The sequence below is a fragment of the Alkalitalea saponilacus genome (genome assembly GCF_900168165.1).
Taxonomy (GTDB): Bacteria; Bacteroidota; Bacteroidia; order Bacteroidales; family Marinilabiliaceae; genus Natronoflexus; species Natronoflexus saponilacus.
This window is the reverse complement of sequence record NZ_FUYV01000002.1, coordinates 230,686-288,356: the sequence shown is the minus strand read 5'-3', so window position 1 is coordinate 288,356 and position 57,671 is coordinate 230,686. Positions and strand designations below refer to the sequence as shown.

43 protein-coding genes, 1 tRNA gene and 1 riboswitch (2 of these 45 only partly in view) are annotated in these 57,671 nt (G+C 40.0%); of the genes, 21 read left to right on the top strand and 23 right to left on the bottom strand.

Going from position 1 to position 57,671, the window contains the following annotated elements; genetic code table 11:
- Nucleotides 1-1,719: the 5' portion of a T9SS type A sorting domain-containing protein gene (locus tag B5X70_RS03230; RefSeq protein ID WP_079556438.1), read on the bottom strand. Its footprint begins 1,491 nt before the window's first position; only the first 1,719 of its 3,210 coding nucleotides appear in the window; the start codon lies at nucleotides 1,717-1,719; its stop codon lies off the left edge, out of view.
- Between the two features lie 477 nt (nucleotides 1,720-2,196).
- Nucleotides 2,197-2,475: riboswitch (cobalamin riboswitch) on the top strand.
- Nucleotides 2,476-2,648: 173 nt separating this feature from the next.
- Between B5X70_RS03230 and B5X70_RS03225 the strand changes: the two genes are divergently transcribed.
- The 7 genes from B5X70_RS03225 to cobC all read left to right on the top strand — a co-directional run bounded on the left by B5X70_RS03225 (nucleotide 2,649) and on the right by cobC (nucleotide 9,929).
- On the top strand, nucleotides 2,649-4,580 hold the full coding sequence (locus B5X70_RS03225; protein WP_159449977.1) for a TonB-dependent receptor plug domain-containing protein: 1,932 nt from the start codon (nucleotides 2,649-2,651) through the stop codon (nucleotides 4,578-4,580).
- A gap of 11 nt (nucleotides 4,581-4,591) precedes the next feature.
- Nucleotides 4,592-5,695 (top strand): YncE family protein, encoded by a 1,104-nt coding sequence (locus B5X70_RS03220; RefSeq protein WP_079556436.1) that lies wholly within the window; start codon nucleotides 4,592-4,594, stop codon nucleotides 5,693-5,695.
- 218 nt (nucleotides 5,696-5,913) lie between these two features.
- The gene (locus B5X70_RS03215; protein ID WP_079556435.1) at nucleotides 5,914-6,318 is read left to right on the top strand and encodes a DUF4430 domain-containing protein; all 405 of its coding nucleotides are present in this window, start codon (nucleotides 5,914-5,916) and stop codon (nucleotides 6,316-6,318) included.
- Between the two features lie 5 nt (nucleotides 6,319-6,323).
- Nucleotides 6,324-6,833, top strand: a complete 510-nt coding sequence (gene cobU, locus B5X70_RS03210) for a bifunctional adenosylcobinamide kinase/adenosylcobinamide-phosphate guanylyltransferase (RefSeq protein ID WP_079556434.1) — start codon at nucleotides 6,324-6,326, stop codon at nucleotides 6,831-6,833.
- A 512-nt stretch (nucleotides 6,834-7,345) separates the two neighbouring features.
- Entirely contained in the window at nucleotides 7,346-8,341 is a 996-nt protein-coding gene (gene cobT / locus B5X70_RS03205; RefSeq protein WP_079556433.1) for a nicotinate-nucleotide--dimethylbenzimidazole phosphoribosyltransferase, read from the top strand.
- 156 nt (nucleotides 8,342-8,497) lie between these two features.
- Nucleotides 8,498-9,253, top strand: a complete 756-nt coding sequence (locus B5X70_RS03200) for an adenosylcobinamide-GDP ribazoletransferase (protein WP_079556432.1) — start codon at nucleotides 8,498-8,500, stop codon at nucleotides 9,251-9,253.
- A gap of 124 nt (nucleotides 9,254-9,377) precedes the next feature.
- Complete coding sequence (gene cobC, locus B5X70_RS03195) at nucleotides 9,378-9,929, top strand: alpha-ribazole phosphatase (RefSeq protein ID WP_079556431.1); 552 nt, start codon at nucleotides 9,378-9,380, stop codon at nucleotides 9,927-9,929.
- On the opposite strand, the gene B5X70_RS03190 is transcribed toward cobC, so the two are convergent.
- The 5 genes from B5X70_RS03190 to B5X70_RS03170 all read right to left on the bottom strand — a co-directional run bounded on the left by B5X70_RS03190 (nucleotide 9,901) and on the right by B5X70_RS03170 (nucleotide 20,889).
- Nucleotides 9,901-12,456 carry a PAS domain S-box protein gene (locus B5X70_RS03190; RefSeq protein ID WP_079556430.1) on the bottom strand — a complete coding sequence of 852 codons (2,556 nt, stop codon included), beginning with the start codon at nucleotides 12,454-12,456 and terminating at the stop codon, nucleotides 9,901-9,903. The two genes, cobC and B5X70_RS03190, sit on opposite strands and share 29 nt — an antisense overlap.
- Nucleotides 12,457-12,724: 268 nt before the next feature.
- Nucleotides 12,725-16,954, bottom strand: coding sequence for a PKD domain-containing protein (locus B5X70_RS03185; RefSeq protein WP_079556429.1), 4,230 nt, complete (start codon nucleotides 16,952-16,954; stop codon nucleotides 12,725-12,727).
- 81 nt (nucleotides 16,955-17,035) lie between these two features.
- Nucleotides 17,036-18,322 (bottom strand): OmpA family protein, encoded by a 1,287-nt coding sequence (locus tag B5X70_RS03180; RefSeq protein ID WP_079556428.1) that lies wholly within the window; start codon nucleotides 18,320-18,322, stop codon nucleotides 17,036-17,038.
- A 157-nt stretch (nucleotides 18,323-18,479) separates the two neighbouring features.
- Nucleotides 18,480-19,802, bottom strand: a complete 1,323-nt coding sequence (locus tag B5X70_RS03175; RefSeq protein WP_079556427.1) for an outer membrane protein assembly factor BamB family protein — start codon at nucleotides 19,800-19,802, stop codon at nucleotides 18,480-18,482.
- Nucleotides 19,803-20,094: 292 nt separating this feature from the next.
- Nucleotides 20,095-20,889 carry a DUF6597 domain-containing transcriptional factor gene (locus B5X70_RS03170; protein WP_079556426.1) on the bottom strand — a complete coding sequence of 265 codons (795 nt, stop codon included), beginning with the start codon at nucleotides 20,887-20,889 and terminating at the stop codon, nucleotides 20,095-20,097.
- Between the two features lie 385 nt (nucleotides 20,890-21,274).
- Between B5X70_RS03170 and B5X70_RS03165 the strand changes: the two genes are divergently transcribed.
- From B5X70_RS03165 to cbiB, 7 genes are all read left to right on the top strand, one after another.
- A complete protein-coding gene (locus B5X70_RS03165; RefSeq protein WP_079556425.1) occupies nucleotides 21,275-25,270 on the top strand; it encodes a PAS domain-containing protein in 3,996 nt (1,331 codons plus the stop codon).
- Nucleotides 25,271-25,329: 59 nt separating this feature from the next.
- Nucleotides 25,330-26,796, top strand: coding sequence for a cobyric acid synthase (locus B5X70_RS03160; RefSeq protein ID WP_198314159.1), 1,467 nt, complete (start codon nucleotides 25,330-25,332; stop codon nucleotides 26,794-26,796).
- A 318-nt stretch (nucleotides 26,797-27,114) separates the two neighbouring features.
- Nucleotides 27,115-27,345, top strand: a complete 231-nt coding sequence (locus tag B5X70_RS03155; RefSeq protein WP_079556422.1) for a hypothetical protein — start codon at nucleotides 27,115-27,117, stop codon at nucleotides 27,343-27,345.
- Nucleotides 27,335-27,682, top strand: a complete 348-nt coding sequence (locus B5X70_RS03150; RefSeq protein ID WP_079556420.1) for a type II toxin-antitoxin system PemK/MazF family toxin — start codon at nucleotides 27,335-27,337, stop codon at nucleotides 27,680-27,682. Before B5X70_RS03155 ends, B5X70_RS03150 begins: the two co-directional genes overlap by 11 nt.
- Nucleotides 27,682-28,479, top strand: a complete 798-nt coding sequence (locus B5X70_RS03145) for a PhzF family phenazine biosynthesis protein (protein ID WP_198314160.1) — start codon at nucleotides 27,682-27,684, stop codon at nucleotides 28,477-28,479. Before B5X70_RS03150 ends, B5X70_RS03145 begins: the two co-directional genes overlap by 1 nt.
- Nucleotides 28,479-29,507: a pyridoxal phosphate-dependent aminotransferase gene (locus B5X70_RS03140; protein WP_079556416.1), complete on the top strand. Its 1,029-nt coding sequence runs from the start codon at nucleotides 28,479-28,481 to the stop codon at nucleotides 29,505-29,507. The genes B5X70_RS03145 and B5X70_RS03140 overlap by 1 nt, the downstream gene beginning before the upstream one ends.
- The gene (gene cbiB / locus B5X70_RS03135) at nucleotides 29,486-30,454 is read left to right on the top strand and encodes an adenosylcobinamide-phosphate synthase CbiB (RefSeq protein ID WP_079556414.1); all 969 of its coding nucleotides are present in this window, start codon (nucleotides 29,486-29,488) and stop codon (nucleotides 30,452-30,454) included. Before B5X70_RS03140 ends, cbiB begins: the two co-directional genes overlap by 22 nt.
- On the opposite strand, the gene B5X70_RS03130 is transcribed toward cbiB, so the two are convergent.
- Nucleotides 30,420-30,971 (bottom strand): hypothetical protein, encoded by a 552-nt coding sequence (locus B5X70_RS03130; RefSeq protein ID WP_079556413.1) that lies wholly within the window; start codon nucleotides 30,969-30,971, stop codon nucleotides 30,420-30,422. The two genes, cbiB and B5X70_RS03130, sit on opposite strands and share 35 nt — an antisense overlap.
- Before the next feature lie 199 nt (nucleotides 30,972-31,170).
- On the opposite strand from B5X70_RS03130, the gene B5X70_RS03125 reads away from it, so the two are divergent.
- Nucleotides 31,171-31,932, top strand: coding sequence for a hypothetical protein (locus B5X70_RS03125; protein ID WP_079556412.1), 762 nt, complete (start codon nucleotides 31,171-31,173; stop codon nucleotides 31,930-31,932).
- A 146-nt stretch (nucleotides 31,933-32,078) separates the two neighbouring features.
- Here the strand turns inward: B5X70_RS03125 and B5X70_RS03120 are convergent, their stop codons facing one another.
- Genes B5X70_RS03120 through B5X70_RS03110 form a run of 3 tightly spaced genes read right to left on the bottom strand, consistent with a single transcriptional unit; the run spans nucleotide 32,079 to nucleotide 36,239 of the window.
- Nucleotides 32,079-32,678, bottom strand: coding sequence for a DUF975 family protein (locus tag B5X70_RS03120; RefSeq protein WP_262481298.1), 600 nt, complete (start codon nucleotides 32,676-32,678; stop codon nucleotides 32,079-32,081).
- Between the two features lie 53 nt (nucleotides 32,679-32,731).
- Complete coding sequence (locus B5X70_RS03115) at nucleotides 32,732-35,299, bottom strand: InlB B-repeat-containing protein (RefSeq protein ID WP_157666500.1); 2,568 nt, start codon at nucleotides 35,297-35,299, stop codon at nucleotides 32,732-32,734.
- 40 nt (nucleotides 35,300-35,339) lie between these two features.
- Complete coding sequence (locus B5X70_RS03110; protein WP_079556408.1) at nucleotides 35,340-36,239, bottom strand: hypothetical protein; 900 nt, start codon at nucleotides 36,237-36,239, stop codon at nucleotides 35,340-35,342.
- 476 nt (nucleotides 36,240-36,715) lie between these two features.
- Here B5X70_RS03110 and B5X70_RS03105 point away from each other — a divergent pair, with 476 nt between their 5' ends.
- The 3 genes from B5X70_RS03105 to B5X70_RS03095 all read left to right on the top strand — a co-directional run bounded on the left by B5X70_RS03105 (nucleotide 36,716) and on the right by B5X70_RS03095 (nucleotide 41,718).
- Nucleotides 36,716-40,330 (top strand): PAS domain S-box protein, encoded by a 3,615-nt coding sequence (locus B5X70_RS03105; protein WP_079556407.1) that lies wholly within the window; start codon nucleotides 36,716-36,718, stop codon nucleotides 40,328-40,330.
- Nucleotides 40,331-40,400: 70 nt separating this feature from the next.
- Nucleotides 40,401-41,255 (top strand): hypothetical protein, encoded by an 855-nt coding sequence (locus B5X70_RS03100; RefSeq protein WP_143255015.1) that lies wholly within the window; start codon nucleotides 40,401-40,403, stop codon nucleotides 41,253-41,255.
- 28 nt (nucleotides 41,256-41,283) lie between these two features.
- Nucleotides 41,284-41,718: a hypothetical protein gene (locus tag B5X70_RS03095; protein ID WP_079556405.1), complete on the top strand. Its 435-nt coding sequence runs from the start codon at nucleotides 41,284-41,286 to the stop codon at nucleotides 41,716-41,718.
- 99 nt (nucleotides 41,719-41,817) lie between these two features.
- Here B5X70_RS03095 and B5X70_RS03090 read toward each other — a convergent pair whose 3' ends face one another.
- Nucleotides 41,818-43,653, bottom strand: coding sequence for a right-handed parallel beta-helix repeat-containing protein (locus B5X70_RS03090; RefSeq protein ID WP_079556403.1), 1,836 nt, complete (start codon nucleotides 43,651-43,653; stop codon nucleotides 41,818-41,820).
- Nucleotides 43,654-44,035: 382 nt separating this feature from the next.
- Here B5X70_RS03090 and B5X70_RS03085 point away from each other — a divergent pair, with 382 nt between their 5' ends.
- Complete coding sequence (locus B5X70_RS03085) at nucleotides 44,036-44,335, top strand: hypothetical protein (protein ID WP_079556402.1); 300 nt, start codon at nucleotides 44,036-44,038, stop codon at nucleotides 44,333-44,335.
- 941 nt (nucleotides 44,336-45,276) lie between these two features.
- On the opposite strand, the gene B5X70_RS03080 is transcribed toward B5X70_RS03085, so the two are convergent.
- The 11 genes from B5X70_RS03080 to B5X70_RS03040 all read right to left on the bottom strand — a co-directional run bounded on the left by B5X70_RS03080 (nucleotide 45,277) and on the right by B5X70_RS03040 (nucleotide 53,313).
- Nucleotides 45,277-46,023 carry a glycoside hydrolase family 11 protein gene (locus B5X70_RS03080; protein ID WP_079556401.1) on the bottom strand — a complete coding sequence of 249 codons (747 nt, stop codon included), beginning with the start codon at nucleotides 46,021-46,023 and terminating at the stop codon, nucleotides 45,277-45,279.
- 243 nt (nucleotides 46,024-46,266) lie between these two features.
- Nucleotides 46,267-46,389 (bottom strand): hypothetical protein, encoded by a 123-nt coding sequence (locus tag B5X70_RS18490; protein ID WP_262481297.1) that lies wholly within the window; start codon nucleotides 46,387-46,389, stop codon nucleotides 46,267-46,269.
- Nucleotides 46,390-46,465: 76 nt separating this feature from the next.
- On the bottom strand, nucleotides 46,466-47,416 hold the full coding sequence (locus B5X70_RS03075; RefSeq protein ID WP_079556400.1) for an alpha/beta hydrolase: 951 nt from the start codon (nucleotides 47,414-47,416) through the stop codon (nucleotides 46,466-46,468).
- Nucleotides 47,417-47,928: 512 nt separating this feature from the next.
- Entirely contained in the window at nucleotides 47,929-48,036 is a 108-nt protein-coding gene (locus tag B5X70_RS18555) for a glycosyl hydrolase 108 family protein (RefSeq protein WP_079556399.1), read from the bottom strand.
- 231 nt (nucleotides 48,037-48,267) lie between these two features.
- Complete coding sequence (locus B5X70_RS18550) at nucleotides 48,268-48,522, bottom strand: type II toxin-antitoxin system death-on-curing family toxin (protein ID WP_198314269.1); 255 nt, start codon at nucleotides 48,520-48,522, stop codon at nucleotides 48,268-48,270.
- Between the two features lie 22 nt (nucleotides 48,523-48,544).
- Nucleotides 48,545-49,258: a virulence RhuM family protein gene (locus B5X70_RS03065; protein ID WP_198314161.1), complete on the bottom strand. Its 714-nt coding sequence runs from the start codon at nucleotides 49,256-49,258 to the stop codon at nucleotides 48,545-48,547.
- A gap of 92 nt (nucleotides 49,259-49,350) precedes the next feature.
- Complete coding sequence (locus B5X70_RS18145; protein WP_198314162.1) at nucleotides 49,351-49,704, bottom strand: type IIL restriction-modification enzyme MmeI; 354 nt, start codon at nucleotides 49,702-49,704, stop codon at nucleotides 49,351-49,353.
- Nucleotides 49,679-50,263 (bottom strand): type IIL restriction-modification enzyme MmeI, encoded by a 585-nt coding sequence (locus B5X70_RS18140; RefSeq protein WP_198314163.1) that lies wholly within the window; start codon nucleotides 50,261-50,263, stop codon nucleotides 49,679-49,681. Before B5X70_RS18140 ends, B5X70_RS18145 begins: the two co-directional genes overlap by 26 nt.
- Before the next feature lie 524 nt (nucleotides 50,264-50,787).
- Nucleotides 50,788-52,095, bottom strand: coding sequence for a type II toxin-antitoxin system HipA family toxin (locus B5X70_RS03055; RefSeq protein WP_079556398.1), 1,308 nt, complete (start codon nucleotides 52,093-52,095; stop codon nucleotides 50,788-50,790).
- Nucleotides 52,096-52,098: 3 nt separating this feature from the next.
- A complete protein-coding gene (locus B5X70_RS03050) occupies nucleotides 52,099-52,452 on the bottom strand; it encodes a helix-turn-helix domain-containing protein (protein WP_079556397.1) in 354 nt (117 codons plus the stop codon).
- Between the two features lie 786 nt (nucleotides 52,453-53,238).
- Nucleotides 53,239-53,313, bottom strand: a tRNA-Arg gene (locus B5X70_RS03040).
- Between the two features lie 402 nt (nucleotides 53,314-53,715).
- On the opposite strand from B5X70_RS03040, the gene B5X70_RS03035 reads away from it, so the two are divergent.
- Nucleotides 53,716-54,186 carry an aminoacyl-tRNA deacylase gene (locus B5X70_RS03035; protein WP_079556394.1) on the top strand — a complete coding sequence of 157 codons (471 nt, stop codon included), beginning with the start codon at nucleotides 53,716-53,718 and terminating at the stop codon, nucleotides 54,184-54,186.
- Between the two features lie 337 nt (nucleotides 54,187-54,523).
- Here the strand turns inward: B5X70_RS03035 and B5X70_RS03030 are convergent, their stop codons facing one another.
- The gene (locus B5X70_RS03030) at nucleotides 54,524-55,429 is read right to left on the bottom strand and encodes a D-hexose-6-phosphate mutarotase (protein ID WP_079556393.1); all 906 of its coding nucleotides are present in this window, start codon (nucleotides 55,427-55,429) and stop codon (nucleotides 54,524-54,526) included.
- Nucleotides 55,430-55,575: 146 nt separating this feature from the next.
- Between B5X70_RS03030 and leuS the strand changes: the two genes are divergently transcribed.
- Nucleotides 55,576-57,671, top strand: partial view of a leucine--tRNA ligase gene (leuS, locus tag B5X70_RS03025; protein ID WP_079556392.1) — the 5' portion only. Its footprint extends 691 nt past the window's final position; only the first 2,096 of its 2,787 coding nucleotides appear in the window; the start codon lies at nucleotides 55,576-55,578; the stop codon falls past the right edge of the window.

Genomic DNA, 57,671 nt, shown 5'->3' with positions numbered 1-57,671 from the left:
GTTAAATATCACCTCCGAGGTAGATGGCGTAAAATTAGTTGCCTCCCAATCGCCACCACATTTAATGACCGCCGCCATATCGCAAATGATGTTGGTGGTGTTTATTCCGGATGCAGCGGAAAGCGTTCCTTCAATGAAAATGTTCGATGAGTAATCTTCTACATTCAAAGTAATTTCATGCGAAGAAGAGATATAAGAGTATTGTGCAGTTTCAGGATATTCATCGGCTCCGGCTGCTACCCAGCCACAATTGCCCGAGTTCTTCTCCCAAACCGAATTATCATCCCAATCCCCGGTTGCTGTGGATCTGTACAAGCTTCCCGCAGCACCAATATATATGTATTCACCCGCATTTCCATATCGCCCGGACCAAAAAAACGGAGTGCAAAACTCGGCATCGCAAGCTTCTATTTTAATGTCATAATAGCCGGCAGCGACTCCACTAATATCGTATGGGGTTATTGAGGTTGCGCTAATATCTGTGGCAATAGCAGCACCTACTTGCTCCCCTGTAACGGCATCTATGAGGTAAACATTGTAGGTAAGTTCATCTCCGTTGGGATCCGTCGCAGGCACCCATGAGATGTCGAAATTCCCACTGTAAGCACAAGGCTGAGGATTAATTAAGGCGCTTGCATTGGGTGGCAGGTTGGGGATTTCTTCAAATGGGAATTCGCTGAGGTCGCTGGTGGTTGTATAATCCAGACCTTCGTAGGTGTATTCAACTTCTATTTCTATGCCTATTTTATCAATAATTTCTGTTTCTCCATCTGTACCCGCTCTGGCCAGATGGATGTGCACATCGGGCAGTCCTGATTGGGCAGCTGTAGTCCAATTTGTTGCGTTGCCCCTGTACCATGTTGCATTGCCGGAAAGTGGCTGATCAATCAAGCCGTCATTATCGCGCCCACCGTTTTTGTCTTTTGTGTGGTATTTTAAATCCCAGGAGCGCACGGCTGCAGGTGTTGGAGCCATTAGAACTATCCAAAAATCACCGTTTATATCAATAGAATTGTTGCCAATAGTCCCATCCTCGTTGGTCAACAATCTCACTATGTGGTGTTTTGAGTTGGGTCCGTGGGTGTGGTTAAAATCATCGTCTCTGTTTATTGTGCCTACCAATTCGGCATTCGAATCATTCCGCCAGTCGCTGCCTTGAAAAAAGCTTAAGCTTTCACCACCACCTACAATATATACCTGTAAATCGATGCTCGATCCCGAACGGGGCTCAGCATAAAATTCAATAAAAATGCTTGAGTTATTGACTATCTTAAAAGGATTATTAAACTTCATTATGTGATATTGAGATCGATTGATCTGTATATCTACTGGTACGTTAGTTGTAGTAACATTGGTGGGCGCAAAGAATATTTCCGGGTAAACATCATCCGGTCTTATTGTATTGTTTGAGTAGGTGTCCCCCCCAATGTTTGTCATCACTTTTTTGTAGGGATCCTCATTAAATTCCTCTCCATCAGTATAAAACTCCGAATGCGCTTCCGGTCCTTCACCATTAACAATTGAGGTGATTGCATTCACGGCATCAATGGTGGTGCCGTTAGGATTCAGATCGGCACGCACTTCGTATAATCCAAAATAAGAAATTACCGGCAAAGGGGTAAGTTCTATATTGCTTACTAAAGGTGTGGGATCATCTGATATGGCGTTTGCCATTATGGATAATAAAACCGCAATGCAACAAATTCGTTTTATTGTCATAGTTTTGAGCTGTTAAATACGTATATACAGTCTTAGTGGGGCTGTTCATTTTATTGGCAACAATAGATTTACAGCGATCTTTCGCTTGAGTCTATCTAACCAATATATATCCGTTACTTAAGATACGACATTTTTTAGGGATCTGCATATTTTTCATGGGTGATGTATATCACCCATGAAAATGAAACTATGGCATAAACATCTTATTCTATTGGGTTTTACGGTAATATTCAGGGCTGTGTTTTTTACCATACTTTCGTCTCGTTTCGACAAGCTGTTTGGGATAAGGGATGTCTTGTAGCCATCAGATGCCTTTTCATCTGTTCTATCCGGGAGTTTATCGCATTACCCGGGCAGAAGTGGTATTATGGTTATAGCTGGGATGATTAGCAGTGCCAACCATTAAGCCACAGTAGTGGCACAGAGGATTTTTTGACTTGCATTCATTTTTTATTTCCACATTCAAAATAAAACTCTAAATTTGCATCCAAGTTTGGTTTTCCGATCTGTGTTTCGCAGACGGAATGAAAAGGGAATCCGGTGATTCCGTAAGGAAAATTCCGGAGCTGTACCCGCAGCTGTAAGTTCTTTAATAGGTTTTTGATATTCTTCGCCACTGGTAAATCAGTTATCAGTGTTCAGTTGTCAGTATTCAGTTATCGCTGTCCACTGCTCACTGTTCACTGCTCACTGAAACCGGGAAGGCCTTCAAAAACCGGAACGAGCCAGAAGACCTGCCATATGAACACCATTTATTAACAAAGCTTCGGGATTAAAGCTTGTGAAACATGCCATTTTTTTCGTCCGGACAAAGTTACCATTGGCAAACGGCTGTTGTTTATGCAAAAAAGCATTATTCTATTGCATAAAATCAACCTGGAAAATTTCACAAATCATTTTGCCCTTAGCTCATATTTATGAGTTTAAGCATGAGACATTTGTATTACTTATTCTGTTTGTTTATCACATTTCCACTTATTGCCGGTGAATCAGATTTTGTCATCGATTCCGTTTTTTTGGAGGAGGTTACAACTTATAGTAGTTACCGTCGGTTTCAACCGGGAGCCAAGATAGACCGAATTCCGGCCGCTCAAATGCAAATTGCCCAATCTGGCAATTTGGAGGAGGTGTTTTCAAGATTTACCCCTGTCTACATTAAGGGGAATGCCGGGGGTTTGTCCACCATTCGTTTTCGGGGCACAGCACCCGACCATACTGCCATTAATTTTGGCGGCATCAACATCAACAGTCATACATTGGGGCATTCAAACATGACAAAAATTCCGGTTTTCCTTTTCGACCGGATTGATGTTCAGTATGGCAGTTCTTCGGCCATTAATGGTTCAGGAGCCATAGGAGGAGCCATTTATCTGGAGCAAAACCATACGTGGACAAAAGGTGTGAGAAATTACCGAATCTATTCCAATGGCTCTTATGGTGAACACTTTTATGGTGAAAAACTATATTTGGGCAACGGTGTTTGGGAATCGGTCACAAAGTTCTATAATTACGAAAACCGAAACCGGTTTTCGTTTAAAAACCCTTATCATAACAACCGTTTTACCGACCCAACTCCCATAAAAGACCGGCAAAACGGAGCAGAAGTTCACAACCGTGGTGTTCTGCAGCAGTTTAATTATCTTCTTGCCCCCGGAGAAACACTGAAATCCTCATTTTGGTACGAAGAGAGCTGGCATCAGGTACAACCCAATATGCCATCGAATATTACATACGAATCGACGGCGGAACTGGATAATAAGAATTTTAGAAGCTGGGTGGAATATGAAAATAACAGCAGCGAAATTCAATATAAAGCAGGGGCTGGTTATGTCCGTGACAGGCAGATTTACAACAATATTAATGATCAGCTTGTGGCCACAGAAAGATTGGTCACCGATGCCCTGGTGAGTTACAGTTATGCTCCCAATCAGGAATTGCGATTTGGTGGACGCTATAAGTATATTGTACCAGATGTGCACGCTTATTCCCGCGACAACATTCGCTATGAGCAGCGGGCTCATCTTTTTCTTTCCTGGTTTTATGAGCCAATAAAGAACTTAAAAACCACCATTAATCTTCGCCAACCATATGTTACAGGGTTTAATGCTCCGTTTGCACCCTCTTTCATGGCGGAGTATGCCATGAATACCAGTGAGGCTTTGCGAACAACCTTTAACTCCGGGGTGTCCAGAAGTTATCGCATTCCCACATTAAACGATCGTTTTTGGGGAACTCAGGGTAATCCTAATCTGAAATCAGAAGTGGGAATCAATATTGAAGGAGGCGTTACCATGCTGTATCAGCCGGGTGCTGATTACTACCGACTCAGAGTCAATGCTTTTTACATGGATGTGGACAACTGGATAGAGTGGAGAAACTTTGGTCAGTGGGAAGCCAGAAATATCCAGAAAGTACAAAGCAAAGGAATGGAGATACAGTTGCATGCCGGCATTGAAATGCAAAGTTTTTCTTTGGAAGGAGGCTTGAATTATACTTATAATCCTGTGAAACGGATAAAAGACATCACTGCCAGTCACGTCAATGATCAACAATTGATGTATTCTCCTTTGCATATGGGCAATTCATTTTTGCAGATGAAATGGCGGGAGTTTTCCTGTTTTGCCGATTTAGGCTATACCGGGGAGCGTTATTATGACAACGATGGCAATACATTGCCATCGCATGTGATGGCAAATTCCGGACTTAGTTATCGCCTGCCATTTAATCAGCATAGCCTTATCCTTATGGCGCAGGTTAAGAATTTACTAAACGAGGATTATCAAAATGAAAGATATTACGCCATGCCCGGCAGAACATATCACATATCCATAAGTTTCGATTTAAATTTTACTCAATTATAATTAAATAGATTATGAAAAGAATAGCAAACATTTTTACGGTTTTACTTGCGGCGGGTCTGTTTTTCAGTGCTTGTACAAGTGATGATGATAATAAATTTGAGAGAGATGAAACAACCTTTGGTTGTTACATAGTGAATTATGGTAGTTTTGGAAATCTGGGAGCCAGTATCACTCGTTATGATTATAAGGCAGATACGGTTACCAATGGATATTTTGAAAGACAGAACAACGGTTTTGAACTGTTGTCAAATATTCAGTATGCCAATGTTTATAATGGAAGTATTTATATGATGGGCAATGAAAGAGATGAAGTTATAACAACAAACCTTCTTTTTCAGCAAACCGAAAATGGGATTTCGGAGGGGATTGCCAAGCCTCGTTTTTTTGTGGGTAATGGCGATTATATTTATGTTTCATGTTGGGGAAGTAACCCTGACTGGGGGGATATGGTCGATACTTACATTGCCAAAATTGATACCCGCACCAATGAGGTTGTTGAGAAAATTGATTTACCCGGTGGGCCTGAAGGGCTGGCAATTGCCAACGGGCATCTCTATGCAGCGTTAAATTTCCGGAAGCAGGTGGCGGTAATTGATTTGAATGATTATGAATCAATCACCTACATCGAAACCCCGGGAGTTACCTCTTATTTCATAAAAGATGCTAGCAATAATTTGTATGTTACATTACTGAGTTCATTTACTCAGGACGTGGAAGATACGGGTATGGGTTATATCAATACTGCTACCAAAACACTTGAGGAGGTGTACTCTTTAGATGGCATAAGTTCCAGTTATGGTTCAGTAATATCGCCCAATAATGATTTTTCAACCATTTACGTTATTGCAGCTTCATGGGTTGAAGTTGAAGGCAAATGGGAACAACAAGGAGGAGTTTTTAGTTTTGATGTGGCTTCGAAAAGCTATAGCCCATTTATTAGCAATCTTTCCGGGATGGGCGGTGTGATGGTCAATCCAGATACCGACGAAATTTATTTGTTAACATCATCCAGTACATCAGAATCCGGAAAATTGAATGTTTATAACGAAGATGGAACTTTCATTAAAGATATCCAGGTGGGACGTTCTCCAGCGTGGGCTTTCTTTATGAAATAGGAGAGTATATTAGCAACTGAAAGAGATTTAGCATGCTCTGAAATATAGTGTGTGATAAATTTGTGTGGATAATGTCGTGCCTCTTTTATCTAATGATCTAAAATTCTATAGTCTAATTAACTGTTTTATCTGTCTATAATGCCGAAGTTGTCAATTATTCCGTTGTGTTTTAACGAAAACACAACGGGATTTTGCAACGGGTTAAAATTTGTAATGCTATGTTAAGTCTGAAAAAAATACCTTTGTTATTGTTTGTGGTTGTTATTTTTATGGCTCGTTTTGGGGCGAATGCTACTGAAGGCAAAACGCCAGTAGTCAAGAAAATGGTGAAAGTTTACATTGATTATGGAGAAGGTATCAGGGTAGATTCTTCAATAGTTTATTGGCATGATGGATTAACAGCCATGGAAGCCCTTCAGCATTGTGTATCTGTAACTACTCGTCCGGTTGATGAGTATGTTTTTGTTTCTGCCATAGATACATTTCATAATCAGCGGGGTGGAAAAGTATGGTATTATACGGTAAACGGAGAGCCGGCAAAAAAGCTTGCCATTCACAACCGGATTAATGCGGGAGATGAGGTCAGGTGGCGATATTGTGACGATGTATGTTCAACTAAATAGTATATATGAGAAAAATAACGCTTATTACGGGAGGTCAACGTTCAGGAAAGAGCTCTTATGCACAAAAGCTGGCAGAAGAGGCATGTGAGAAACCGGTATATTTAGCAACAGCCCGATACTGGGATGAAGATTTTACGGAGAGAATACGACGACATCAGTCCGACCGTGGTGAGCAGTGGGAAACGGTAGAGGAGGACACCTATTTGTCAAAACTAAACATTACCGGAAGAACAGTTCTTTTAGATTGCATTACCCTTTGGCTTACCAATTTGTTTCACGACTCCAATTATAATCCCGAGAAAGCTCTTGAGCTTGCAAAGCAGGAATGGGATCAATTTGTGCAGAATGAGAACCACCTCCTTGTTGTTTCAAACGAAATAGGAATGGGGATTCACGGAGGGGCTGAAATTTCACGTAAATTTACAGATATCCACGGGTGGATGAACCAGCATATAGCTGAACAGGCTGATGAGGTGATTCTTATGGTTTCCGGAATACCGATGAAAATAAAGTAATTAGTGAGATAGAAATATAGATGTAAGAGGGAGTCAGAATACCATTAAGATTGCCAGACACTAGTTTTAATTTAGGTGTGCCTGGTCTTCTTGAATTTCAAAGATGCCAGGGCTAAGCCACTAAAATTAATATAAATCTCTATTTCTACGAAGATGTTAGGGCTACGCCCCTATTTATTGTATTGAGAAGAATAAAGGTGAAATACGAAGTCCCGAAAAAGGACTATTTATTTGTATTGAATAAGGGGCGTTAGCCCTGTAATCTTCGTAGAAGATTTACTATTGGCCGAACATTAGGGGCGTAGCCCTGATATCTAGATGTTTTAGGTACCAACTTAAATATTTACCCAGCGCAGCAAAATCATATTTGGATACAAAAAAAACTCTGCGTTTTTGCGTCTCTGCGTTTAGAAAGAAGAAGTTAGATGATTATTTACCCAACGCAGCAATATCATATTTGGATACACAAAAAAAACTCTGCGTTTTTGTGTCTCTGCGTTTAATAAAAAAACATGAAAACCCAACTACAACACAAAATTGACAACAAAACCAAGCCTCCCGGTTCGTTGGGAAGGTTAGAAGAGATTGCTCTTCAGATAGGATTGATTCAAAACACCCTGTCGCCCGAAATTAAAAACCCAATCATGTTGGTGTTTGCAGCCGATCACGGCATTGCCGATGAAAAGGTGAGTCCCTATCCCAAGGAAGTCACCTGGCAAATGGTAATGAATTTTGTTGCCGGAGGAGCTGCCATAAATGTCTTCTGCAAACAGAACAGAATCAGTCTTAAAGTGATTGACGCAGGTGTTGATTACGATTTCCCTGCCGAATTGCCCATCGTTAATGCGAAAATTGCCAGAGGAACCCGAAATATGCTTCATCAACCTGCTATGACTCTGGAAGAATGCCAGACAGCCTTGGATAAAGGGCGTGAGTTTGTGATGAAGGAAGTTCAACATGGCTGTAACACCATTGGTTTTGGAGAGATGGGCATTGGCAATACTTCGCCATCCTCCCTCTTGATGCATCGGTTTTTAAATCTGCCCATTGAAGAATGCACCGGAGCGGGAGCCGGAATGATTGGCGATAAACTGGACTATAAAACTTCGGTGCTTAAAAAGGTTTCTGAGAAACACAACCCATCAACCCCATTGGAAATTTTGGCAACATTTGGTGGATTGGAAATCGCCATGATGACCGGCGCTTTTTTGGAAGCACACCAACAGGGAATGATCATTTTGGTGGATGGTTTTATAGCAACCGCATCATTGCTAACAGCCTGCCAATTTGAACCAAATGTGAAGAAGAATGCTGTTTTTTGCCATACCTCTAACGAAAAAGGGCACAGGATACTTCTGGAACATTTTAATGCGAAACCTGTTCTTGATTTAGGCATGCGTTTGGGCGAAGGAACCGGAGCAGCGGTAGCGCTTCCGGTAATCCAATCTGCGCTTGCCTTTATTAACGAAATGGCCAGCTTTGATGATGCCGGGGTAGCAAAGGAATAAATCAGAAACGATTGATCCGATGACTTTTGCCAACTTTGGTTAGTCATCGAAAAATCATTTTTTTAACTTTACGAAAAACCATTATCTTTTTGCGTCTCTGCGTTTAAAAGAGCAAAACAAGGCATCTTTGCGCCTCTGAGTTTAATTAAAACCAATATGAACACACTTCTCACTGCCATCATGTTTTTCACCAGGATTCCGGTGCCAAAGAATCTGCCATATTCTAAAGAGTTACTCAATAAGGCTCTCCGGTTTTTCCCTTTGGTGGGAGGCATTGTTGGTGGTGTGGGGGCTGGTGTTCTATGGCTGGCACTTTTGGTTTTTCCATTGCCATTGGCGCTGTTACTTTCTATTGTCGCTACCATTTTTATTACAGGGGCATTTCACGAAGACGGCTTTGCCGATTTTTGCGATGGCTACGGCGGTGGCATGAGCAAGGAGCGAATTCTGCAAATTATGAAGGACAGTCGTTTGGGAACTTATGGAACCATCGGTCTGGTGAGTGTGCTTGCAGTTAAATACACCGCTTTATTGTCGATTCCCATACCATATCTTTTTATGGTTTTGGTTTCAGCACATATCTTTAGTCGTTTCGTGCCTGTGGTTTTGGTTTTTACCACTCCGTATATTCGGGAAGATGCGTTGAGCAAAGCCAAGCCTATTGGGAATCAAACATCCGTTACTTCATTAATTATAGCCATGTTGATGGCAATTATCCCTATATTTTTCCTGAATTGGATACATTCAGCAGGAATCATTGTTGCGTGCACAATCGTGATTGTCCTTTTTCGTTCATACATCATGAAACGCACCGGGGGATATAGCGGCGACGTGTTAGGCGCGTTGCAACAATTATGTGAAGTCGCTATTTATTTGGTAATTGTAGCACTAAACCATCCCCCTCAACTTTAAACTTTAAATCTCAAACCCCATGGCTACCCCCAATCCCCTTGAAGGGGAACCACATCCACACAAACCCTCAACATTAAACCTTGAACTTAAAACCTAAAACTCTCAACTTTCAACTTAAAAAAACATGCAACTCACTCTCATCCGACATATAAAAACCTTTGCGCCGGAAGGTTTGTGCTATGGGCAAACAGACATAGGGCTTCCTCCCGGCTATGGAAAAGTGCATGCCGGAATTGCTGAAAAGCTTAAGGATTCCAAATTTGATGTGATATTTTCCAGCCCTTTGCAGCGTTGCAAACTTTTGGCAGAAGCTATTTCAAAAAACAGACAACCAATTGTGTGTGATGATAGATTGAAAGAACTTAATTTTGGAGAGTGGGAAATGAAGATGTGGTCAGATATTGAATCATCTGCTGAGGCAAAGTTGTTTTTTGAGGATTATATAAATGTTGCGCCTCCGGGAGGCGAATCATTTCAGGAAATGATTCACCGCATCAAAACTTTTAATCAAGAACTTAGAAAAAACTATACAGGCAAAAGGGTTTTAATTGTTTCGCACGGTGGCCCAATACGCGTGTTTGTGGGGTTAAACAAAAACATAGAAATACAAGATATTTTTGATATTCGGGTTGATTACGGCCAACTGATTAAGTTGATGCAAAGGACGGGAGAGTAAAGTGAAATTTTGAACCTTTCCCTACTGCGCTCTTAACCCATATATCTCCTTTGTGGTATTCAACAAACTCTTTGCATAAAACCAATCCCAATCCTGAACCCTTTTCGCCATTTGAGCCGGCTTGAGAGGTTATGCTCTCAGAAGTAAACAAGTTGTTTGCAGTGTCGATATTCATCCCAACACCATTATCCTCAACGCATACTTCCACCATTTTGCCTTTGTTTTTAGCTGTTATTTTTATTTTTCCATCAGGCATAGAAAACTTCACGGCATTACTCAACAGGTTTCGGAAGATAGAGTTTACCATGTCTTTATCGGCATATAAAAAAACAGGCTTGGTTAATTCTGCTGTAACCTCTATGTTTTTTACTTTGAATTGAGCATTCATGTTGTTAATAATATGATTACAAACTTCCGTTAAGTTAATGTCTGTTGGGTTGTAGTTTATAAGCCCTCTTTTAGATTTGCTCCATTCTAAAAGATTTTCCAGTAAATTAAACGTTTTTTCCGAGCCATCGGTAATCAGGCCAAGGTATTCTTTTATCTCTTTTTCACTTAGCGTGTCGTAGTTTTCATTAATAATCTGCGATAAGTTAATCAGTGCCATAAATGGACTTCTCAAATCATGAGATACAATTGAAAAGAGTTTGTCTCTTTGATTGTTAAGTTCTAAAAGATCTATGTTTTTGTTTTTTAGTTCATTGTTAATTCTAATCCTGGAAACCAATATCCAGACAGAGTTCATCAGTAGTTCCAGCTGAAGTTCATCAAATGTAGTATATTCCTCTTTTTTATTTGCTACTCCAACAGTTGCCACAATTTTATCTTTTTCAAATACCGGGATAGATAGAAAACGGGTCAATTCTGCATGACCCGGGGGGTAGCCTTTCCTTTGCGGATTGAAAGCTTTCATATCATTCACCATAATGGCTTTTCTTTGCCGCACCACTTCTCCCCATATCCCTGTTTTACTCAGTTCATAAGTGGTTCGGGGTTCAATAATGCTACATTGTTGCATCACCTCTTTCGACCAGGAGTTTAGTATAAATGTTTGGTTCTCTTCCTGATAATGGTATATAAATCCTATTTTGCTATTGGTTAATCGTATCGCTTCTTCTAACACATGCTTTAGCAAGGTGTTTTCGTCATCAAAATTCAGCAGCATCATTGAAATTATTGACTTTAGGCGAGCTTCTTCTGCTTTTCTCTCTTCAATTCTGTTTTTCTCTTGGGTAATGTCTTCTTTTACAGCTATAAAGTGAGTAGTGTCTCCTTGTTGGTTTTTAACTGCCGAGATGGATGCCAGCTCCCAATACAGGTCGCCATTTTTCTTCCTGTTCAGCAGTTCTCCTCGCCACTCTTCACCTTTTGAAACCGTCTCCCATAATTCAGAATAAATTTTATCATCCATTTTTCCGGATTTTTGAATAGCGGGAGTTTTCCCTATTGCTTCATCTTCCGAGTATCCGGTGAGTTCAATAAACTTGCTGTTGACATACTCAATAACCCCATTTGTATTGGTAATGATAATACTGACCGGACTATTTTCAACGGCTCTTTTTAATAAGTTTAACTGGTTGTTAGCATCTATGGTGTCGGTTATATCTCTTGCAATACAAACAAAGGAGTCAGGCTTTTGGTCAATCAAAACAGGCGAAATACTTATGTCTAACCACACTTTTTCTCCGCTCTTTGTCCTTGCAGAAATGATGTTTAGTTTCGAGGTACTCCCATTAAGAAGATCTTTAAATTTTTGAGCAAGTTCTTGCTTGTGTTCGCTGTCAACATAATCAATAATCGGCTCCCCAATAAGTTCTTCTGGTGTGTAACCCATTATTGTTTTTATTTTGGGCGATGCGTAGATGAAACGTCCTTCAGGGTCAATTTGCATTATGATGTCGAAGGAGTTATCTGTAATAAGTTGGTGTTTTTTTTGGTTTTCTGTAAGTTCTTTGGTTCTCTCGTTTACTTTTTCTTCCAAAGTTCTATGAGCCTTTTCCAAATCTGCCTGAGTGTTTTTTAATTCGGTGATATCGACCGAAATGCCAAAAGTGCCAATTAACTCATTCCATTCGTTGTGTAATGGGAATTTGTTCGTAGAAACCCACGTGTCTTGTTTGTTGGCCCAAGTCTCTCTTTCTATTATGTTGAGAAGTGGTTTTTGAGTTTTGATGATTTTTTGTTCGTCTCTATAGGCTTGTTCTGCATGCTCTTGTGTAAACAGATCGAAATCTGTTTTTCCAATCATCTCTTGTTCACTGTTAAATTGGGAGTGTTTTTTTGCCATAGATTCATTGCAAAGAAAGATACGACTGCGTAAGTCTTTGAAATATATGGAGTGAGGCAATGCGTTCAGCAGTGTTTTAAATAAGGTTGCCGGGGAGCATGATATGTCAGCGCTGTTTGCTTCCGGAAACTGTTCATTTATAATGCCCTGCGTTGATGTAGCCCTAAGATGTGAGATTTCCTGTTTTAAGAGCCGGTTTTCTTCTTGTAGCTTTTTATAACGCTTCCTTTGGAATAGCATAGTTTAGGTCGTAATTGCTTTTGGAATAATGCTTCTCTTGGTTTTTATGGTTTAACGACCTGTATTCTGAAAAGTTTCAAAATGCCTGACCTATTATAATTTGAGCCGAGTCAGCGGCTCTTTTTTGTTGATGAAACACTTTATGAATGGAAAAAGAGCAATCTTGCAACACAGATTGTAGACAATTGCCTAAAATTTAAAAGCTATCTTTCTATTGATTATGTTATTTATCCGATGCCTTTAATAAGGCATCGGATAAATTTTACTGCTATCTCTTTACAGCTTTGATTGTTTTACTGGTGTTGTCCGATTGAATCATATAAATCAAATACACACCTGTTGGGTATTGTGAGGTGTTGATGTTGATCGTTTCTGAATCAACCATTATCGTTTCGATAATGGTTCCAACACTATTTATAACTTTCAAATACTTAGTGTTATTTGTCTTGATTGATAGTTTATCTTTGAATGGATTCGGAAACAGATTTGCTGATGTTTGATGCTCAGCAATATTTGAGGATACCTCAAATATTGCTTCCAGAGAAACATTGCTGTCCAATGTAAACTGCAAACTGGCATCACTGTCTGAGAAATCTCCCTTCCATTCTGTGAAACTCCAGGATTCGTCTGGTGTTGCATTAATGGTAACGTGAGTCGGCTCGTCAAATATTAAGGGCGACTGATATTCCAGCCCATTTACCTCAACACTTCCCATGCCGGTTGTATTTATGGTTAGGGAGAGTGCATTGGATTTATGGGTCTTTGTGGAACTTATCGCATAGTGTCGATGTTCTGCTTTAGTGTTATCTGCATCAATGATAATTTGATGCACTGAAGCAAAAGGTTTTCCGACAATATCTAAAACAACTGCGTACTCTCCATCAGGAAGGTTACTGAATTTATAGAACCCGTTTTCGTCTGAAACTGTTGTTGCCAGCAGTTTCCCGCTTTCATACTCACGCAGCTGAACTCTGATTCCACTTGCCAAAGTATATCCCGTGTTACTTTTCAATGTTTTTGCCGGATATGAAATTGATCTGGGTCCCACTCCGATTTCATCATCTTCATCCTCCACATTGTTGGAGTAGAACAGGTAACCTGATATCTCACCCATACCGGACAGTATATCATCCAGAGTAATCATGTTTAAAGCAAGATGAGCCTTTGCATCGCAATATATTACTATGGGTGAGGTCTCCTGCCAGTAAAAAGCCTCTTCCGCATACATTCTGAAATAGGAAACAACCATCTCCGGGTATAGTTCCGGATTATTGATTGATGCTGCTACTATGTATAATCCGGGTTCCAGATTTCTGAACTCAAAATCTCCTGACGAGCTAATGGGTGCGGTTGTTAAAAGGTTATATTTTTCTTCAACGTTTCTGAAATAAAGCTCCATGGTAATAGATCCGTTTAAAAGTGCTGCCAATTCAGCATGTACTGTTCCCGTTATTTCGCCATTTTCGCATTCATCGTTTTCAGATTCTTCTATAGAAATGTCGATGTTTCGGTGGTATGCGCACATTGAGTTATCAGATGGCGATACCATAAGAGCAATGGTATAATCGCCATAATCTGCATAAGTGTAACGACCAGATTCACGATACTCATCACCTGAACCTTGCCCGCTGTCACCAAAATACCATGAGAAATTATAATCATCAATCCCGTCTACCAATAAGGCAAAATCAAGGGTTAAGCTTTCCGGATTGGTAATGGTGTTTACCGTGATTACAGGATCTGCAACAAGGATGGTTTCTGTAATGGTAATGGTGCAACTTTCATTGTTGTCATCAACAACAATGAGTTTAATGGTGTGAGTTCCCTGCTCAAGCAGCAGAGGGGAAATGTCTTCAGAATCATACTCAACATCATTAACAAACCAGAATATAGAATAAGGTTTTTCAGAATTGTTAACCATTTCACTTATGATAAACTCATTGCAGCTTTGCCCGTATATGAAGATTTCTGCTTCAAGCATGCAATCGTTCACGTCAATTTGCTCTTCAAGCAGGTATGAACAAACATTGTTGTTGAGATCGAATATAGTCAGTGATAGAGTGTAGTCTCCCATCTCGCTGTATGTGTGTGTGCCACTAATTTGGTTGTCGTTGTTCGTATTTCCGTCTCCAAAATCCCACGATACAGAAAAGCTTTCAATTCCTTCAACAGTAGCGGAATAGCTTAGTTCAAGAGTTGTTTTGTCCAGTAGGGTTTCAATCTCTATTTGAGGATTATCAACAGTGATGGCTTCTGTAGCAGTATAAGTACACTCCGGATTGTCATTGCTTGTTAACATAAGTTTCAGAGTATAAATTCCCGGTTCCAGAAGTAAGCTCTCCAATATGTTTTCGTTTATCTCTACATCGTTTAAGAGCCATTTGCGTGAGTGTTCCACCCCATTTGCTTCTATTGCAGAAGTTATCATAAACTCGTTGCACGATAGGGGCTCAACGGCAATTGTTGCAGTAGGCGGACAATTGTTTGGTGTTTTTTCTTTTTTTATCGTCATGTTAAGCAAAACGCTTTCCATCCCGAAAAAGTGAAACAAGTCAATCGGATTATCTTCATCTCCCATAAAGGTGAAAGTATGAACATTTGAAGAGCTGCTGCCAGGATATGCCTGTGTATGAATAGACTCATCGCCCGACCATGCCTTGCCTCCGGTACAATTATCTCCACAGTAGTCCAAAAACTCAATGACAACCTCGTAAACATGACCGTCTAATTGCGAAAAATCTGCAATGAACAAGTCGTTGGTTCCGATTAAACTAACGCCTCCGTTTATTGATATTTCGCAGTTATCATCGGTGCTGCTGGCACCTGAAAAGGAAACGCCCTGATGAATAAATGGCGTTTCACACAGGTTTTGTTCGGATGTGAATTCTGAAAAGTCAAAATGCAATACTTCCAGTTCGCTTTCAAACTGAAGCACTTCTATAATTTCGGTTTTCACAACCGTTTCTGAAAGTGTTCCGTTGCTAACGGTAAGTTTTACCATGTAAACACCGGATTGGGTATATGTGTAAGTGGGGTGTTGCTCGGTTGAATTAACAGTTCCATCGTTATTGAAATCCCATTGCCATGAGGTTGGGGCATCTACCCCTATTGCATACGATTCGTCATTAAAGGTTACCTCAACAGGAGCATATCCACCTCTGATTATGAATGAGAAGTCGGCAACCAAAGGCTCCTCTATTTCTTGGTGGAAATAGATAGCACCTATGTCTTTACGGGTTCCATCGGGATCCTGATCTTCGGGGTCGTTTTGCCAGGTAATGCCATCCCTGTTTGTATCCGGGTCTCCTGCATCAATACATGTAGAGTTTTCCTGAAGATTGAAGTCATTGCCGTTGAAATTGACAAAAAGAGGGTCGTCGGTTATATTGCCCTCACCAAAATTAATGACAGAAGTTTCGTTGGCACTGGCAAAATCATCTGCATTTGCCGATATGTTGCAATATTCTATATTTACCTGATGTGAAGTGCTGTTTTGCTGGTTCACGTATATCTCTTTATCGCTTTCTACAACTGCGTTGTTTCTTATAATGTTGTTGGTGATGATTGTGGTAGAAGGGAAGGTGTGCGAACTGTTTCCTCCAATAAAAATTGCAGCTCCTTTTCGTGTAGCTCCGTGCTGGGTTAATTGGTTTTTGACAATGGTGTTGTTTATAACTCTAGCCCCACGGGTATTTGCAAAGTGCAGCGCAGCACCTTCGGTTGCTGCACTGTTACTATATAATTGGTTATAGGTTATTCTTGGGGAAAAGTGCCAAAAAGCCATTGCGCCTCCTCTGTTGGCATGGTTGCCGCTGAATATGTTGTTGTCAATGGTTACATTGGCTCCCATTTGGGATGAGTAGGCATAAATTGCGCCTCCTCTACTGGCTGAGTTGTTTTTGAAAGTGCAATTATCAATAACCACATTTCGTTCGTTGGTTTGGTTTGAGTATATGGCACCCCCGTCGCTGCTTGATGATGTTCTGTTCCCCTCAAAATAAGAGTGGCTTATCACAGCATTGGTGTTGCTCAGATATATGGCTCCGCCGTTTCTGTTCATTCCGCCGGCTTCGTTGTTCAGAAATCTTAAATGCTCCCCTTTAAAGGTTCCGCCTGCCACATAAAGTCCCGCTCCGTGGTCAGCAACAGATCCATCCTTTATGGTAAATCCTACCAGAGTTACATTAGAATTGCCACTGATGTGGATAATCCTTTTGGTGATTTCATCTTCTATAAAGGGAGTAAGAATGGTGTTGCTAATGTGTTCCGGATTGTTCTCGGTTAAGTATTGTGATGCTAAAGTCAATGTTTTGCTACTAATGATGATTTCTTCCGAGTAAGTTCCTGGCGAAACAAGAATGAGGTCTTGATGATCGGCATTATCAATAGCTGATTGAATGGTTGGGTAGTTTTGCGATGGGACAATCAAGGTGTTTTGTCCGGTCATTTTTATGCACAGCATAAAAATAATAGAGATAAATAGTAGATGTTTCTTCATGCGTCTATAATTTATTTTCCATTTGCCAATGCTTTTGGAAAATGAGTCCCGATGGTTCAGGACTCATTTAATTTTTTAAAATTAAAATTTAACAAATTCAACCCTTCTGTTTTGCGCTTTGCCTTCTGATGTGCTGTTGTTGGCAACGGGCTTGGATTGTCCGTGACCTGCTGACTTTAGTCTTTGCGGGCTTATCCCCATACTGATTAGCTGGTTCATAACGGTTTTAGCACGATCTTCCGAAAGCTTTTGGTTTGCAGTGGCATTGCCGTCGCTGTCTGTATGTCCTTCAACGGAGAAGTTAAGTTCCGGATGCTTGCTCAACAGAGAGTGTATTTCATTAATGATGCCCATTGACTCAGGACGCAGGGTCGATTTTCCTACGTCAAAACGAATCCCATCGGCAATAATCTTCCCATCTGTGAGAAATTTGTCATAGAGAGGAACCGCTCCTTGAGCGATTCTTATGTTTTTGATGAATCCTTTTCTGTTTCCTGAGGGGTTATGAAAACCAATGGTTACACCTGTGGGATTGTAACCGAGATTTGGAATGTTGAGTATTCGGGAATCATCTAAATAAACTTTTAAGGCTCTGATGTTGAAAGATATGGAAACCCGTCGCCAAATATGGTCATCACCTCTGTCGTTAGAGGTTCCGGGATAGTTGCTTCTGCTTATATGATGGCCATCAGCCCCATTTTTGTAAATCCTGACCCATTTATTTCCCTGTTGGTAGCTTCTGTCCAAATTGCTCTGGTTTTTGAAGTCTGTTAGTGAAATACGGTAGCTCGATGGATCGTTATCAAAAAAAGCATCAAACTCTATGGTGAATTCATCGGGCAGATAGTCTTCATGGCTGTTTTTAATAAGCGGAACAATTCCTCCGCCTCCATTTGTGTTGCAATTGATAAACCAGATAACATTTTCACCGTCAAGTTCGGCAATCTCTATTGTTCCTCTGGTTAAATCCCATTTTGATGGAAATTCTCCATTTCTTTCATTTTCTAAGTTGTCTTCAAAAATGATTTCATCGCCCGGAATAAAATCAAAGCGCGACCAATTTAATTGAGGGGAGGTGGTTGTAGCAGACTGTTGATTTATTGTTTCAGAAGTTGATTCTACGGTTGATTCAGGAACTTTATTCTGACTTTGTTTATCAGAATCAGATGATTCTCTGCCATCTATGGCGTCTTCAATTTCATCAAGGGTTGCGTCAACTTTATTGTCGATTCTTCTCTCTATCCGATTTTCAATCTTTTGTTCTGTCCTGTTTTGTGTCCTTCTTATGATTCTGTCAGTATTAATTTGTGCTTCCAGAGTTTGTAAAGCTAATACCGATACTAATAGTGCTAGCAGAGTTGTTTTCATGGATAACGGATTTTGTCGTTTAGCAATGGAGTGTTAAAATGGATATATCGTTAGTCCCAAAAGGAGACTAACGATAAATTGTGAGGTTTTCTCAAGGAAAAGGGCATATCACCTTGTCTTCTTTGTGATTAAGGTTTTCAAAAAGAAACTGGTTGTTTTAATGTTTTAGGTTAAAGGTGTTTTTTGCGTTGCCTTCTCTTTTTGCCCAAATGTTTTTCGCTACTCCCTCTGAGGAGCTCTTAAAGCAGAAAATTTGTCCACTATCAATTCCCTGTGCAATAACCACAATATTTCCATTACTTAATAAAGAGAGGTTTGAAAATGGTTGGCTGTCTGTGTTTGCCCCTGCACTCATATTTGAGACAACACTCCCACTGTTGTTTACGATATAGACTCCGAAAAAATCCGAAGCATATATTCTTCCATCTTTTCCTTTTACCTGATTGGTAATTGACCCGATAAATAAAGGAGGATTGGCTGTCCATGATGTTGATCCATTGCTGCCATTAAGTTTTAAAAGGCTTGCCCCGCCCATATAAACATTGCTTTGGGCATCCGTCGTAATGGATCCGTTGTTGTTTTCGTAGTAATGCGTCCACAGCAATGTTCCATCGGGGCTGTAAACTGCGGTTTTGTAGTCATAAAGATTCTCAACTGCTACATTGTATTGCACAATAATTTTTCCATTGGGTGCAATGGCTATTTTGTTGTTTTGGTGTCCACTGGTTCCATAGGAGTGAAAAAGATCAACATCATCCGGAAGATTGCTGTTCCATTTTACGATAAATGCACTACTTGTGGCTTCAATGGCAAACAAGTGAATGTCATCGGCAAAATAAACCATATTGCCGTTGGCTGCAAGAGTGCTTTGCTCAAAAAAAGCATGCTTCCTGTCTTCGTCTTCTTCGTTTTCTCTGAATTGGGTTAAATCCAATTCATAATTTACATCTCCGCTGGAGATATCCAATGCAAACAAATGCCATTCATATTCAGTCAATGTTTTATCCGCCCGGTAAATCAACATGTTATTGGCAATGGTAAAATTGCGTGCATGATTGTAGCTGTCAGTAACTCTTTTGTTCCAGATAACATCTCCGTTTTCTGCATTAAAACAGATGATTCTATTATCGTGGCAGTGCACAAATAGTTTTCCATCGTAATATGTCAACTGGCTTTCAAGTAAAACGTCAGTCGTATTGGTTTTACTCCATCGTTTTTCACCATTCTTATTAAAGGCGTCAATGGTAAATCCCTCGCCCACATATTCTTTTTGCAGAATATAGATATTATCATTTTCATCTATGGCTGGTGAGGTTCGAAACAAAGCTGCACTGATGGTTTTGGAAAGATTCGCTGACCACTCTATGTCGGCTTTTGAGTCGTTGTTGTCAAAAAGATCATCTATCTTTTCATCGCTGTCACATCCTAAAAATAATGCTGTAGTGAAAAGCAGAAAGGCGAATTTCTTTAGTAGTTTCATTCTTTTGAGTTTTAGTTTAATATTTCACAGCGAATATAGATTGTTATAAGATTTTAATTATGTAAAAAAACGACACGGTTGACCAATGTTTAGATTTGTATGGTAAATAGTATCAAAAAGTACGATGAGAGAATAGTGAAATAATTAATTCGAGTCGGCCGAAAATAAAATTACGATAATTGATAATGAGTTAAGTGAAAAAAGTTCATCGTGGAAAACTAGAGGGTTGATTGTTAAAAAGCAAGTTGTTTGCTCTGTTAAAAGAGGAGGGAGATTTACATAGGTAAATTGTTTATTCAAGAAGGCTTTTGGTGAAATTGTTCATGATGGATTTGAAATCCACGGGCTTTGTTTGAGAAAAGGTAATGAAATCTTTTCGGAAGTGAGAGAAATCATAATAATATTCTAGAAACAAAGGATCGTCCCATCGCATTTCTGGATTTTGATAGATTAGCTCCAGTATGTATTTGTGTCGAAGAATACGGCAAAACATCTTACAACTAATACCAATGGTTTTAGAAAAATATCGCTGTAAGGTACGCGCATTTATTTTTCCGTTCAATATTTCTGATTGGTCAATAATTCCTTTTCTTGCTATGATTTTATCTGTAATGGAATCTAATAGATTGTGATTTTGGACTTCTTTTTTGTTAGACAGCAACATTCTCTCAATGTCGTCAATGACACTTTCAATTTGAATCCCGTTTTTGAGTTTTACTTCAATTTTTCCTATTTCCTCTTTTGGGAACAAGGTGTTTAATGGAACTCCAGTGTTAAAGAGTGTTTTAGGGGATATGCCAAAGAGATTGTAGAGGCCATAAGGCTTGAAGTTTACTCCAAGAATTCGGGTCTTGGGAGTTGGGTTTACAACCATGTGTTTGGAAAACTGCCCTACTATGATTGATGATGTTTTTATTTGTTCTAAATTATAAAAATCAGATTCCTCTCCATATTGAAACAACATAACAGGCATTCCAAGGGGAGGGAGTTTTAGAGCCGGGGTTGATTCAGAGAATGTTATGTGCCAATAATCTGTGATATGCTGTTTTAGATCTTGATGCTTTGCTTGATATATCGTTTTTTGCATTTTGATTTAATTAGGATGTTTTGAGATGTTTTATGGGTGGCTTTGCAAAACAGTAATTAGTTTGCTGTGTAATTTTACATCTCTTTTTTTAATGTTGTATGATAATTTTGATAAACAGAGTTGTTAAAATGACCAAAATTGATTTATATATTACATAATTGTGTCGATCTGTATTAATCTTATCACTATATTTATTATAAATAAATTATCATAAAAGGTCGTTAATCTTTTTTATTTGGTTGATTTCCAGGAGAATAAAGTTTTGCGCGCTGGATGTTTAAGTTGTTTAGAATCAAGAAGTTCCATTTATCTAATATTCTACCCAGAGGGAATCGGGACTAACGTCCTATTATAATCAAGCATGCGTTGTTATTAAAAATTAACTATGCCTCAGTCGTCAAACATCATATCCCACGTAGAAAAAGTCTGGATGATGATTTTTATCATCATCATATTGTTAATTAGTGTTTTGACGACTTTAAAACTGGCTGATAATATTGAAAATGAGATGCGTTCACGGTTTCTGTATGAAGCCGAAAGGTTTTCCTCATCCATTACCACCAGTTATTTGGAATCTCTGTCCGGCTCAGAGGCAGATACTCTTCTACACACATACCAAAGATTAAAGAGTCAACTAAAATCATTAAGGAACGTTGACCCAAATATTCGTTTTATTTATCTTCTCGGGCAAAAGCGCGATGGAATTCACCAAGGTAGTGATGGCCTTCGTAATTCAGATGTGTTAATTTTAATTGACAGTGAACCTCCAACATCAGCGGATTACTCGCCACCGGGGCAGGTTTATAAAGAAATCTCTGACGAATATAAAAGAGTTTTTGTTGATATGGAATCAATAGTTACTAAACCTGTTACCGACAGATGGGGGAATTGGGTTACTGCGTTGATTCCATTGGAGAAAAGCAGTACTGATGGTTTTGATATGGTGTTGGGTGTGGATATAGATGCGCAAAATTGGAGGCGTTACATAGTTTTAAAATCCATTCTTCCGGTAAGCGTTGCAACCATTCCATTGGTTGTTGTCATTGTAGTTGGATTTGTCTGGCGCAAGAGAATTGCAAAGAAAATTCGAAATATAAAAAACCGTTGGATTTATCCAGAAACCTTTATTGTTGTAATGTCTGGTGTCATCATTTCTTTGTTTTTGTCATGGATTGTCCACGATCACTCTAAAAGAAATCTTTATCAGACATTTCAGCAAATGGCTGACAGTCGTATATCCATTTTTGAAGATGCTATACATGATTTATGGAAAATAGAACTGGAAGGTATTGCAAGGTTTTACCTGGGAAGTGAATATGTTACAACAGATGAGTTTTTACATTATACAGGCTATTTAATCGATAACCGCTTTGTAACGGCCTGGTTATGGGTGGAAGTAGTGCCTGGTTCTGAGATTGAAAGATTTCAATCTCAGGAGTTGGAAATAAACGGAAAAGAACTGCTCATATGGGAGGAAAGTGTTGGTGGTAATCCGATTCCTGTTTCAGAGAGAGATCTCCATTTTCCGGTTACACGGATCGCACCCAAATTCAGGGGAGAATGGGTTTTAGGGTTGGATGGAGGAGTCGATACGCATGCCTTGAAAGCCATTTCTGAAGCACTGGAGTCGGGGTTGGTCTCAGCATCCTATTTTTTGGGGAAAGTGTTTGTCGACGGGGGTAAGAATAGCATGCTGGTAATGCGGCCTGTTTTTTCGGTCTCAGATGATTCTTCTCCACACGGACTTGTAATGGCATTGTTGGATTTGGGAGATTTGCTCGACAACACGTTGAATGATGATTTTATATTTGCTTCATACAGAGTTCTTAATAATGAAAGCCATTCTTCTTTCGGCAATCGCTTAATTATTTGGGGCCATGAGGATATTAATCAAATGATGATGTCCCGTGTTGTTTTTGCCTATGGCAAAAACATCCTTGTCACAGCATACCCAACGCAGCACTTTTTCTCTATCAATCCTTTAAGAGGAGCACCTCTATTTGCATTTTTGGGGATTCTGATTTCAATTTTGATTGCTGTAATCATAACTTTGGTAAAACGTCGCCATCAGGAACTTGAGTGGTTGGTTGAAAAGAGAACGATGGCCTTACGGACAAGTCAGAAGCACCTTGCTGCCACCCTAAGATCTATTGGCGATGGTGTAATTACTTGTAATAAATCCGGACACGTAAATTCTCTTAATAAAATAGCGGAAACGCTTACCGGATGGACAACTGAAGAAGCCAATGGTAAAGAATTGGAAGAGATATTTCATATTATAGATTCCAAGTCAGGGAATAAAGCAGATAATCCTGTAAAATTCGTTTTGGAAAAGGGCGAGAACGTTGAATTGGCCAACCATATTGTTCTGATATCAAAAAGCGGAGCAAGATATCATATCGCTGACAGTTGTGCCCCAATAAAGGATGATGCAGATCGGGTTACAGGAGCTGTTCTTGTTTTTAGGGATGTTACTGAGGCATATGTCCAGCGTGAAGTTTTAAAAGAAGAGAGAGAAAGATTTCAATACATCCTTGATATAACTGGAACAGGAATCAATATTGTAGATAAAGACTATAATATTATTTATGTAGATGAGGGCTGGAGAAAGAAGTATGGAGATCCCAAAGGGAAGAAATGCTATGAATACTTCATGCATCTCAATGAACCTTGCGAGAACTGTAATATTCAAGAAGCTTTCGATACGAAAGAGGTTTACATTTCTGAGCAAACTTCCGATGATGATGATAAAGTTTTTGAGGTTCATACCATTCCATTTAAAAACAGTAAAGGAGATTGGCTTGTCGCTGAGTTTAAGGTTGATATAAGTGCAAGAAAGTTTGTGGAAACGGAATTAATACAACAAAAATTATTGTTAAGAACATTAATTGATAATCTGCCGGCTTTGATTTATGTAAAAGACCTGGAAGCACGAAAAGTCATTTCAAATATTTCTGATTATAGATATCTTGGCTTTGAACGTGAAGAAGATGTAATTGGGAAAACAGATATAGACCTTCTTGGTAAAGACGCACTTGAGTATTATGAGGATGATCTCAAAGTAATAAAAACAGGAATTTTTATTATTGACAAGGAAGAGAGTTTTATCAGGAAATCAGGAGAAACCGTTTGGTTGTCAACCAGTAAAATTCCTCTTTATGATAAGGATGGGGAAATTACCGGGTTGGTGGGGATCGGACATGATATAACCCAAAAACAAATGGCTGAACAGGAATTATTAGCAGCCAAGGAGAAAGCAGAAGAGAGCGATCAATTAAAAACAGCTTTCCTGCACAATATGAGTCATGAAATCCGAACACCATTAAATGCCATATCCGGATTTGCAGATATGTTGGTAACAACTAATCCCGATAATGACAAAAGAGTACGTTATGCATCAATCATTAAGAATAGCAGTAAACAATTGCTCTCCATTGTTAACGATATTTTAACCATCTCATCCATTGAAACAAAGCAGGAGGTTCTGAACAATGACAAAGTCAACATCAATGAGATTACAGAGGAGTTGTATGCCGTTTTTAAACAACAGGTAGGAGGTAAGGATATTGAGTTTACAGTCGACAATTGGTTTGTTTACAATGAGTCTCTGGTTGTTTTGGACAGAACAAAAGTTACACAAATTTTAAGCAATCTTTTAGGTAATGCTTTCAAGTTTACCAATAGTGGCTTTGTCAAATTCGGGTATGTTTACCGGAATGAGAGCAATGAACTTGAATTTTATGTAAATGACAGCGGTATTGGAATTGCTGAAGAATCTCAACGATTGATTTTCGAACGGTTTCGGCAGGCCAATGAGGACATCCATCATGAATATGGAGGAACGGGCTTGGGATTATCCATATGTAAAGGTTTTGCAGAATTAATGAACGGAAACATTCGCCTAGAATCCAACCCCGGAGAAGGAAGTTCATTTTATCTGACAATCCCGTACGTTCCTTACAATAAGAGTCGTATAAATAATATAGAACCTTACCGGGAAACTCTTTCTGAAGAAAAGTTTCCTGTTCTTGTGGCAGAAGACGATGAACTAAGCTCGTTGTTTTTAAAGGAGCTTCTTAGGGAGCTGAGTTGCACGGTTTTTCATGCCCAAAATGGAATTCAGGCATTGACTATTTTCAAGCAACATAAAATTGAATTGGTTTTTATGGATGTTAGAATGCCTGAAATGGATGGGTATCGGGCAGCCCGTGAAATTAAGAAGCTAAATCCGGAAACCCCCATCGTAGTTCAGTCGGCGTATGCACTTTCCATTGATAAAGAGGAGAAAAAAGCGCTTTTTGATGAATGTATTGCTAAACCGTTGGATCCCGATATGGTTAAATCTCTGGTAAATAAATACAGAATGAAGGATAAGTCTTAATGACTTCTATAATTTCAATATCTTTGTCAGATATAGTAATCAATTTCTGAATCGTTATTTTGAGAAAACTTCGCCCCATCATGTTTGTCGGAACCGGTTCCGATGTTGGAAAATCAGTTTTAAATGCGGCATTTTGCCGCATTTTTATGCAGGATGGCTATTCTCCGGCGCCTTTTAAGGCTCAAAACATGGCTCTCAACAGTTTTGTTACTCCCGATGGCCTTGAAATTGGTCGGGCGCAGGCTGTTCAGGCCGAAGCATGTGGTATTCCGTGTTCGGTAGAGATGAATCCTGTTTTGCTAAAACCATCAGGTGACATGGTGAGTCAGGTAGTTTTGAACGGGAAGCCGGCAGGCAATAAATCTGCATCAAAGTATTTTCTGGAGACTAATCGGGATGCACTTTTTGCCGAAGTTATGAAATCCTATCATCGCTTGGCCGAAAGGTACAATCCCATTGTCATAGAAGGCGCAGGATCCATCTCCGAAATGAATTTGTGGGACAAGGATATTACCAATATGCGGGTGGCAGAAGCCGCTGATGCAGCCACCATTCTGGTGGCAGACATTGATCGCGGAGGTGTATTTGCCTCTGTTTATGGCTCAATTCAGTTGTTACCCCCAAATCAACGAAAGCTTATCAAAGGGGTTTTAATTAACAAATTCAGAGGCGACGAGAGCCTTTTCCATGAAGGACGAAGAATGTTGGAAGAGATCAGCGGCGTACCTGTTTTGGGCGTTATACCATGGTTTCGTGATATTTTTATTGAACAGGAAGACTCAGTAGTTCTGGATCATCTGAAAAATCAACCACAGAAGGGAAAAATTAATATCGCAGTTGTTCGCCTCAAGCACATGGCCAATTTTACAGATTTCGACTCTCTACGTCACGTTCCTGAGGTAAATCTTTATTATGCCGAAAGCGAGGATGCACTTACAGCGGCTGACATCATTATATTGCCCGGGTCTAAAAACACCATTGCCGATATGGAAATGTTGCGACATAGAGGGTTGGAGAGTGTTTTGATGCGATTGCATCAAAACGGAAAACCCATTTACGGGATATGTGGAGGATTTCAAATGATGGGAAAAATTATACAGGATCCAGATGGAGTAGAAGGCAATGTTTCCCAAACCAAGGGTTTGGGAATACTTCCGGTGGAAACAGTATTTAAAGGTAAAAAAAAGACAGAGCAATGTCGTTTTGAATTCCTTAATGATGACAACGTTAAAGGTTCGGGATATGAAATTCACATGGGAGTGACCAAAGTGGATGGGAATCCACTTTGTCGACTCAATAATGGTGAAAACGACGGCTGTTTTCTGAATGAAAAAACCTGGGGGACATACATTCACGGAGTTTTTGATAATGCATCGGTCATCCGTGAAATATTAAGACAGGTAAATCCCGACATTGAAATAAATTTTAGTTTGAGGGATTTAAAAGAGGAAGGGTTTAACAAACTGGCCGGATTGGTGCGGGAGAAAGTGGATTTGGAAAGGATTTATGGATTTATTCGTAAGTAATTTGTTTAAGTTGTTGACCGAATGGAGTTTTCATGAGTTGTTGCTTTCGAGCTCTTTTTGTGAGCTTGACTGCGTCGATCTTCGATTCCCACTCATGGGCGTTTCATAAAAGAGCCATCCATGAATCAAGAATAAGCTGTGCGCTAAAGAAAAAATAACAACAATTGAAACGCGCATGCGGAGAGAACTTACAACATGTGAATGAAATTGGCCTTATGCAAGTTGCATAAGGCCAATTAATTAGTTTGAATAATTGCTGATGGATATACTTGTTTGATATACCTATAAAACATACCTTTGTGATATAAAAAACAAGCAATGAAAACTGTATCACTAAAAATAGACGAATCAATTTTCGGCGAGACTGAAAAGATACTTGAGCGAATTAAGAAGCCCCGTAACAGATATATCAACGAGGCAATTGATTTTTACAATAAACTTCAACGAAAACAAATACTTGAGGAAAGGCTGAAGAAAGAATCAGGATTGGTTAAAGCTGACTCAATGGCTGCCCTTAAAGATTTTGAGGAGATTGATTATGTGGATTAAACAATTCGAAATTTGGATTGCGGATTTAAATCCGCAAATTGGAACCGAACCAGGTAAAACAAGGCCGGTTTTGGCCATTCAGACCAATTTGCTCAATAAAATCCCTCACCCATCAACCATCGTTTGCCCTATAACGACAAATGTTAATAAGGGTTCTGAGATTTTGAGGGTTCATCTTAAAAAAGGAACAGCTAATTTAAATCAGGCTTGTGATGTTATGATTGATCAAATTCGAGCCATTGACAATAAAAGACTAACAAAGAGGATTGGGATCTTACCGGATGAATTAATAGACATTGTTAAAGAAAATATTCAAATAGTACTCGATCTTGAATAATGCACAACAAAATCATATATCAAATAGATGCATTCACCAGTGCGCTTTTTAAAGGAAACCCGGCAGGCGTTATGTTGGTGGACGAGGGTTTTGCATCCCACAGGATGCAAAACATTGCTATGGAGATGAATCTCTCCGAAACGGCATTCGTTATTCCACACCAAAATGAGTTTAAAATTCGGTATTTTACTCCAACAGTTGAAGTTCCCCTGTGCGGACATGCCACTTTATCGGCTGCGCATATTATTTACGAACTAGGGGTAGTTGGAAAAGACCAACAAATTGTTTTCAGAACGAAGAAAGGGAAAGTTACAGCTAAATACTCAAATGGATGGATCGTTTTGGATTTTCCGCAATACAAACTTCAAAAAGTTGAAGTCCCGGCTGTTTTTGAGAGTCTCCTAGGGTTTGAGCCTGTGGAGTTGTATCGTAGCGATGAAGATTGGGTCATCGCTGTTGCCAATGAAGCGGAATCAGTTCGCAATGCAGCTCCCAATTTTGAAGCACTCATAAATCATGGACTTGGCGAGTTAATGATTACCGCAAAAAGCGATGTAGAGGAGGCTGATTTCGTGGTGCGCTGTTTTGCACCAAAATCCGGAATTAATGAGGATCCGGTAACCGGCTCGGCGCATTGTGCATTAACCCCGTTGTGGTCTCAAAAGCTGGGGAAAAGAGAAATGGTTTCCCATCAGGTGAGTCGTCGCTCGGGTGTTTTAAAGGTTGCCTTAAATAAACCGAGAGTGGAAATCAGAGGAGAGGCGGTAACGGTATTTAAAGCAGAACTGAAATTCTAATGTTGTACGGACACGGAAACGAAATACATCAATACATACAGGGTATTAAAGCCGATTTTAGCTCAAATATTGCCTGTGGAGGCACGCATCCCGCAATTTTGGCACATATAAAAGATTCTATAAATCTTATAGGGAACTATCCTGAACCGGATGCCTGTTCGCTTCGGGAGGCCATTGCACGAAAGGAGGGGGTTGACCTGCGACAAATTGTTGTAACCAATGGATCAACGGAGGCATTTTACCTGTTGGCGCAACTGTTCAAAAATGGGAAATCACTGGTTTTTACTCCATCTTTTTCCGAGTACGAAGATGCTGCAAAATGTCATGGACATTCGATTTCCCACCAACCATCTGGTAAGTTTAACATCCAAATGACAGAGCAATATGATTGTGTTTGGTTGGGAAATCCCAATAATCCGGACGGAGTGGTCACTGATTCTGATTTGATTTTGAATTTTTGCAGTAACCATCCCGATGCTTGTTTAATTCTCGACGAAGCTTACCATTCTCTTTGCCATGAATATGTATCGCCATTGTCGTGCCATAATGTGCCGGACAATTTAGTGGTTGTACGCTCATTGACAAAGCTATTCGCTTTGCCAGGGTTGAGATTGGGATATATTATTGCCAGTGAAGAAATATGTGAGAGTTTAAGCGAAATTAAAATGCCATGGAGCGTTAATGCTTTGGCCATCGAAGCAGGGAAGTTTATCATGGATAAATACGAAGAACTCAAGCCAGATATCAATGCTTTGCTTAAAGAATCAAGTCGTTTTCAGAAACTAATGGCGGAAATTGAGATGGTTTCTGTCTCACCCTCCGAGTGCAATTATTTTCTGGTGAAACTGCATAAAGGCACGGCTGGCGACTTGAAAAAGCATCTTGTAGACCAGCATGGATTTCTTATTCGCGATGCAACCAATTTCAGAGGATTAACGTCTGCTCATTTTCGGGTGGCCGCATTATCTCCGGCACAAAACAATCAACTGGTAAACGCCATTAAAACATGGATTCAGAAAGCATTTTAGTTAGTTCCTCTCCATATTTAATTCCGCTATTGGTGGGATATTTACTTGATTTGGTCTTTGGCGACCCTTATCGCATGCCACACCCGGTTAAGTTGTTTGGCCGTTTAATTGCTTATGGTGAAAGCGTTCTAAATAAAAACCGGTACCGGTTTTTAAAGGGCATGCTTATGGTTTTGCTTTTGGTGGGAGTTACATGGGCAAGTCTTCTACTTTTCTTTTTCGCGATTCAAAACGTATGTTTTGTTTGGTATCCGGTTGCTTCGCTCTTTGTTTTCTGGGGTTTGGCAAACCGCAGCCTCATTGATGAAGCCCGCAAAGTGGAGTACGAATTAAGCATGAATGGTCTTGAAGCCGGCAGGCATCAACTTTCTTATATAGTGGGTCGGGATACTTCCAATCTTTCACCTCAGCAAATCCGGACTGCAACACTCGAAACGCTCTCTGAAAATCTCAGCGACGGCGTAATAGCGCCTCTCTTTTACTATGCCATTGGGGGAATTCCTCTGATGTTTGCATACAAAATGGTAAATACTCTGGATTCAATGGTTGGATACAAAAATGAGCGTTACATCCGTTTCGGAAAATTCGCTGCGCGTTTAGACGATGTTGCAAATTTCATTCCTGCACGGCTCACAGCCATCATCATGGCTGTGGTTTCGGCCAGCAAAAACGCATTTCTCTTTATCAGGTTATATCGGAAAAATCACTCCAGTCCCAATGCCGGATGGCCGGAGTCTGCTCTGGCAGGAATTCTCAACTGTCGTTTCGGTGGCCCAAATCTTTATCATGGCAAGATGGTGGAGAAACCTTACATTGGGAAAAATAATCGCGAAATAACTTCACCGGATATTGACAAAGCTTGTTGGGTAAATCACAAAACAACCATCGTGATGGTTGTTTTAACGGCTCTGGTTATATGCTGTTCCACCATTTTCCTTTCTCACTAAGCTTAAACCCGGCAAACCCTCTTTTTTGAAGATTCTTTATCAGTTCCATGAAATTTGCCTGGGGATTTGACTCTGAATTGTTAGAAATCAGCACTTGCTCTCTGTTTCCATCCTTCAGGATAATGGTTGTGAGGTATGTTTGAGCTCCACCGTAATTTCTATTCAAGAAGCTGTTTCTACTGTGTAGTTCCAGTAACAATTCCTTAATCTCACCAAACATAATTTGACTCTCCAGGTGCCCAATGGTTTTTTTAAAACCATTGGATGCCACTGTGAGGTTGCCAATTGTTGGCATTTTTTTATTAATGCGATAGTGGTAAATGTTTCGGATTAATAAAAGCATTAGCCAAATGGTTGTCGAAAAGGATGCTACCCAGACACTGATCTCGCCGAGGAAAAGCCAGCTGCCGGTCATCAGTAAAATCCATGTGAATGGAAATATCGCGAAAATGATGAGGTTTGTTCTTCTGATATTTTGGAGGGACGCTCCTTTGGCGTTAAAAATTTTAAACTGCATGGGTCGCTGTTTTGGGAAAATGGTGTTATTTTTGTTTTAAAAATAATACAATTTATTGTATTATTTGAATGTGATTTGTGATCCTAGTGAATTAAAAAGAATTTTGAATTTGCAGGATGATTACTTAATCAGTATATTTATTCTTTTACAGTTGAATCCGTTATAACGAGAAAATAAGTTCTGTAATTTAAATATCAATATGAAAAAATGCTTAACCCTACTCGCTGCTTTTATCGCACTTATTCTTACAATCGGTTGTTCAACCTATCACTATGTAAGTTTCAATAGTGAGCTTCCTCAGGACTTTAGGAATGAAATGGTTTCGGACTTGGATTCCGTAATCGTGCGGCATCTCTTTTCAGAGGATAACCAGATTTTGTTTGAAATATCAAACCGCTCCGGACAAATGCTTTATGTTGATAAAACCAGGTCATTTCTTATTTTAGGGGAGGAGAGTTTTCCAATATGGCAGGATGTGACGCATACAAATCTGGCGGGTAAAATAACTGAATCCGGCCAATATTCAAACAGAAGTTTTATTAATGCTCATAGTACTTCGATCCGTGATCTGGCAGTGGTAGCGATTCCTCCTGGTACGCGAATTTCTGAAAGCGCCGGGGTGATACCAAACATCAATTATGATGAAAAATCTGATCATGAAAAAGTAACCATTCCTGGAAGAGGAGCCGGGTTTAACGGGAAGGTGTATCGATACAATGAGGATAATTCCCCATTATCACTCAGAGTTTACCTGACGCTTTATTTCGATCAGGACTTTGTTTCCAGGCTGACTATTGATGAGCGTTTTTGGGTTTCGGAAATAGTGAAAACCGATATGGGGCCTGGTTATCGGAATGAAGCATTGATAAATATGGTTGTTCAGACAAATGATAGCGGTGATAAAGCCGCCGGATTTTTTTTTATTGGAGCATTGTTTGTTGTGTTATTTGTCGCGATGTAAGCTGTGGCATTTAATTCATAACTGGAGTGATTTCAGGCATCATAAAAAAGTCCACAAAGGAGGATTCCCTTTGCGGACTTTTGTGTTTTAACCAGATTGTGGGTGTTTTCTGCGTCTTGAATTAAAGAAAACCCCTAATTATAAGTTCATCCTTCTTCAATATCCCCCGCAAGTTGGCCGTAAATACTGGCCATGGCACAAAGTGATATTGGAGTTAAAAGAATCAGGTAAATAATTGCCAATGGAGTCCAAATCCATCCTAATATAATGTAAGGAATAGCAAGGACTATCCAAACAAGAAAAATTGTCCATTTGTTACCATGGGTAATTTTGTTGCTTAGCTTTAAAGCTTCGGTTGCACCTTTGCCTTTATCAACCACCAATAAAGGAGCGAGACAATAGGCGATTCCCATAACAATGCCGGGAATAATCATAAACAGGGTTGCTATAAATATGATCAGCATGCCAAGGCTTACTACCAGAAAGTACTCGCCCATAAATTTACGGTATTTGCCATCAAAAATCTCCAGTGGATTAATCATTTTCCCTTTACTGAGAGCGGCAGGCAACGTTACCATAGCAATGGTGGTTCCAACATTCAAATATGGAATCCAGATTGTCAGCATCCAAAGAAGATAACATGCAATCAATGATAGAAAATTCTTCAGCCCATTGGTAAATGCGTAGCTGAGAATTTCACCAAATTCTAGTTTTTTTTCCATAGCTTTCTTGTTTAAGGTTGTAATAAATAAAAATAAATTTACTGAAACATTTTATTTATCACCAAACAATCTATATGTTATTTTACAAGAACCTTATGGATAACCATTTCATGATCAGTTGGATTGCTGATTTGTAGAAGATAGAATCCGCCGGATATTCCATTTAGTTCTATTCGATGATCTCCCTGATGGACTCTTTTCCTATACACTTCTTGTCCTGACATGTTTTTTAGCGTTATAATAGAATTATCTTTTGCAATGTTTACATGGATATAATCCTTTGCCGGGTTTGGATATGGTTTTGAATCATGATTTAATTCCATTTGCTCTGTTGAGGTATATCCATCTATCAGATTTCCGGAAACCAGGATGTTGTCAAATCTGTTGTTCCCTGCATCGCCTGTATTGTTTTCTCCGATAAAGAGAATGCGAAACTGCAAATTGGCGTTATTCTCTGTTTCTGCATAGGCCGACAGAGGGAATGAGATTACATGATAGTCTGTTTCAATTTCATAACCCAGAGCAATTGGAACCCATGATGCACCCTGATCAATTGAATAGTGCAAGTTCTGTTGTGTTGGTCCATTATTTGACCTATGCACTTCAAATGTTAAATGCAAGTTGGTAAATCCCGATGAAGGTGCATCAATGATAAGTTCCCTGCTGATGGCCGGGTTTCGTACCCGAAGAGCAGTTCCGACATCCGCATCCATTTGAAGATTGTATTCTGAGCCATTATCAAAGAAGTCCATATAACCGTCGCCTGTTCCGGGGTATGTTATGATTCCAGATTCAAAAGCAGAATAATCAGCCACGACTTCGGTTAGAATACCGCCGGGAAGTTCATTAAAATGCCAATAATGAATAATATCTTCGCCCAATTCGGGTTCAAAAATGGCGGTGAGAGTAACATCGTTATCAGGCATGGTAAATGTAAACTCAGTATTGGTGGATACTTCGTTGTTTTCGTGATCTACCCATCGGATAAAGTTAAATCCGTATAATGGAAGAGCTTCTGCAACAACTTCTGCGTCTGCCTGAAATTCGCCCGAGCCAATAACAGTTCCTCCACCGGGCATATTGTAAGTCAGCACCAGATTTCTTAAATAGCTATTTGCAATAATGTTTATACCCTGCGATGCTTCAAGACCATCCGCATTTGCACGTATTTCAAACTCTTCGGCTTCATCATACAAAATGCCTGTTATGATGGTGTTTTGCAGCCCATCGGCTATGGTACCGGTAATTGTGCCGGTTAAAGTTCCATTGCCCGACACCAGTTCCAGTGTGACCTCCGTGTCTGCTTCTGCTGCTGAGGGTTTGCCGTCTGCATTGTAGATGCCCACTTTTAAGCTAAATGGTTGATCAGCAAATACCGGATTGTTTTCGTTTACAGCTTCAATCTTTAATGCTGTGGGGTTTGGATATAGGATTATTTCGCCAGAGAAAGCTACATTACGCAATCTCCAGTTTCCTTCCGGACTGTATTCGCTACCACCATCGTCAAAATCACGTGCTCTGTGATAGTTTAAGTTTGCTCCAAGATCAAGATCCGGTACGCCTGGATTGAAAGGTTCAGGTGAGAAGATCGAAACTATGCGAATGGCAAAATCCGGGTTGTCGTTGGCATCAGAAACTTCGCTCAGGTCTATCATGAATGGGTGGAAAATATCTCTGGGAGCTAATCCGCCATCATTGTTTCCATAAGTCTGCCATGAAACACCCCCATCGGTGCTGTATTCAAACTGTGCCCAGCGACTAGCTGTTCCGGATGCCCTTTGTTCAAAATTGATAATTATATTCTCGTATCCCTCAGTACTAACCATAAAAGAAGCCCCTGCTGTACCGGATGCTGCACCTTGAATGGGGAAGTTATCAAATCTCCATCCGCTTTCCGAATCAACAGAGTGCTCTGATGTACCTCCAATTAGCTGGGCAACTCCTTCACCTATGGAAGGATCGGTGTTGCCTTCAAAAGTCCAGCGGGTAAAAACCTGATGGTTGTTAGGAGTAATAACCTCTCCCGTGAAATTTACATCTCTCAGTCTCCAATTGCCCTCCGGACTGTATTCATTGCCTCCTTCATCACGTGCGCGCTGATAGGCTGTGTTGGCATCAAAGTCCTGATCAGGTTCTCCGGGGTTGAACTCCACAGGACTAAATATTGAAACTATCCGCACTCCAAATCCGGGATTGTCATTTGCTGCTTCAACTCCTGAAAGATCCATTGAGAACGGGTAAAAGGTATCTCTGGGGAAAAGTCCTCCGCTATTATTGCCATAAATTTGCCATGTATCACCTCCATCTGTGGTATACTCAAACTGTGCCCATCTGCTGGCCGTACCGGAAGAGCGGTGTTCAAATTCCAAGTGGATGTTCTGATATCCTTCGGTGCTGATCATGAATTGCGCGCCGGCAGTTCCTGAATTCTGTTGTTGTTCCGGGAAATTAATGAATCTCCAACCATTTTCAGCCTCTACGGAATGTTGTTCTGTGCCGCCGATAAGCGAAGCGGAACCCTCCCCAATAATAGGTTCGGTAATTCCGTCAAATGTCCATCGGGTGATGGTTTGCCTTACATCGCTGTATGAGAAATGCAATGTCACAAACAGCAAAATGATCGTAATGGGTAAATTTCGTCTCATGATGATGCGCTTTTTTGTGTCTGAATTCATTAAGAATGTGTTATTGAGCAAGGTTTACCCTGTATAGGAAACCTCTGCTGTCTTCGTCGCTTTCTTCCGATATGTATAGTGAACTCCCGTTTATAAAACCAACTCCTTCAACCTGACCAACACGTTCGATAAACCGGTAGTCGGTGATTTCACCCTTAAAGAACCTGTTACCGGGGTAATTGGTGAAGGAAAGGAGATGTGAACGGGTTAGTAATATAACTTCTCCGGTTTCAAAATTGATGTCTGCTCCTGTTACTCTCGAATGATTGTTTCTGTTGCCAATGTATAAAGAATCCAGGAGTTTTGCTGTGTGACTTCCCGGTGAGGCCGGAACTCCGTACATTTTGGTGTAACCGGTTAGCGGTTCACTTCTGTCTTTGGTAAACATGAAAATGGAATCCGATTTCCAAATGATGGCTTCAATGCAGAAGTTTCTGTTACTTCTTGGAGGTGGAAATTCTGTTTGATCTTCCAGTGTAAATGCAATGGCATGAGCAAACGTAGAATTTCCGGTGGCTTTGTCGGGATGTGGAATGCGCCAAATTTTTAGGTCTTTACGATCGTTGTTGTTGTTGCCGGCATCATTGATGTAAACATATCCATTGGAATCAATGGCAAGGTCTTCCCAGTCAATGTTGGTTGCATTGGAGATCATCAGAGTTCTTTGAAGCACTCCCGTTGAATCAATTAAATAAAGTTCGTTGGGATTGCTTGAGTCATTATGTGTCCAAATGCGATTGGGCGATGTGACGATAAGGCCTGAACTTTCAGGAACTTCCAAAGGAAGTTCTCCCATGGTTTCAATATGAACATGCTTTACTTTAAATCCTGCATGACTTGTCGTTTTCTTATCGCATCCGCAAATAAAAAGGTATGATAATAAAAGAAATGAACAGATTATAAATCTCATGGGACGCATCATTATTTGGTTTCTTTTTTTGATTGCTAAATCAAAAAAGGCATTTAAAGTTAAGAATATTATTCTGAATGGTCAATTATTGGAGTGGGTTGTGACAGGAATAGCAGATTGTTAAAAACCCTTCAACGCAAAAATAAGTAGTTAGTTAATATGCTTTTGCGGAAGGATATATCGTATTGAAACTTTACATCATCACCAATTATATCCGATTAAGGATCTCCTCGGAAACGAGTAGGTATTTTGCCTCTGCTTCAGGAAACATTTCAGTTTAAAATGCGTATAAAAATTCAAATGCTTAAAGCAGGGCTTAATTAATCAAGTCTGAACTCCCTATTTAAAGGATATACATCCTTTATTCCTTCCCAAAGTTAGATGGCAGATTGCGTTTTTATGCTGCTCCTGGTTGTAACTTAATCTGAGGGGCTGTTTAAATGCATAATTGTAATTGATAAAACTGGGGTTTTTAAATGATGATATTTGCGAAGTTGTTAAATGTGCTGAAAGGATTTAATTCTTTTTTGATGGGCTGTGGATCGGCTGGCACCGAGGCTAAGGAAGCTGTTGTGCAGGATCTAATTCCTTTGGAATTACATCCTGATTTCGGAAGTTTTATGGCTGCCAACGATTATGGAGTAATTTGTCTTTCTGAGTATTTTGAGATCATCAATGTGAATTCATCCGCATTGAAAACACTCCATTTGATTGATAGAGCAGATCTCTGTGGACAGGACTTTTGGAAGTTGCCATTGGAGTTTTTCAATGAAGAAGAGGAGCTACTGCCAAAAGAGCTAAATCCGGTCTGGATTTCTCATCAGGAAGAAGAAAATTCCGCAACAGTGCTGAAGATCGTTAATTCATTAAAGAATTATTCAAGTTGGTTTCAGGTTGAATGCAAGGTTCATTTTTTAAATAGCAGATGCAATGACGATTATCAGATTGTAATTATCATTAAAGATATTTCGGATGAAAAGAAGCAGCATCTAAAAACCGCTTATAAGCTAAAAATGGAGATGTTGCTTTCTGATCTCTCCAACCGTTTTGCAAGTGTTAATCTTGATGAAGCTGATTATGAGATAACTTACGCTCTTCAGGAGCTAGGTAAGCTTACCGGAGTTGATCAAAGCTATCTTTTCCTATATAACAAGCAGGGTACAAGTATTTCATGTACTCATGAATGGTGCAATACCGGAGTGGATAGTCAGATTGACAACCTGCAAAACTTATCGGTTGAAAATTACAAATGGTGGGATAGCAGGCTGAAAACCGGAGAGCCGCTTAGAATAAACCAAACCGATGAATTTCCGGATGCTGCATTGAGAGAGAGGCAGCTTGTGGAGGATCTTAATGTTGAATCCCTTCTGGCAGTTCCTGTTATTCATACAGGAAAAGTTGCAGGTTTTTTGGGTTTCGCCACTGTTCACAAAAAGCGAAAGTGGAATGACGGAGATCTACGTTTGTTAAAAATAGCTGCGGGTAGCATAGCGGGGATGCTTAAGAATATAGATGTTTTTAGGAGGTTGTTAACCAGCGAAAGGAAATTCAGAGGCATCATAGAAAATTCAGGGATTGGAGTAATGATCCTCGACTGTAATGGGGTGTACCGATTTGTAAATCGTCAAATTTATGATCAGTTAGAAATTGATAGAAATATTGAAGGTTGCTCGGTGTACGATATGCTTCCAAATCAAACCGCTGACGAGATCATGAGAGACATAAAACTGGTGCTTGAAGGAAATGAGATATTGTGTAAGGATTATGTTTTTGAGCATTTAGGTGTTCCACGGTGTTACCAGACAACCATTCAGCCCTTGACAGACCCGGAAGATGGTTGGGAAGAAATCATCATGTATTGCCAGGATATTTATGACAAAAAGGAGAATGAAGAGAGAATTGAAAGCCTGTATCGTATCAGCAAATTGATTCTAAATGGTTTTGGTCATGAGCATGAGCTTTTTACCAGTGTTCTGGAAGTTATTCACAAACTTTTGCCTGCCACATGTTCAGCTGTTGTCCGACTTGAAGAAGTCACCGGCAAATATCGTCCGGTAGCCGCATTCCCAGTTAATTGCGCGGGGCTTGATGATGCAGGATTCGATCTTAACAGGAATTTGAATAAGTGGGAGACAGAAGCAGTAAAGAATCTGTTTGTTCTATCTGATAAATTTGAAGTGAGAGCCGTTTTGGGAATTGATGCTTTCCCATCAGCCAAAAGTTTATTGTTGATGCAGTTAGAATCTGGGAGTGATAGGGGACAATATTTAATGATGGTGTCCGAGATCGTTGATTTTTTTAACGAAAAAAGAATCAATATTGTAGAAGAAATGGCTCATCAATTAAATATTGGCCTAAGACAGAAGAATCTCAATAGCCAAATACTAAAATACAACCAAAATCTTGAGATTTTGGTTGCCGATCGCACACGTGAAAAGCGGGAGCTAAACAAGCTAAATAAAACAATTATCGACACAACCCGCGCCATTGTTATCTCCTCATCAATCGACGGTGTCGTTGCCAGTTTTAATCCCATGGCTGAGGCGGTTTTAGGTTACCAGGCAAAGGATGTAATTGGCCGGATGTCTGTATTGGAATTATACGACCCTTCGCATATCAGAAATGCGGTTGAATTGGCGGTTGGAATGAATGGGACAGCATTTGAGTCAGACTTCAAGGCCCTTATTTACCTGTCTGAAAATCTTCCACCTGAAAATGTGGAGTTTGCATTTTTTACAAAAACCGGAAAGTCATTACCCGTATTGCTATCCCGAAAAGTAATTAGTAATGAATCTGGAGAAAAGGATGGGTACCTCAATGTAGCAATGGATATCAGTCGTTTGAAAAAGGCCGAGCTTTCATTAAAACTCTATTGGTCAGCTTTCGAGAAATTCGTATACGCCTTGATCATTGCAGATAAAGATGGAAAGATTGTTTGGGCAAACAACAGCTATCTCGAACTCTCGGGGTATAATCATGATGAAATATTTCAGAGAACAGTCGGAGAGCTGCAAGGCAGCGGGATACAGGATAAAACTTTTTATAAAATAATGTGGAATGAATTATCCTCCGGCAGAACATGGAAAGGAGAGGTGTTTAATAAGCGGAAAGATGGAGTTATTTATCCTGAGGAGCTTACCATTTCTCCCATTTGTGATGATAATGGAGATATTATAAACTACCTGGCCATTAAAATAGACATTTCTGATCGTAAAATTCTAACTGATGAACTGTCGGCTACAAACCAGCAATTGAGTACGCTGGTTAATAATTTGCCCTCGGTAATTGTATTTGAGGATGTTCAACGGCGAATCCAACTTGTTAATAGAACCTATTGCGAAACTTTTGGTGGTGAGTATGATCCGGATCACTTTGTTGGAAAAGATTGTCAAATGTTAAGCGAAGCCTTTGCCGATTCAACCATTGATCCGGATGGCTTTTTAAATCGCATGGATGAGCTCATCAAAAATTTAAAACCGGCATTAAATGACCGTTTGCAACTGACAGATGGCCGGGTCTTTATTCGCAATTTCTATCCTGTATGGATCAACAATGAGTTGTCAGGATATTTATGGAGGCTGCAGGATATTACCCAACAGAACCAGATTGAAAAGCATGGAATGATTCAAAGATTGATGGGATATAAACTGGCAGCGACCATTCATAAACAGGAAGCACTTAAAATCATGGTAAATCATTTGGTTCAGATATCATCAACGGATGGTGTCGGCATTTATTTGCAGAATGATGATGATGCCAATCTTTGCGTATCGAAAGGATTTTCTGATCTGGTAAAAAAACAGTTCCCTGTTTTTCATTTGTGGGTTAGTGCTTTGCACCTTGAAGCTATCCAGAAACCATCATATTACTTATCAAAAGATTTTTATAACCCTGAGATGCTGAATAACGTAAACGTAAAAAAAATTGCCATCACCCCACTCACGGAGAGCAAAAACGGAGTTAAAGGATATGTGGTTCACATTTCATCTTCCGATGAAATGTGGGATTACAATTCAAAGTTAACCATGGAAGGTATGGTATCTCAGGTTGCTCCTGTTTTAAACCGTATTTGGAAACAAAATCCGGCATAAAGCAGTATAAGATAGTATTATAACCTCATTAACCCGAATGATTTAATTTGTTATCAGAAAAAAATAGAAGATGAAAGTATTTTACAATCAAAAGTGTACGTGGGTTTTAGCGATGCTTTTAATATGGTCTTCGTCGGTTTTTTCAATGGATGTTGAGTCGCAGGATGAAGAGTTTATCGTGGAATTTTATTCCATTCCATCGCCCGACGAGATATTGACCTATATTCACAACAGTGAAATTCAGTTCACTCCCCGTTTGCTTAACGATGTTAGGAAGAGCGACAGCTACAATACGTTTCGCGATCGCCTGTTGGCGTATGGATTTTATCTGGCAAATCTGGCTTATTCCATCAGCTTCGAACAGAACCATACCGGGCTACAGTATTTTAACACTGTGGATGAGATGGGACGGCAATTGAATATTTTTCCTCCCGAAGTAGAGGAGTTGGGACACCGTTTAATGAGGAACATGAATCAGATGGATTCCTTGAATTTGATTTACGATGAACTATACCTTCTGGTGATTGCCAATTTACACGATACCGACAGGTTTGGTGAATACGCACTTATTTCGGCGGGGGGATTTGTTGAAAGTCTTTATCTGGCGCTTAATTCTGATGGTTCAAAAATTCATGATGATGGTTTCAGAATGCGCGTGTGGGATCAAAAAATGATCATGGATCAGTTGGTGGTCATGTTTAATCGACACCTGAATGAACCGGTTCGAAAAGCGATGCTGAATGATATGGAGGGATTGATTGATGCGTTTAACGAGTTTACTATTGAAACAGAATCCCCTAAAGTGGCTGGAACCTCAAACGGTGTCATAACCATTGGAGGTGGCAGGGCAACCGGATCTACCGTAAACTCCATCAGGCGAATACATGAGGAGGTGAACAAACTTAGAGGAAAATGGGTCAATTAATCTGAAGAAAACTTTAAAATATAGAGAGATGTTGCAGTTTTTTAAATATATCATTCCGTTAATATTGATCTTTTCAGGTTTTGCAACCATTGATGCTCAGTTTTGCAGAAATTATGAACAACAGCATTGTTCTGAACCACCTGCAGATTTTGTCAATGGCTCGGTGTCTCGTGCTTTTACTTTAGGAAAAGATCATGTTGTTCGCTTTAATCAGATTTTATATGGGGGTCGCACCTATTTTTTAAGCGTATGTGGAGAGAAAAAATTAGGAAATATTGAATTCCGCCTGTTAGCCGATGATGAAGCTGGCACGGTACTCTATTCAAATTCGTCTAATGGATTTATTGGCGAACAAACTTTCCAAATAGAAAACTCCATTAAACTGGTCATAGAAATTCTGGCTCCTGATTATTCTGTTGCAGACAACCATCGTTGTGCAGGGCTAAAAATATATTATAAATAAGAACTATTGTGGATGCTGAAATAATTAAAACACCCTGAATGATTTAAAAAATCATTTCAGGGTGTTTTTTCAGAGTCAGAGATAAACTACTTTAATCTGTTATTTGAAAGCTTTGGCTCCGATAAAAGGAGTATCGCTTTTCCATCCTGTAACCGCACGGATGTGATCCGGGATTTCGACTCCGGCATCTGTGCCCGGGAATTGAGGAGATATTTTGTAATTTTCTTCGAAAATTGTTTCCCTGAAGCTCAGATAGAACCTGCTGTCTGCTTCAAATTCCGGAAATTCATTGTTTAATTCTTCAATTGAGTAGAAAGATGTCTGGCATCTTTCGTTTGGATAGGGGCTCCAAAGATAAAGCCGTCCAGTTTCTTCGGTCTTTTTTACATAAACATTGTTGTTTATGTATTTAATGGGAGAGTCGGGCAATCTTTGGCACAACTCTGAAGGTTGCCATAGTTGCAGCATTGGAAATACATAATCATTCTCAAACACCATTAAATTGTTGACAAACACATGTCCATCGCGCTCTTCAACTCCGGGGCCTGTGCTTGGGTGCCATCCAAAATGGTCGGGATCGTCACCTCTGGCGGTTCTTCCAAAACTAGCTCTGCTGTTGATAAATGTGTTGTTATAGATCTCTACATCGCAACTGTTTAATATTAGTATGGCCTGATTACAGTTTACAAATACGTTCCCGGCGCAAATGGCTCCATTAGATATTTCAAAAAAGAAGCCGTTGCTGCTAGGCCAAACCTGTTCATCACGGAATGGTTCGTTAGGACTTCCAACGTTTTTAATGAGGTTGTTTACAAATACGCCGTTGTTATTCCCAACATCATACCAAACCCCATTTGAGTTGGGTTGGTCTGTTACCAGATTTTCACGGAAAGTGGCGTTATGGCTTTGGTTAAATATCTTTACAGCCGCAGGATAAAATCCCGTCCACTTTTCAATGTTGTTGTTCTTGAAAATGTTATGCTCGATTAAAACATCGGCAGATGCTACCACATACAACCCTTCGGTGTTGGTGTCATAGAATTTACAATTACGCATTATCATGTTGTCACTGATGCTGAAAACGGCAATACGGAAGTTTTTTGAAAATACGCAATTCTCAAAATAGGTGCCTTCAACATCCCTGCCATGCTGATCAATGGCCAGACCAACGCCTCCAATGTGAACCATAGTATCAGGGTATTGCGTAAAGGTGATCCCTTTTATTACAGGGCCTTTATTGTCCGGCTGTTTACCATGAACCTCATAAAGAGGACGATAAAGTGCTTTTCTAAACGCTGTGATCTCAATGGTTCGCCCTTCAGGGTTTAATCCGATGTAGATTTTTTTGTTTTCGTAATCTACGTAATAGGTTTCATCTGTTACCTCTTCTTTGTTTCCGGCTGATTGCAGATATTGTCCGTCAACAAAAATTCCATCGTTGTTAAATCTGTGTAATGGTGTGGTTTCTTCAAATATTTCTCTTCTCCACCAGTCTTCTGGTCCGGCAGGGAATAGATACTCCCAGTTGGTTGCCCATAGTTGTTCCCCAGCTTCTTGCCAATCGTTGGCAATTAGAGTCCCATTTAATATAGGTCTTTCATCCATATAAGCCTGAATGGTAATTGCTTGATTGAAAACTAGATCGCCGGTGCGATATGTCCCACCTCTCAATACAATGGCATCTCCGGATACAACTTTGCTGATCGCAACCTCAATGGTGGTTGGGTTTTCCAGGGAAGTGCCTTCTGATTCAGAATTCCCTTCAGGCGATACAAAATAGATGGTTCCATCCACTTTTGGTAATTCATAAACAGTATCAATGGGGCCGTAATGTATCTGTTTTGTCTCTTTAGTTTCCGGTACTCCGCATGAGATCAGCACAGCAGGAATAAGAAGAAATAAGAGACGGGATGTTTTTGTGAGAATTGTTTTCATTTGTTTTATAGTTTGAAGTTTTGTTAAAGTTAGTGGAATGAGTTGGAAATGAGGTTGAAATATTTTCCTTTATGGTGGATATTTTTAAAACCAGGGTGTTTATCTTTGGCGAAGATGAACAATCATTTGAAAAGAATAAAAGATCCCATCCTAATTATAAAGTGCAAACCATTTAATTTGCCTTTAGTTTTAATATTGGTTAAATTTAGATATTGCTTTTTCGAAACATGGAATAAATGACCCATGAGTGAATTAGTATATAGAAGGGCTCCGATCTCATTATTATCATGCCTCATGTAAATTTTCCCCTTTATTGGAAAATAGCTGCGTTTAGATCCCTCATAAGTCTTCGGGAGCAATTAAAGAGCAAAATTTCAAACAGATGAAAAATGGTGGATATTTACCGATAGATCCTGATTTCTTCAAAATTTTGGCAGATGCTTTAGAAAAAGACCATATCAGGATACATTTCTTTAACGAATCCAATGAAGTTGATTTTGTTGAGGGAAGTCCCAATAGGCTTTGGACGCCTGATGATTTTTCTTGGTTTTTCGAACTATTGGGAAGCAAGTCATTACGAATTGATCGCATAATAACTCTTAATGGTCGTCCCGGTCCTGCTTATGATGAATATGATCGATTTGCTCTGGAATGTCTGACTTGTATGGGGGGGATGGATTAAGTTGTTTCCGTAATTGGCCATCTCAAACGCGACAACTTGAAGGATTATCGTTCTAAGTAATTATATTATAACTATAAAAGTATGAAGCCAAATCTTTTACTTTTGTTTCTTTTTACTTTCCATCATTTTCATCCTGTTTGGTTCTGTGTTACTCTAATATTCGAAATCGCTTTTCCCGGCATGTTTCAAAAGTAAGAGCCATTATTTTTTTCTAGCCTCTGTATCACAGGATTTCTAAAAATGCAAATATGTGGCGGCTCTAGTTTATAATAGCGTTTTTGTTTCCAGAAGGTCTGAAAAGGGCAACCTTATGGGACAGGGATTAACACCCCGGTCTAAACTATATGAATAAGGATTTAATCTGCCCTTAACAGGGCGAATATGAAACACATCGCATCAGCCCAAGGCAACGCCTTGGGCTGAATTAATTTAGGCTTTCAGCCTGTTGGCGGACTAAACCTCTATACGCAGTATTGTTTTAGGTTGGATTAAATAGGGCTTTCAGCAATGATGTAGCGAACAGATAAAGCATCTTGCTTATTGCAACGCCACGGAGTGACAGATTATTTCAATCCAACGGCAACGGCTTGGTCGTAAGCGCAATGAGAGTTTGCGTCCTGAAAGGACAGATTAATTTATAAAAATAATATTTAATTCTGGAAGGTGGAAAGAAGGACTCAAGAATACGACCCAAATCAATTGGGTCTATGGAAATAACATCGCAAATTTTAACTAGAGCCATGAAAACATATAATATGCACAAAATATAGGCGTTGTGATTTATGCCTGGATTTTAACCAGAAAACAGGAAAGATTCTGCCACAATACAGATTAGGCCTCTGAAATAACAAGTGCAGCAAAGTCTAAATAGCCCCTGCTGCACTAAAAATCAAAACGGACGGGAATTTCGGTTTGAAAAACAATCCGTTCTTCAGCCAAAATTACTCGACTTTTACTTCCAATTCGGTAAACTCAAATCGACCGTTGCTCATGTACCCTTCAACTACAAAAGCCACTTCGTTCATTTTACCTAATTCCATCCCCAGCGACTCCCATTTGTCAAAATGCGCTGAGATATCAATGCTGCCGCTGTTCCTAACATCTCTTCGAATGCTGAAATACTGCTGAAAAGTAGCATCCCCGATTATCGAAGGCTGATTATAACGGGTACTCTCGTATATGTCGTAAATGCTGCCATCAATCTCAAAAGTCCCTTTTAATTGACTGCCTTCAGCCATCGATGGAATCCAGCGACGCCAGTCCTCTACAACATAGAACTCGATCAGGGGCTCTACCGTCCATCCGTATACCGACAAATAGGAATTGCCCGACTCGGTAGTGGGCTCATAAATACAACTGTAGGTAGTTGAGAAGCGCCCAATTTCATGATGTAATTGGGTTTCGTCAAACACCAGACCCCTGCGCGCTAGATAATTATCGATACCTTGCCAGTGCCCGCTAAACAAGGCACCCGCACCAATGGTCATACAGGCGTCACCCGCACCATTTTGGTTCCATAACTCATATGCATAGCCATCATGCTCGCCTTTAAACTGGTCGTTATCGGGATCGGAACAAAAGGTAAGCACTTTTGACTCTTCTGCTCCTTTTTCCGAGGCAAATTTGGCCACTCCTCCGCAAGCAGCCATCACAATCATCACCAGAATTAATAAATTCAGTCTTTTCATAATCAAATCAAAAAATAATTACATTATTAGTATAATAAACAGATTCTTATCTATTGCTGGAAACCTGCCTCAATCAGACCCATCGACCCCTGTCGTAATTGTTTTCAATTCGACAAACCGAATCAAAATCATGGTTTCGTCATTGTCATGTGAATAAACATTCCATTCCGGCAAAGTTTCGTCCATATTAGTATTGCTCGTCCTGGCAATTAGCCAGGGCTTTACTCATTTTCCCGGCCAGATTTACTGCATCTTCTCCATTTTCGGTCTGGATGCCTCATCCACTGGACTATTCCAGATGATCGGGTAGGCATAAACAGGTGCATCAACTTGCTCCGAACGGGCATCCGCAATCGTTATGGTCAAAGACCTTACCAACCTTTGTGGTGCCAGTTAATTCGAGTGCAAATTAGGAAATTCCAGGAGCCAATCACAACTATAATTATTCATTGAGGAAACCGTTTACTTCCAACCAATACATAAAAGAATCAAACCAGCGATTACTGGTTCGATCGGGGTTTCCCAACCCAAAACCGTGACCACCATTTTGATACAGGTGAAACTCTACAGGAATACCTGCCTTGTACCACGACTCAATAATGCCGAACTGACCGTTAAAGAGGAAATCGTCGGTGGCAATCACATTAAACATGGGAGGTGCATTTTTTGGTACTTCAACGGCATTCATTCCACCGTAAATCGGACCGATAAAAGCCAGATCCATCACTTCTGAATTTAAAGTAGAATGCATGGTTAATCCCGCACCAGCCGAAAAGCCAATCATACCAATGCGCGATACATCAACACCCCATTTTTCAGCGTTCTTTACAATTAAAGCATAAGCGGCTTCTGCATCTTCCAGCTGATTATCAAGGCTCCATGCCATTCTTCGTTCCCGAGTAGGTGCCGGAGCTGCTTCAGCCTCTCCTTCTTCTCTTGGGGTTGCCTCAGCAAATGTACGGTTCATCGACTCGGTAAAGCCCTCTAACGACTCAGGCGTTGGAAACAGACGGTATTTCAAAACAAAGGCTGCAATGCCCTGATCGGCCAAAGCCTGGGCGACTTTCCAGCCCTCGTTGGACAGAGACAACCAACGGAAGCCACCTCCCGGGGCTACAATAATTGCAGCACCTGTGGCCTTCTCAGGATCGGGTAAAAAGGGAGTGAGAGTAGCAGTTGTTATGTTACGGGCCATTGGGTCGCCCCACTGGCGAAACCAGGATTCCTGGGCAGGCTGGTTCTCTACCCCTCCTGTTCCTAAAACAATGGCATTGGGCTCATCTGGATTATCCATCGGATAAATGGTTCCGTCCTGAGCAAGAGCATTTGAAGCCAAGCCGGCAAAGATGAGTACCAAGGTTGAGCGTATGATTTTTATGAAATTAAACGGCATGGTAAAGATGGTTTTAGTTAATACGTTAAAAAAACCAAAATTAGATAAAAGCAGCCATTAATAAAAGTATGAATTTTACCATTTTTTTTGCTTCATGATTGTTGATGTGAATTGCTGCAATTTGTCGTCTTTATATTGTTGAAGTGTGTCAAATCAATGCAAAACAAGATAAAAGGCAACAAAACAGACAGATTTCTCTGGTAAAAACGAGAGCGAAATGTGTAATTTTAATAGAGAATGGTTAGTATATAAGGATTTATGCTATTTCGATTTTATCGGAAGAAATCAATATGTATCAAATAAGCTTGTTTTTATGCAAAATCACTTATTTTCAGAAAGTAACAAATGAACCGAGCCAAATTGGTTCCTTCCTCCCGCTGGCAGGCCAAACTACTTTATTGCAAGTTGGTTCTATAGCCCTATGGGGTGCTGGTTTAGATGTCTCCGATGGCACGGCGAATCCAGCCGAAAAAGAATCGGCTGTTGGCTGTGCGGATTTTGACCAGGTGAACTTAGCGGGCAATGCCTTTGTAGGTCTTTCCTCCACGGTCAACAGGATCGTTGACGTAACCGCCCTCGTGTTTGAGGACTTTTAAAAGTGCTAATTGGAAATTTGCCATAATTCTATTGGTTTTAGTGATTATGGCTTAAATTAAATGTTTGGGTGGTGTTTGGCAATTTGATTGGGTGGAGATGGGAAAAATGGGAACATTTAGGTAGGTGATGGTGGCAATATGGCAAGAGGCGGAATGCGGGCTACGTCCTTATTCACCGTTACAAAACTTGATGTGGGGCAGAATGTTGAAGAAAACACGAAATCCGCCTTTTGCTATATTGCATGTTACCATGCGTTAGTTGTCCCTATTTATCAGATTGACAACAACTTTTATCATAGTGTCTTTTTCGTCAGGCTTGCTTACAGCTATCATTAATGTCAACGCAACTAATGTATTATCAGCGATTCTTTTTTCTCCATTTTTATTAAAAAGAATCCCATTTCTTTCTAAAAAGTATAGGAATAGGAATGCCGCTATTCTTTTATTTCCATCAGAAAAAGAATGATTCTTTATTATGAAATACAGTAAATTAGCAGCTTTTTCTTCAATGCTAGGATATAAATCTTGTCCGTCAAATGTCTGAAATTGTCGTTATTGAACTTTTAAACGAATCGTCTTTTTCACGTCCGAATAAATCGCTATTTCCATGAGCTTTTTTTGCAATTCTTATTTGCGTGATAGCTTCGTCATATGTTAACTGATATATTTCTTTACCGGAAGTGTTTTTTATTTCAAGTTTTTGATAATCGTATTGGTCTAAAATATCCAGAGCATAGGCATAGTCAGCAATTATTTTTAATAATCCAATGCTTTCATCATTTGATAAAGTCTTATGATTTAAAACATTACCCAATATTTCTACTGACTGTTTTAGTTGATTGAGTTGTTCGTTTTGCTCTTTTAGTTTTCTTTCATTCAGTGCATAACCCTTCAATAAGTATTCGCTTAGGATTTTATTTGTCCAAACTCTAAATTGTCTTCCTCTATCTGAGTTTACTCTATATCCAACCGATAGAATTACGTCTAAATTATATAAACTAATTTGTCGATTTACAGTTCTGTTTCCTTCTTTTCGAACTTGTGCAATTTTTGCACTAGTTGAGTGTTCGTCTAATTCTTTGTATTTGTATATGTTAGAGATGTGACGACCAATAGAAGTTCTATCGGTAAGAAACAAATCTGAAATTTGATATTGATTGAGCCAAACAGTATCATTATCAACTTGAACTTCAATTTCAGTTGAGCCATCATCGCTCTTGAATATTTTAATCTGTTTATTGTCCATAAGTCAAAAATACAAAATCAGATTCATTATTCTATGAGGTTGAAGTATTGGTTGGTTTAATGCATGGTGACTATTCAATAACTGTATTACTCCTAAAAATCCATATACGGTAATACAGATATATTTAATTTGTGAATGCGGTTCAGCAATTGTGAAAGGGCTTTTTTGCGGGAGGCCTCGTTTTTAATTTCTTCGGCTTTTTCCAGTTCTTTGTACAAATCATCCAGAAAGAGTGGTTTAATCACTTTCATAATGTTTGATACTGATGTATAGTGTTGTCCGAGGCTTCCACGTTGCTCCACATCAATCACCGCCTGGAACATTGACCCAAATATGTCGGGGTTAATGGCGCTCCAATTCTGATCGCCACTGCTGATGATTGCAGCTCTTGAGCTGCGGGAAAATTTTGGAGACGGAACGTTATCGCGAAACAAACCACCATTCACATAAGGGAAGGCTTTGAGGTATTCCGGAAGATGCGTGCGTTGGTTTTACGGTAAAGAGTTTGTCCAGGTAGTTGTTCAGGTCGCTGCCATCGGGCTGTGTGTGTGAAGCCACTGCATTGGTAAACTGATTTTCGAGAAAGATGTGGGTATCCTCAGCAAAAAAGCAGAAGAGCAACCTTGATAAAAAGACATTGAGTTGGTGAATGAACTCAGGAGAGTTATCGGGATTGTCTTTTTTTATGACGTCAAAAAGCAGGGCCATTTTTTCGGCAGCTTTAACATCAGCAGGGTTCTCGTTCTGATGCCTGGCTTTTTCCATCCCTGCCCAGGGAAGAAAGAAGTCGTAATGCTTTGGCAGGTCGGTTGAAGTACAATCCAGCCTGTCGTCTGTTTTGGTGTCAATCGCCAATAGGGTTTCGTAATTGGTGACAATTACAAAACGCTGGCTGTGAGTTAATTCTTTCTCAATTTTTGAAATGGTTAAATGTAAATCGCCATTGAATTCTTCTCTGAAAAAGAGTTTTTTCTTCCAGGAAATTTCCCCACTATTTTTTGCCATGTTGAGGTTTCCTTTCTGCAGACGAGTGATGGAGGCTTTTGGCAACCCCTATGCCAAAAGCAAATCATAAATAAAGGATTCTTTGTTTATGTTTGCAATCAGTTTGCTCAGGTTCTCTTCTATTTGGGCGATGTTCATATAAAATCAATATAATGAGGGTTAAATTTAATAAGAAAGGATGAAAAAACGATGGTTGGTTTTATAAGCTTTGATGAAGTGATATAAATTATGAGTGGTATGCATACGACTTAGTAACTGTTTAAATTTGTTTTCTATTATCTGTTATAGACAAGAAGAGTGTTATATTTTAAACAGATAGAATAGTTGGGAAAGACGATTAGATGCCTCTGACTTCCTTTTCGTCTGATTTTTCACTTACATCTCATTTCAATAGATCGTTAGACTTTTAGATTATCAGATATTAGATACAAGCAAGCTTCTTATTATCAGCTAATTGTGCGGACCGGTAATAAATTTATATACATCTGATAATCAACTAAATAGAAACACTAAACGAACTATTGTCATTTTTTAAACTTTAAAAGGGTGGTGGCTATTTTATCTCGTAAACCGGGGCTTACATCAGCATTCTCAGCAAATGTTTTCCATTGATTTACAGTATCGTTAATTTCATCAACAATATCAGAAGCTTTTTTACATCTTATGGATTCTCCAATGATCAGTAAATCGGCTTTTGATATATTTTTTCGTTTGCCATTGATACTTAAAGCATGCTGACTGACCCATTCACTGCCAGGGCGGTAGGCATGACACAAGTCATAGGCAGGGGCCAATTCCCAATTGCCTCCTTGCTTTAATAAAAAGGAGAAATTTTTGGTGTGGTCATCACAATTCCGGGCAATGACATTAAATACCATCCGCCTGAACATTTGCTCTGCATCAGCATAAGTAAGTTTTAACTCCCTCATGCATTGAAAGAGCTGCTCATAACTAAAACTGTTTACCAAATTGTAATCAAAATGCTTCATGGCACAGAAAGTTTGTACATGGTGCTTTACTTCTCCTCCATCGCGGTCGAAGCGTTTGGTCATAAAATGCGCCCTTCCGTTCTCTGCCAACAACCGCGATGGCATCATCTCAATACCGCAAGCTGTTGCCATATTGTAGTAGGCCATTTCTACTCTGCCGTAACCATGACTGCCACCAAGCTGTACGTCACTGACCCCATCAAGCTTGATGAGCCAATGCTCAAAGCCTTTGGGTGCTTTGGTTTGGCCTGATTTTACCTCTCCGGTCTTTTCATTCCAGGCAATAACGGCTTTTGGACGGGCACCACCGGCCGAAGTGCCTATCTTTAAAATTTCTGAAACAGCATGCTCTTCGTCTTTATTTAGATTGGTGGTAAATGCTTCGCGCTGACCCAGCATTTTTTGTGCAGTTGCAACCAAACTGTCTATTTCAATAGAAAAGCTACGTTTACTTTCTTTAAGCACCGCAGGCTCAAACTCAAGTGCCCCCATGCCCCTTGTTCCAATAAAACAGAGCATCTCAACGGGACTCATACCATCCTGTGGTCGTCCTTGTTGTGCCAGCCACAGATTAATTAGCTGGTTTCCGTATTTATCGGGCAATGCATCTGCCAATAAACCCGGTAACCCTTTGAAGGTATCGTATACCGAGTTTTTATCCTTTTTTAGTTCAGGAAATGAAAACTGACTTCGATTATCGAAAACTGACATTTTAATAGGTGCCAAATCCCAGCCCAATTGCTTGAATGCAGGGTCATATTCAAAGGTTGAAAACCCATTTTCTTTGTCCCACGCTACGGCACCAACCAATTTTCCCCATATTTTTACTTCTGCTACTTCCATGGCTTACCAATCGGTTTCTTCTGGATTTGCTTTCTTTTTTGATGATCCTCTTGCTCTTTGACGCTTCTCTTTTTGCAATTTAGCCAGTGCCAAAGGACTCAATGTTTCTCTTACTTCAAATGCACTTAGAACCTGTAATTGATCCAAAACCCGCAAAACCTGCAAAAGCGTGGTAACGGTTACCGTTTCACCCCTTTCCAGTAAGCTCAAGGTAGAACGACTTATGCCGGCTGCTGTAGCCAGTTCATCCTGCGTTTTATTCATCTCCATGCGGTGATGCCTGACAAATGACCCTATGTGATCGGCCAGCGCTTTATCGCTCATGGAATTCCATGCATCGAATGACTTATCAGTCATAAAACGATTATTTTGATCTTAGTGAATGATTTTACATACAAATATACCATCATTTAATGGAAAAGCAATCCCCCAGGAATAATAAATCGTTCGTAAAAGCTTAAACAAAAGATTAGTGAATGGAATAGCATTCCCGAACAAACATCAATACTGAGAGTATTTTTAAGGAGTTGATATTTTCGGGGTTTTTGATATGCCTTTAACATACATCAGCTCTTAGAATAGTTTGATGGACACTTTGCTACCTCCGACAATAATTGCTCCGGTAACAAAACATCCAAATACATTAGTTATTTCTCAGGAATGCAAGATGTTTAGTGCGTCAAACTTCCTAATCCAACATATCACAAAACCAATGCATACTGTCACTACCTCTTTTATATTTTTTGCTACGAAAATGATTGATAAAAAAAAGGTGATAAAGCTTTTAAAAAAGGCGATATGAGCGTTGGTTGTTGTGGGAATGTAGGGAATGGCATCGTTGTACTTCTTCTCTAAAAATGGAGTATTCTGTCATAATGTTTTCACTCTTTAATTACGAACCCGGAGATTCAGATAACTGTCTGCAAAATTATTCATTCAATACGACAAATAGTGTCGTCAGTAATTTTTTACTAGTCTGGTTCTACCTGCGTTTATCCGGCGCATATTTTGTAAAAGCGATGAAGTAGCACATTTCGCGGAGGCGGGAGTGGACTCTGGAGCCGTAGAGCCGACTTCCCTAAAACCAAAAAACGCTGTAAATCAATCGATTTACAGCGTTTTGATCTGTTTTGAAATGTGTCTTGGTGGTCCCAACGGGATTCGAACCCATATCGCTGGAACCGGAATCCAGTATTCTATCCATTGAACTATGGGACCATTTAATTCTGACTGCGAAAATAGATAATTTATCCTATTGCTACAATCTTTTTTCTCTTTTTTCGAATGCCATATTTAAAGCACAATTTGGGAAGTGTTAAGCAGAGCAAAATAGTTGACCATTGGCACATCTGTTTTGTAACTTTATTAAATACGGCATTGGGTAAATATTGGTTCGTTTAACCTTTTTATTTGCTTGATTTATAAGGATATGCGAAGCAGTGTGAGTAAGGTTCAATGTGCTTGAAATCAATGGATTGACATTATCTAACATCTAATATTCTAAAAATCTAACGATCTATTGAGAAAGGGTATTTGGTGTAATTCCTCATCTGAGAATCTGTCTGTTTTCATTCAGGCATTGCGTAAGTCATTCTTTTTTAATATGAAAAACCTACTCTTATGCCGGTACAAGTTTTAAAGAATTATTTGGACAAACATGGTATCAGGTATCTTACCATTTCTCATTCAAAAGCCTATACCATGCAGAAAATTGCCGCTTTAACGCACATCTCTGGTAACGAAATTGCCAAAACGGTAATGGTTAAAGTGGATGGAAAAATGGTGATGGCCGTGCTTCCGGCTTCCACCAGAATAAATTTCTCTGCCTTCAAAGAGTATTTTGATGCAACAGAGGTGCGTTTGGCTCTGGAAAGTGAATTTAAAGATGTTTTCCCTCACTGCGAAGTTGGAGCCATGCCGCCTTTCGGTAATTTGTGGAACATCCCTGTTTTTGTGGCCGAAAAATTAACACGCCAGAAAAACATCTCATTCAATGCCGGAAACCACATGGAGCTCATCCAAATGAGTTACAAAGATTACGATCAGTTGGTGCAACCATATGTTTTTCAGTATGCGTATCAATCTATTTAAGTCGATTTTATCAGGTTTGCTATTTCTTTAGTGATTGAGAAACATAAATAACCCGGTGGTCAAGCCCCGGGTTATTACTAAAAATAAAGTATAAACCTTTCCTCCATAATAAGCCAATGCAAAACCCTTATATGGTTTAAAAACTTTTCCATCTCCCGTTCCGAATTACGGAACCTCACTAAGCTTTATTTCCGTTTTCCAATACCCAAAAATCTCCCATTTTTCAACCTCTTGACCTATCATCCCTTCTACCTTCCAACCCTTGTACCTTTTTTCCGGTTCCGCTAAGCGGAATTCCGCAGTGCTTAATCTCCGTTTTCCGTTCTCCGGTCTCCTTCTATCCGTTTTCCTCCTCCTCAACCACCATCGTCATACAATGTTCCTCACCCGGTTCAATAAATACGGCATTATGAAGTACGTTGGCTGCTTCCACACAGACAAATTGATTAAAGTCATCGCTTTTCAGATCCTGCATTTTGTTGGATAGTTCAGCCCACGGATTCCATACCACGGTGGAATTACTACCACTTTTCTTCATCAAAATACTCCTCTTTAATGAAGGGTCTCTGATTTTGCATGAATTGGTGGTGTCTGTGTAGGTTCTGTCGGTCTCTCTTGTGAATTTCAAGGGAGAAGACTCTCCTGAAAACGGGTCATCCGAACGGATTTCCTCCATAAAAGGGAGGTTCTCCAGTCCGGAAATGCTCACCTCGTGGATGTTTCCCACATTAAAATAGGTATGCAAAGCGTTGGAAACCTTAAAAGACTCCTTGCTGTTGTTCAGAGTGGTCCATTTCATCATCAGTTCTTTGCCGGCAGTTATTTCCAGGGTGCATTTAAAACTGAACGGGAAATATTGTTGAGTGTAGTCATTGTCAGTAAGCGACAATGAGATTTTTGTCTCTCCGCTTATCAGCTGCTCAGTTGTATCCACATTCCAGAACAATAGGCGTGCAAATCCATGTTTTGGGAAAGTATTGTTTTCCTCATGTGGGCCAAACCATGGAAAGCAAAGGGGAATTCCCCCTCTGATGGCAACGCCCGGTTCGTAAACCGCTGCTTCACTAACCCATATAAGGTTTTTAGAGTTTGCAGGGATGAATGATAAAACCTGTGCGCCATAGATGGATATCTTGCAGGTGCATAGGTTGTTGGTGATGGTTGCAACAGGCATTCCATTCTCTTCTGAAAACTGAAGCCTGTCTTTGATTCCCCGTTTTTGGTTTAGTTCGTCTATTGTCATATAATTATTGTGATAGAAATGCACTAAAAACAGCTTAAGCTGTTTTTAATTCACGTACTATTAAAGGCTAAATATCTTCTGAGTGCTATTTTTTTTCTAAATTCGCAACTTAATATAAAAGTGAAATTTTTACTGCAAAACCGGTTATGGAATACAATTTTAATGAAATTGAGCGTAAGTGGCAAAAGTACTGGGTTGATAATAAAACCTACAAAACAGAAATCGACCCGTCGAGGCCAAAGTTTTATGTGTTGGATATGTTCCCGTACCCTTCGGGAGCGGGACTTCATGTGGGGCATCCACTTGGTTATATTGCTTCCGACATCTATAGCCGTTATAAGCGATTAAATGGATTTAATGTTTTGCACCCCATGGGCTATGATGCCTATGGCCTTCCGGCAGAACAGTACGCCATTCAAACCGGGCAACATCCGGCCATCACCACTGAGCAGAACATTGCCCGCTATCGCGAGCAACTGGACAAAATAGGATTTTCGTACGATTGGGACAGGGAGGTAAAAACCTGCGACCCCGACTATTATAAATGGACTCAATGGGCATTTGTTAAAATGTTTGAGCATTATTACGACAATGATGCAAAAAAAGCCATGCCCATAACGAACTTAATCAGCCATTTTGAGAAAAATGGAACGGAAGGCATCAACGCTAATCAAACAGAAGAGCTTACTTTTACCGCATCGGAATGGAAGAGTAAATCTGAAATAGAGCAACAGGAGATTCTTTTAAATTATCGTTTGGCTTACCTGGCCGACACCATGGTTAACTGGTGTCCGGCGTTGGGAACGGTTTTGGCAAATGATGAGGTAAAAGATGGTTTCTCAGAAAGAGGCGGACATCCGGTGGAACAAAAGCGCATGAAGCAATGGCTGTTGCGCGTTTCCGCCTACGCGGAACGCTTGCTTACCGGGCTGGATACCATTGAGTGGAGCGATTCTCTTAAAGAGATTCAGCGTTACTGGATTGGACGCTCTGAAGGGGCTGAAATGATTTTTCCTGTAAAAGATTCCGAAGTGGAGATGAAAATCTTCACAACCCGTGCCGACACGGTTTTTGGCGTCACTTTTATGGTGCTGGCACCGGAAAGTGAGTTGGTTCAGCAACTCACAAAACCGGAACATAAAGCAGACGTGGACGCCTATCTCGAAGAAACCAAAAAACGCACAGAGCGTGAGCGACAAACAGATGTGAAAAGAGTTACCGGTGTATTCACCGGCTCGTATGCCATAAATCCTCTGAATAATCAGGAAATTCCTGTCTGGATTAGTGATTACGTACTGGCCGGATACGGTACCGGCGCTATTATGGCGGTACCGGCGCACGACAGTCGCGACTTTGCTTTTGCCCGTACATTCAATCTGCCCATTCCACAGGTGGTGGTGCCAAAAGGGGAGGAGCCTGCCGACACCTCAACCTGGAGCGATTCCATCGACTCCAAGGAGGGCTATATGATTAATTCCGGATTTATTAATGGGTTGGATGTTCCCGATGCCATCGAAAAAACCAAACAATACATCACTGAAAAAGGCATTGGTCAGGTGAAAGTGAATTATCGTTTGCGCGATGCTATTTTCAGCCGACAGAGATATTGGGGCGAACCTTTCCCGGTTTATTATAAAGATGGCATGCCAAACATGCTTCCATTTGAGAAACTTCCTCTGGAACTGCCTGAAGTTGATAAATATCTGCCAACCGAAAAGGGAGAGCCTCCATTGGGGCGGGCCAAAAACTGGAAAACAGAGGATGGGCATCCTCTGGAGTTGAATACCATGCCCGGATTTGCCGGTTCATCGGCTTATTACCTGCGTTACATGGATCCAAAAAACAACGATGCGCTGGTCAGCAAAGAGGCCAACAACTATTGGCAGGATGTGGATCTGTATATCGGAGGAACTGAACACGCTACCGGCCATCTGGTTTATTCAAGGTTCTGGAATAAGTTTTTGTACGATATTGGTGAGGTTTGTAAAGATGAACCATTCAAAAAACTGGTGAATCAGGGAATGATTCAGGGGCGTTCAAACTTTGTTTACAGGATTAAGGGGAGCAATCAATTTGTATCCCTGAACCTGAAGAAGGATTACGATGTGATGGAAATTCATGTGGATGTGAACATCGTTCATAACGATGTTCTGGATATTGAAGCCTTTAAAGCATGGAATCCTGAGTATAAAGATGCAGAATTCATCCTCGAAGACGGAAAATACATCTGCGGATGGGCAGT

Coding starts and splice junctions, on each gene's coding strand:
- B5X70_RS18555 (WP_079556399.1), bottom strand. CDS start 48,036: ATGGCAAATTTCCAATTAGCACTTTTAAAAGTCCTCAAACACGAGGGC.
- B5X70_RS03100 (WP_143255015.1), top strand. CDS start 40,401: ATGAAAGTATTTTACAATCAAAAGTGTACGTGGGTTTTAGCGATGCTT.
- B5X70_RS03125 (WP_079556412.1), top strand. CDS start 31,171: ATGAAAAAATGCTTAACCCTACTCGCTGCTTTTATCGCACTTATTCTT.
- B5X70_RS03080 (WP_079556401.1), bottom strand. CDS start 46,023: ATGAAAAGACTGAATTTATTAATTCTGGTGATGATTGTGATGGCTGCT.
- B5X70_RS03215 (WP_079556435.1), top strand. CDS start 5,914: ATGTTAAGTCTGAAAAAAATACCTTTGTTATTGTTTGTGGTTGTTATT.
- B5X70_RS03085 (WP_079556402.1), top strand. CDS start 44,036: ATGAAAAATGGTGGATATTTACCGATAGATCCTGATTTCTTCAAAATT.
- cobU (WP_079556434.1), top strand. CDS start 6,324: ATGAGAAAAATAACGCTTATTACGGGAGGTCAACGTTCAGGAAAGAGC.
- B5X70_RS18140 (WP_198314163.1), bottom strand. CDS start 50,263: ATGGCAAAAAATAGTGGGGAAATTTCCTGGAAGAAAAAACTCTTTTTC.
- B5X70_RS03180 (WP_079556428.1), bottom strand. CDS start 18,322: ATGAAAACAACTCTGCTAGCACTATTAGTATCGGTATTAGCTTTACAA.
- B5X70_RS03110 (WP_079556408.1), bottom strand. CDS start 36,239: ATGAGATTTATAATCTGTTCATTTCTTTTATTATCATACCTTTTTATT.
- B5X70_RS03075 (WP_079556400.1), bottom strand. CDS start 47,416: ATGCCGTTTAATTTCATAAAAATCATACGCTCAACCTTGGTACTCATC.
- B5X70_RS03145 (WP_198314160.1), top strand. CDS start 27,682: ATGCACAACAAAATCATATATCAAATAGATGCATTCACCAGTGCGCTT.
- B5X70_RS03105 (WP_079556407.1), top strand. CDS start 36,716: ATGATGATATTTGCGAAGTTGTTAAATGTGCTGAAAGGATTTAATTCT.
- B5X70_RS03200 (WP_079556432.1), top strand. CDS start 8,498: ATGAACACACTTCTCACTGCCATCATGTTTTTCACCAGGATTCCGGTG.
- B5X70_RS03090 (WP_079556403.1), bottom strand. CDS start 43,653: ATGAAAACAATTCTCACAAAAACATCCCGTCTCTTATTTCTTCTTATT.
- B5X70_RS03220 (WP_079556436.1), top strand. CDS start 4,592: ATGAAAAGAATAGCAAACATTTTTACGGTTTTACTTGCGGCGGGTCTG.
- B5X70_RS03170 (WP_079556426.1), bottom strand. CDS start 20,889: ATGCAAAAAACGATATATCAAGCAAAGCATCAAGATCTAAAACAGCAT.
- B5X70_RS03185 (WP_079556429.1), bottom strand. CDS start 16,954: ATGAAGAAACATCTACTATTTATCTCTATTATTTTTATGCTGTGCATA.
- B5X70_RS03190 (WP_079556430.1), bottom strand. CDS start 12,456: ATGCTATTCCAAAGGAAGCGTTATAAAAAGCTACAAGAAGAAAACCGG.
- B5X70_RS03030 (WP_079556393.1), bottom strand. CDS start 55,429: ATGACAATAGACGAACTAAACCAAAAACGGGGAATCAAAGACAGGCTT.
- B5X70_RS03155 (WP_079556422.1), top strand. CDS start 27,115: ATGAAAACTGTATCACTAAAAATAGACGAATCAATTTTCGGCGAGACT.
- B5X70_RS03035 (WP_079556394.1), top strand. CDS start 53,716: ATGCCGGTACAAGTTTTAAAGAATTATTTGGACAAACATGGTATCAGG.
- cobC (WP_079556431.1), top strand. CDS start 9,378: ATGCAACTCACTCTCATCCGACATATAAAAACCTTTGCGCCGGAAGGT.
- B5X70_RS03175 (WP_079556427.1), bottom strand. CDS start 19,802: ATGAAACTACTAAAGAAATTCGCCTTTCTGCTTTTCACTACAGCATTA.
- B5X70_RS03095 (WP_079556405.1), top strand. CDS start 41,284: ATGTTGCAGTTTTTTAAATATATCATTCCGTTAATATTGATCTTTTCA.
- cobT (WP_079556433.1), top strand. CDS start 7,346: ATGAAAACCCAACTACAACACAAAATTGACAACAAAACCAAGCCTCCC.
- B5X70_RS03065 (WP_198314161.1), bottom strand. CDS start 49,258: ATGGACAATAAACAGATTAAAATATTCAAGAGCGATGATGGCTCAACT.
- B5X70_RS03225 (WP_159449977.1), top strand. CDS start 2,649: ATGAGACATTTGTATTACTTATTCTGTTTGTTTATCACATTTCCACTT.
- B5X70_RS03055 (WP_079556398.1), bottom strand. CDS start 52,095: ATGGAAGTAGCAGAAGTAAAAATATGGGGAAAATTGGTTGGTGCCGTA.
- B5X70_RS03130 (WP_079556413.1), bottom strand. CDS start 30,971: ATGCAGTTTAAAATTTTTAACGCCAAAGGAGCGTCCCTCCAAAATATC.
- B5X70_RS03140 (WP_079556416.1), top strand. CDS start 28,479: ATGTTGTACGGACACGGAAACGAAATACATCAATACATACAGGGTATT.
- B5X70_RS03165 (WP_079556425.1), top strand. CDS start 21,275: ATGCCTCAGTCGTCAAACATCATATCCCACGTAGAAAAAGTCTGGATG.
- B5X70_RS03150 (WP_079556420.1), top strand. CDS start 27,335: ATGTGGATTAAACAATTCGAAATTTGGATTGCGGATTTAAATCCGCAA.
- cbiB (WP_079556414.1), top strand. CDS start 29,486: ATGGATTCAGAAAGCATTTTAGTTAGTTCCTCTCCATATTTAATTCCG.
- B5X70_RS03050 (WP_079556397.1), bottom strand. CDS start 52,452: ATGACTGATAAGTCATTCGATGCATGGAATTCCATGAGCGATAAAGCG.
- B5X70_RS03115 (WP_157666500.1), bottom strand. CDS start 35,299: ATGAGACGAAATTTACCCATTACGATCATTTTGCTGTTTGTGACATTG.